The organism is Micromonospora sp. CNZ286, from assembly GCF_014207755.1.
On record NZ_JACHIZ010000001.1, the window covers coordinates 970,172 to 1,024,904 of the forward strand.

Genomic DNA, 54,733 nt, shown 5'->3' on the forward strand with positions numbered 1-54,733 from the left:
GCTGCTCGCCGCGACCGCTGTGGCCCGGTTCCGGTTCAAGCTGCGCACCACGTTCCTGATCATGCTGCTGGTGGTGCAGATGATCCCGCTGGAGGCGCTGGTCATCCCGCTGTTCCTGATGATCCAGCGGCTCGGCCTCTACAACACGCTGCCCAGCCTGATCCTCACGTACCTCGGCTTCTCGCTGCCGTTCGCGGTCTGGATGCTGCGCGGCTTCGTCGCCGCGGTGCCGAAGGAACTGGAGGAGGCCGCCGCCATCGACGGCGCCAGCCGGGCCCAGACGTTCCGCAAGGTGCTGTTCCCGCTCGTCGCGCCCGGCCTGGTCGCCACCAGCATCTTCTCGTTCATCACCGCGTGGAACGAGCTGATCTTCGCGCTGACCTTCATCAACGACCAGCAGAAGTACACGCTGCCGGTGGCCATGACGTTCTTCTTCGGCCGGGACGACACCGCCTGGGGCTCGGTGATGGCGGCGTCCACGCTGTTCACCCTGCCGGTGATCGTCTTCTTCCTGCTGGTGCAGCGCCGGATGGTCTCCGGCCTCGTCGCGGGAGCCGTGAAGGGCTGACCCGGCGGGCCGGTCAGGCCGCGGCGAACACCTCGGCCCGCACCTCGGTGGCCGGGTCGCCCTTCACCCGGGCCCAGGAGCCCTGCGCGGCGGTCCACTCCAGGTTGCCGAAGCGGACCTTCTTCACGCCGTGATCGTCGGCGTGTGAGACCAGCCAGTGCGCGTACCGCCAGCCGTTGCGGTCGTCGCCCGCCGGCACGGTGAGCGCGGTCAGGTCCGTCGCAGTGGCCAGCCGGGGCAGCCCCCAGTCCAGCGACAGGCTCTCCAGCACGGCGCTGGCGGCAGCCGGCCCGCGCATCGTCGGCGGCGAGCTGACCGTGCAGGCCACCGCGCCGGTCGCGTGGCCGAGCAACGCGCGGGTGAGGACCTCCGACTCGTCCGCCCACTTCTGGTACGCCTCGGGGAACGCCGACCGCTGCACCCGCTGGGCGGCGTCGGTGATCCGCATCCGCTCCCAGCCCTTGACCTTCTTCAGCGCGGCGTAGAACTTGTTCGCCGCGTACCGCGGGTCCTGGATCTCCTCCGGGCTGCCCCAGCCCTGGCTCGGGCGCTGCTGGAACAGGCCGAGCGAGTCGCGGTCGCCGTGGGCGATGTTGCGCAGGTGCGACTCCTGGTAGGCGGTCGCCAGCGCCACCACCACCGCCCGCTCGGGCATCCGGCGCTGCATCCCGATGGCTGCGATGGTGGCCGCGTTCGCCATCTGGTCGGCGCCGAGCACCACCTCGCCGTCGGCCTTCACGGTGCAGGTCCGGCTGGCCAGAGGGAGCCGCAGGTGCTCGCCGAACTGCTTGGTCACGACGTAGACCGCGAGCAGTGCCAGCACGCACACCGCCACCCCAGATGCCACGATCGCCGCTCGCGTCCGCACCCGCACCCCCTGTCCCGACAGTCCGACAAGCGTACGTCCCACCCGCCACGGCGGGTCTCGGCCGACCGGCGGGCCCCACCTCGGCCGCAATGGCTCCCGCGGGGCCCGCCGCGAACCTCAGTCTCCGGCGGGCACCCAGGCGGCGGGACGCTTCTCCCGGAACGCCATGACGCCCTCGCGTCCCTCGTCGGAGAGGAAGTACCCGGTCGACAGGGCGGCCAACTCGGCGATCTCGGCCCGCAGGTCGGGACCGGCGGGCCGGCGCAGCAGCTCCTTCGCCCCGGCCAGCGCCCCCGGGGCGCCCTTCACCAGCGAGGCGCAGTAGCGCTCGACGGCGGCGTCCAGCTCGTCGGCCGGCACCGCCGCGGTGACCAGGCCGATCTCGGCGGCGCGGCGGCCGTCGAACGTGTCGCCGGTCAGGTACAGCTCGGCGGCGGCCCGCTGGCCCAGCCGGGGCAGCACGGTCGCCGAGATCACCGCCGGGATCACGCCGATCCGCACCTCGGTGAACGCGAACGTCGCCTCCTGCGCGCAGACCGCCAGGTCGGCGGCGGCGATCAGGCCCAGCCCGCCGGCCCGGGCCGGCCCGGCGACCTTCGCCACCACCGGCTTCGGGCACTCCCGCACCGCCACCAGCACGTCGCCGAGCATCCCGGCGGGCACCGTGCCGCTGGCGTACGCGGCGGCGGTCTCCTTCAGGTCGGCGCCGGAGCAGAAGACCGGGCCGGTGTGGTCGAGCACGATCGCGCGTACCGCGTCGTCGGCGACCGCGTCGGCCAGCCCGGCCAGCAGCTGGGTCATCAGGGGCGTGGAGAGCGCGTTGCGATTGTGCGGACTGTCCAGGGTGAGGGTGGTCACCCCACGGGCCGTGGCGACTCGCACGAGAGCGTCCGGAGAGGTCATGCCGGGCACACTAGTGGCCATGCCCGGCGTCCTTCCAGAAGGCGAACCCGTCCCGCGCGACGGATCGCTGCCCGCCACCGCCCGTCGCGCCGTCGGCGCGCGCGGCTTCGGCGTGTACGTCCACGTCCCGTTCTGCGCCAGCCGGTGCGGTTACTGCGACTTCAACACGTACACCGCCTCGGAGCTGGGCGGCGGGGCGAGCCGGGAGACGTACGCCGACTCGGTGCTGGCCGAACTGGCGCTGGCCGCCCGGGTGCTGGGCGACTCGCCGCCACCCCGGGTCGACACGGTCTTCGTCGGCGGCGGCACGCCCACCCTGCTGCCCGCCGACGACCTGGCCCGGATCCTCGACGGCATCGACCGCGTCTGGGGGCTGGCCGCCGACGCCGAGGTGACCACCGAGGCCAACCCCGAGTCGGTGAGCCCGGAGTCGCTCAAGACGCTGCGGGCCGCCGGGTACACCCGGATCTCGCTCGGCATGCAGTCCGCCGCGCCGGGGGTGCTCGCGGTGCTGGACCGGCGGCACAGCGCGGGCCGGGCCACCGCCGCCGCGCTGGAGGCGCGCGACGCCGGGTTCGAGCACGTGAACCTGGACCTGATCTACGGCACGCCGGGCGAGACCGCAGACGACTTCGCCGCCTCGCTGGCCCAGGTGGTCGACGCGGGCGTGGACCACGTCAGCGCGTACGCCCTGATCGTGGAGGACGGCACCCGGCTGGCCGGGCGGATGCGCCGCGGCGAGCTGCCGTACCCCTCCGACGACGTGGCGGCGGACCGCTACCTGGCTGCGGAGGCCGCGCTCGGCGAGGCCGGATTCTCCTGGTACGAGGTGTCGAACTGGGCCCGGTCGGCGGCGGCGGCGTGCCGGCACAACCTGCTCTACTGGACCGGCGCCGACTGGTGGGGCCTGGGCCCGGGGGCGCACAGCCACGTCGGCGGCGTGCGGTGGTGGAACGTCAAGCACCCGAGCGCGTACGCGGCCCGGCTGGCCGAGGGCGCCTCGCCCGCGCTGGCCCGGGAGCAGCTCACCCCGGACGAGCAGCACATGGAGGACGTGATGCTGCGGGTGCGGCTCGCCTCCGGGCTGCCGCTGGACGTGCTGGACGAGCCCGGCCGGGCGGGCGCCGAGCGGGCCCGGGACGCCGGGCTGCTCGACGCCGGGGCGTACGCGCGAGGGCTTGTGGTGCTGACGCTGCGCGGCCGGCTGCTGGCCGACGCGGTGGTACGCGACCTGCTGCCGTGACCGGCACCGGCCGGCCGCCCCCTCGGCCGGCCGGCGGTGTCACTTGATGAAGTTGTAGGTCATCGGGTAGCGGTAGAGCACACCCTCGTTGGCCTTGACCCCGCCGATGATTCCGAAGATCAGCGGCACCAGCCAGACCAGCATCGGGACGAAGAACAGGATCCCGCAGGTGATGACCGTGATCACCCAGGCGAGCACGCTGGCGATGGTCCAGGTGATCTGGAAGTTCAGCGCCGCGACCGCGTGGGCGCGGACCGTCGGCGACTGCTGACCGCGGGTCATCATCGCGATCAGCGGGGCGACCCAGCCGAGCAGACCGCCGCCGACGATGACACCCGCGGCGCCACCGAAGTGCGCCACCAGGGCCCACGTCTTCTCGTCGTTGTTGGCGTACGCGGCGGGGCCGTACCCGCCACCGGCGGGGTAGCCGGCGCCGTAGCCGGGCGTGCCGCCCGGCGGAGGGTAACCACCGGGGGGCGGGTAGCCGCCCGGAGGCGGATAGTCACCGGGCGGGGGATAGCCGCCGGCGCCCGGCGCCCCGGACAGTGGAGCGGTGGGCGGTTCGCTGCCCGGCGACGAGCCGTAGGGCGCCGACGGGTCGGGCTGGGGGCCGGAGTCCCCTGCCCCTGGAGGGCGAGGAGGTTCTGTCATGGTCGCCACGGTAGGGGCACCGGTCAACTCGCACCAGAGCGACACAGACCGACGATGACCGGCTGTTCGGCCCTGGTGGGCGGCGCTGTGTGGTGGGCCGCACCGCAGGTCCGTCGGGCGATCATCGCGCCGGCGGGGGTGCCGACGTAGACTGGCACTCGCTACAGTCGAGTGCCAGCCGCCCGGCGGATGCCGCGTGCCGGCCCGGCCGAGGTGCGTCAGGAGGTGGGGAATGGGTCTCGACGACCGCAAACTCGCCGTGCTGCGCGCGATCGTCGAGGACTACGTCGCCACGCAGGAACCGGTCGGCAGCAAGGCCCTGGTCGAGCGGCACCAGCTCGGCGTCTCGCCGGCCACCGTGCGCAACGACATGGCGGTGCTGGAGGAGGAGGGCTACATCCGGCAGCCGCACACCAGTGCCGGCCGGGTGCCCACCGACCGCGGCTACCGCCTCTTCGTCGACCGGCTGTCCCGGGTCAAGCCGCTCAGCCCGGCCGAGCGCCGGGCGATCGAGCGCTTCCTGGTCGGCGCCGTCGACCTGGACGACGTGGTGCACCGCACGGTCCGGCTGCTCGCCCAGCTCACCCGGCAGGTGGCAGTGGTGCAGTACCCGAGCCTGGCCCGCTCCAAGGTGCGCCACCTGGAGCTGGTGCCGATCTCCACCACCCGGCTCATGGTCGTCATGATCGCCGACACCGGCCGGGTCGAGCAGCGGCTGGTCGAGCTGCCCGCCCCGGTGCCCGCCGACGACGTGACCGACCTGCGCCGGCTGGTGAACGAGAAGCTCGTCGGCAGCCAGCTCGCCGAGACGCCGCCGCTGGTGCAGGCGCTCGTCGAGGAGTCCGCGCCGCATCTGCGCCCGGCCATGACCACGCTCTCCACCGTGCTGCTGGAGACGCTCGTGGAACGGCACGAGGAGCGCCTCGCGCTGGCCGGACAGGCCAACCTCACCCGGGGCGGCCTGCTCGACTTCCAGGGCTCGCTGCGGCCCATCCTGGAAGCGCTCGAAGAAGAGGTCGTGCTGCTCAAGCTGATCGGTGAGACGGAGCCGAGCACCACCCGGGTGCTCATCGGCGACGAGAACGAATTCGACAACCTGCGGGCCGCCTCGGTGGTCAGCACCGGCTACGGACCGGGCAGCACGATCGTCGGTGGACTCGGCGTGCTCGGGCCGACCCGGATGGACTACCCCGGCAATATCGCCATGGTGAGGGCCGTGGCACGCTACGTGGGCGAACTGCTGGCCCAGAACTGACCAGTCAGGGCCGACGGCCGGTTCCGGCCGACGACCGGAGCGACGCGAGACGAACATGAGGACACCTAACGCAGTGGCCAGGGACTACTACGGCATTCTCGGCGTGAGCCGGGACGCCTCCGACGACGAGATCAAGCGCGCCTACCGCAAGCTGGCGCGGCAGTTCCACCCGGACGTCAATCCGGACCCGGAGGCCCAGGAGAAGTTCAAGGACATCAACGCCGCGTACGAGGTCCTCTCGGACGACCGGAAGCGGCAGATCGTCGACCTGGGTGGCGACCCGCTCGCCCCGGGCGGCGGCGGCATGGGCGGTCCCGGCGGCCCGGGCGGCGCCGGTCCGTTCGTCGGCTTCCAGGACATCATGGACGCGTTCTTCGGCGGCGCCGCGGGCGGCAGCCGGGGGCCGCGTCCGCGTACCCGCCCCGGTGCGGACGCGATCCTGCGCCTGGAGCTGGACCTCAACGAGACCGCGTTCGGCGTCGAGGCGCCGATCACCGTCGACACCGCCGTGCTCTGCACCACCTGCTCCGGCGCCGGCACCGCCGCCGGCACCCACCTGGCCACCTGCGAGGCGTGCGGCGGCCGGGGCGAGGTGCAGTCGGTGCAGCGGACGTTCCTCGGCCAGGTGGTCTCCGCCCGGCCGTGCACCGTCTGCCAGGGCTACGGCACCACCATCCCGCACCCCTGCCCGACCTGCGCCGGTGACGGCCGGGTGCGCACCCGCCGCTCACTCACCGTGAAGATCCCGGCCGGGGTCGAGGACGGCATGCGGATCCGCCTGGCCCAGCAGGGTGAGGTCGGCCCGGGTGGCGGCACCGCCGGTGACCTCTACGTCGAGATCCACGAGCGGCCGCACGACGTCTACTCCCGCAAGGGCGACGACCTGCACTGCCGGGTCACCGTGCCGATGACCGCGGCCGCGCTGGGCACCCGGCTGACCATCAAGACGCTGGACAGCGAGGAGACGGTCGACGTCAAGCCCGGCACCCAGCCCGGAAGCACGATGCGGCTGCGCGCCCGGGGCGTACCGCACCTTCGCGGCACCGGCCGGGGCGACCTCTACGTGCACCTGGACGTGCGTACCCCGACCAAGCTCGACGCCGACCAGGAGCGGATGCTGCGCGACTTCGCCAAGACCCGCGGCGAGGAGGTCGCCGAGCTGACCAAGCAGGGCGGGTTCTTCTCCCGGATGCGCGACGCCTTCAACGGGCACGCCTGAGGTGTCCGCCCCGCTGTTCCTGGTCGAGGCGCTGCCCACCGGTGACACGCTGACGCTCGACGGCCCGGAGGGCCACCACGCGGCCACCGTGCAGCGGCTGCGCGCCGGCGAGGAACTGGTGCTCGCCGACGGCCGGGGCGGCACCGCCGCCGCGGTGGTCACCGCCGTCGGCCGCGGCACGCTCGACCTGCGGGTCACCAGCCGGGGGTACGCGGACGCGCCGGTACCCCGGCTCGTCGTGGTGCAGGGCATCGCCAAGGGCGACCGGGGTGAACTCGCCGTGCAGGCGATGACCGAGGTCGGCGTGGACGAGATCGTGCCGTGGGCGGCGTCCCGCTCGGTGGCGCAGTGGCGCGGCGACCGGGGCGGACGGGCCCGGCAGAAGTGGGTCGCGACCGCCCGGGAAGCGGCCAAGCAGGCCCGCCGCCCGTGGCTGCCGGTGGTGGCCGGCGCGCCGGACGAGTCCACCGCCTCGGTGGCCCGCCGGATCGCCGGTGCGGCCGGCGCGTTCGTGCTGCACGAGGGCGCCCACGACCGGCTGACCACAGTCGACCTGCCGGCCACCGGCGAGATCGTGCTGGTGGTGGGCCCGGAGGGCGGCATCGCCGACCACGAGCTGGCCGCGTTCGCCGACGCGGGCGCCCGTACGGTCCGCCTGGGCCCGTCCGTCCTGCGCACGTCCACGGCTGGCGTGGCAGCCCTGACAGTCCTGGCCACCCGCCTGACCCACTGGTAACCCGCGCCGCGCGCCCCTTCCGCGCCCCCCTTCCGCGTTGATCTTGCAGTTTCGGCCCGTGTCGCGCCCCTTTTGCGGTGCTTCGCCGGGGCCGAAAGTGCAAGATCGCCGAGGTCAGGGGCGGGGCGTGGGGGTCAAGAGCGGAGGTAGGAGGCGCCGTTCAGGTCGATGATGGTGCCTGCGGCCCACTCGGCCTCGGGGCTCGCCAGCCAGTGCACCGCCGCCGCGATCTCCTCCGGCCGGGCCACCCGGTGGAACGGGGACTGGGCGCGTACCGCCTCGCCCCGCCCGCTCTTCAGGTGCTCGTTCGTCATGTCGGTCTCGACGAAGCCGGGCGCCACGCACGCCACAGCGATGCCGTACGGCGCCAGGGCCACCGCCAGCGACTGGGCCATCGCGTTCATCCCGGCCTTGCTGGCCCCGTACGCCGGGTTGGCCGGCTCGCCCCGGAACGCGCCCCGGGACGAGACGTTCACGATCCGGCCCCCGCGTTCGCGCATGTGCTGCGCGGCGCACCAGGCGGCGTTCGCGGCGCCGACGAGGTTGGTGTCGAGCACCTCCCGCCAGCGCGCCCGCCACTGCTCGTAGCTGCTCTCGAAGACCGGGTGCGGGGGATCGGCCGGCCCGAACACCCCGGCGTTGTTCACGAGTACGTCGAGGCCGCCGAGCCGCTGGGCCGCCTCGTCCACCATGGTCCGTACCGCGTCGGCGTCGGCCAGGTCGGCGCGGACCACCACGTGCCCGTCACCCGGCAACTCGGCGCGCAGCCGCTCGGCCAGCCCGGCCGAGTCCCGGTGGTGGATCGCCACCCGGTCTCCACCTGCGGCGAACGCCCGCGCCACCGCCCGCCCGATGCCCCGCGAGGCCCCCGTCACCAGCACCGCCCGTCCCGACATGGCGGCCATCCTGCCGCACCGGGCCAGACTGTTAAAAAGGGCCCCTTCCCATACCGGAGGCGTTAAGCAGGGGCCCCTCCTTACACTGCTGCGATGGACTGCCTCTTCTGCCGGATCGTCGCCGGGGAGATTCCGGCCACCATCGTCCGCGAGACCGCCACCACCCTGGCCTTCCGGGACATCGACCCGAAGGCGCCCACCCACGTGCTGGTGATCCCGAAGGAGCACTACGCGGACGTGGCCACGCTGGCCCAGGGTGCGCCCGAGCTGGCCGGCGAGGTGCTCCAGACCGCCGCCGTGGTCGCCGAGGAGGAGGGCCTGACCGTGGACGGGTTCCGGCTGATGTTCAACACCGGCCCGTACGGCGGCCAGGAGGTCTTCCACGTGCACGCCCACCTGCTCGGCGGCGCGCCGCTCGGCCCGATGCTCTGCCGATGACCGACGTCTCCGACCGGCTCGGCCGGATGGTGCGCCAGGCGCAGGCCACCGGGCGGATCCCGGCGGTGTCGGCCGCCCTGCACCGGGCCGACCGGCCGCTGTGGACCTGCGCCGTGGGCGACACCGGCAACGACACCCCGCTGGGGCCGGAGACGGTGTTCCGGATCGGCTCGGTCACCAAGACCTTCACCGCGGTGCTCGTCATGCAGTGCCGCGACGAGGGCCTGCTCGACCTGGACGACCCGATCGGGCGGCACCTGGACCTGCCCGCGCACGGCGACGCGACAGTACGCCGGCTGCTGTCGCACACCGCCGGCCTGCAACGCGAGCCGCACGGCGACGTGTGGGACAGCCTGCGCGCCCCGGCCGTCGACGAACTGCTGGCCGACCTGGCCCGGGTCGAGCGGGTGCTGCCCACCGGCCGCCGCTTCCACTACTCCAACCTCGGCCTGGCGCTGCTCGGCGAGGCGGTCGCCCGGCTGCGCGGCGGCACCTGGGCCGAGGTGCTGGCCGACCGGGTGCTCACCCCGCTCGGGCTGACCGCCACCGGCCCGTACCCGACCGAGCGGACCGCGACCGGGTTCCTGGTCGACGCGTACTCCGACGAGGCCCACCCGGAACCACCCGCCGACTTCGGCGCGGTGGCCCCCGCCGCGCAGCTCTGGAGCACCGCGACGGACATGGCCCGCCGGGCCGCGTTCCTGGCCGACCCGGCGGCGGTGGACCCGGACGGCGCGGTGCTCGCCGCGACGACTGTCGAGGAGATGCGCTGGCCGCTCACGCCCACCGACGAGTCGGTCTGGTCGGCCGGCTTCGGGCTGGGCCTGATCCTGGTCCCGCAGGCGGACCGGGTGATCCACGTGGGCCACGACGGCGCGATGCCCGGGTTCCTCGCCGCTGTCTACGGGCGGCGCGGCGGGCAGGGCACCGCCGGGGCGATGGGTGTCGCGGTGCTCGGCTCGTCCGGCACCGGCGTGGAGGTGTTCGACCTGTCACACCGGCTGCTCGCCGCCGCCGTCGAGCACGACCCGGCGGAGATCGAGCCGTGGCGTCCCGGCCCGCCCGCGCCGGACCACCTGCGCGGCGTGCCGGGCCGCTGGTGGGGCGAAGGCTTCGAGTACGTCTTCTCCTGGCACGACGGGACGCTGCGGGCACGTGGCGCGGACGATCCGGCCGGGAAGCCGCCGGCGGTGTTCGCGCCGCTGCCGGACCGGCCGGACGTGTTCCGCACGGTCTCCGGCCGGGAGGTGGGGGAGCTGCTGCGGCTGACCCGCGACGAACGGGGCGTGGTGGTCCGGATGCACTGGGCGACCTACCGTTTCACCCGCACCCAGGAGACCTTCGACGGGTACGACTTCCGCGCCGGCGACTGACCGCCGGCCACCGGAAATGGGCGCGGTGCGTCGGGTGCCGACCCGATACGATGGAGGTAACCGAACGCCGCGCCGGCAGGGCCCGGCGCCCGAGAAGCGGAGAGCAGGTGGCGCAGGGCCCGACGGCCCGACCTATGACCGGCACCCCACCTCCCGGCACGCCGCGTGTGCAGACCAGGATCACGGTCCCCGACCAGAAGATCATGGTGAACCTGCTCGGCGCGGGCGACGAGATCCTGCGGCTCGTCGAGCGCTCGATCGACAGCGACGTCCACGTCCGCGGCAACGAGATCACCATCACCGGCGCCCCCGCCGACAACGCCCTCGCCGAGCGTCTCTTCAGTGAGCTGCTCGAACTGATCGAGAAAGGCGAGACCCTGACCACAGACGCGGTACGGCGTACCGTCGGCATGCTCGAACAGGGCGGCGCCGAGCGGCCCGCCGAGGTCCTGACACTCAACATCCTCTCCCGGCGCGGCCGCACCATCCGTCCCAAGACGCTGGGGCAGAAGAAGTACGTCGACGCGATCGACGCCCACACCATCGTCTTCGGCATCGGCCCGGCGGGTACCGGCAAGACGTACCTGGCCATGGCGAAGGCCGTGCAGGCGCTCCAGGCCAAGCAGGTCAACCGGATCATCCTGACCCGGCCCGCGGTCGAGGCGGGGGAGCGGCTGGGCTTCCTGCCCGGCACCCTGAACGAGAAGATCGACCCCTACCTGCGCCCGCTCTACGACGCGCTGCACGACATGCTCGACCCGGAGACCATCCCGAAGCTGATGGCCGCCGGCACGATCGAGGTCGCGCCGCTGGCATACATGAGGGGCCGCACGCTTAACGACGCGTTCATCATCCTGGACGAGGCGCAGAACACCACGCCCGAGCAGATGAAGATGTTCCTCACCCGGCTCGGCTTCGGCTCCAAGATCGTCGTCACCGGTGACGTCACCCAGGTGGACCTTCCCGGCGGGACGACCAGCGGCCTGCGGGTGGTCCGGGAGATCCTGAACAACGTCGAGGACGTGCACTTCGCCCAGCTCTCCAGCTCCGACGTGGTGCGTCACAAGCTGGTGGGCGACATCGTCGACGCGTACGCCCGCTGGGACGCCGAGCGGGAGACCCAGCAGGCGCAGAGCGTGCACGCCGTACCGGGGCGGACCGCCCAGGGCGGCCGGGCCGGCCGGCGCCGCTGACCCACCGGCGGAAGCCGTCACATCATCAGAGGAAGACAGTTGTCCATCGAGATCGCCAACGAGTCGGGTGTCGACGTCGACACCGACGCCGTGCTCGCCGTCGCGCGGCACGCCCTCGACGAGATGGGGGTCAACCCCCTCGCCGAGCTGTCCGTGCTGCTCGTCGACATCGAATACATGTCGGAGCTGAACCACCGCTGGATGGGTGGCGACGGCCCGACCGACGTGCTCGCCTTCCCCATGGACGAGGGCAGCGTCGACCACGGCCCGGGGGAGAGCAACCCGGCCGGCGGCGAGCCCGCCCTGCTCGGCGACATCGTGCTCTGCCCGGAGGTGGCGGCCAAGCAGGCCGCCGTGGCCGGGCACTCGGCCGCCGACGAGCTGCACCTGCTCACCGTGCACGGCGTGCTGCACCTGCTGGGCTACGACCACGCCGAGCCCGAGGAGGAGCGGGAGATGTTCGGTCTCCAGGCCCGGCTGCTGGCCAGCTGGCGGTCGACCCGGTCGCGGTGATGGACACCTTGGCGGCGGTCCGCACCCCCGCCGGTCTGCCTGATCTTCAACTCCTGGTCTTCGCCGCCGGGCTGGTGGTGCTCGCCGGCCTGATCGCGATGACCGAGGCGGCGCTCGCAGCGGTCTCGCCGGCCCGTGCCGCGGAGCTGACCCGGGACGGTGCCCGCGGCGGGCGTGCTCTCCAGGCGGTCGCCGGTGACGTGGTCCGCCATCTGAACCTGCTGCTCCTGCTGCGTCTGCTGGCCGAGCTGACCGCCACCACGCTCGTCGCGCTGGTGGCTGTCGACACGTTCGGCGCGGGCTGGCGGGCGGCGCTGGTGACCGCCGGCGCGATGACAGTGGTGAGCTTCGTCGTGGTCGGTGTCGGCCCGCGGACGATCGGCCGCCAGCACGCGTACGCGGTCGGCCGCGCGGTCGCGCCGCTGGTGCGCTGGCTGGGCCGCGCGCTCAACCCGCTGGCCTCGCTGCTGATCCTGATCGGCAACGCGGTCACCCCCGGCAAGGGCTTCCGTGAGGGGCCGTTCGCGACCCAGGTGGAGCTGCGGGAGCTGGTCGACCTGGCCGAGCAGCGCGGCGTGGTGGAGCACGGCGAGCGTCAGATGATCCACTCGGTCTTCGCGCTCGGCGACACCATCGCCCGCGAGGTGATGGTTCCGCGTACCGAGATGGTGTGGATCGAGGAACGCAAGACGCTCGCGCAGGCGCTGGCGTTGTTCCTGCGCTCCGGGTTCTCCCGCATCCCGGTGATCGGCGAGAACGTCGACGACGTGCTCGGTGTGCTCTACCTCAAGGACCTGATCCGGCGGGTGCAGGGCGACCAGGCCGCCCGGCAGATGCCGGTGGCCGAGCTGATGCGCCCGGCCACGTTCGTGCCGGAGTCCAAGCCGGTGGACGACCTGCTCTCCGAGATGCAGGCGGCCCGCAACCACCTGGTCATCGTGGTCGACGAGTACGGCGGCACCGGCGGGCTGGTCACCATCGAGGACATCCTGGAGGAGATCGTCGGGGAGATCACCGACGAGTACGATGTCGAGCGCCCGCCGGTCGAGCACCTGCCGGACGGGGCCGTGCGGGTGACCGCGCGGCTGCCGGTGGAGAATCTGGGCGAGCTGTTCGACACCGAGCTGCCCACCGACGAGGTGGAGACGGTCGGTGGCCTGCTCGCCCAGGCGCTCGGCCGGGTGCCCATCCCGGGCGCCGAGGCCGAGGTGGCCGGCCTGCGGCTGGTGGCCGAGGGCACGACCGGCCGGCGCAACCGGATAGACACGGTTCTGGTGAGCCGGGTCGACCGGGGTGACGCGCCGGAGGGCACCAACCGAAGCGATCCGCCCGATTCCCGTGGCGACAACAACCGTTCCGAGGAGAGGCAACCCGCCGATGCCTGAGTCACCCGCCGTACCGGCCGCCATGCCCACCCCCGCCGACCCGGCCGAGCTGAGCGCCGAGGACGCCAAGCTGGTCGTCCTGGCCCGGGGGGCGCGGAGCCGGGTGGCGGCCGTGGAGGGCGCCGCGGTCCGCGACCAGGACGGCCGGACGTACGCGGCGGCGAGCGTGGCGCTGCCGTCGCTGACCCTGACCGCGCTCCAGCTCGCTGTCGCCTCGGCGGTGGCGGCGGGCGCGAGCCGGCTGGAGGCCGCTGTGGTGGTGACCGAGGCGTCGACGCTGGACGGGGCCGGGCACGCCGCGGTGCGTGACCTCTCCGCCGACGCGCCGGTCCACGTGGCCGCGCCGGACGGCACCGTCCTCGGCACGGTGGTCGAGTGACCACCCCCGAGGCGCGCCCCTACCGGGCCGGTTTCGCCTGTTTCGTCGGGCGGCCGAACGCCGGCAAGTCGACGCTCACCAACGCGATCGTCGGCACCAAGATCGCGATCACCTCGAACAAGCCGCAGACCACCCGGCACATCATCCGGGCGGTGCTGCACCGGCCGGACTCGCAGCTCGTACTCGTCGACACCCCGGGTCTGCACCGGCCCCGCACGCTGCTCGGCGAGCGCCTCAACGACCTGGTCCGGGAGACCTGGAGCGAGGTCGACGTGATCGGCCTGTGCGTACCGGCGAACGAGCCGGTCGGCCGGGGTGACCGCTTCATCACCGGCGAGCTGGCCAGCCTCAAGGCAACAGTGCTGGCGGTGGTCACCAAGACCGACCTGGTCGACAAGAAGCGGCTGGCCGAGCAGTTGCTCGCGGTGAGCGAGCTGGGCGAGTTCGCCGACGTGGTGCCGGTCAGCGCGGTCTCCGGCCATCAGGTCGACACGCTCGTCGACGTGATGACCGGCTACCTGCCGCCCTCGCCGCAGCTCTATCCGGACGACATGCTCACCGACGACCCGGAGCAGGTGCTCGTGGCGGAGCTGGTCCGCGAGGCGGCGCTGGAGGGCGTACGCGACGAGCTGCCGCACTCCATCGCCGTGGTGGTCGAGGAGATGATCCCGGAGGGCAACCTCACCAAGATCTACGCCGACGTGTACGTGGAGCGTTCGAGCCAGAAGGCCATCGTCATCGGCCACCGGGGCAGCCGCCTCAAGCACGTGGGCATCACCGCCCGGCGGCAGATCGAGGAGCTGCTCGGCACCCGGGTCTACCTCGACCTGCACGTACGGGTGGCGAAGGACTGGCAGCGCGACCCGAAGCAGTTGCGCAAGCTGGGCTTCTGACAGGCGGCCGGGGCGGGCCCCGGGGGGCGGTGATCAGGATCAGCCAGACCTATGGGACATCTCACTTTCCATAGGTGTTCTTGGCTGTTTCACAGCGTCCCGGAGCAGGGTAGGGACCATTGTCTCTGCCCCCGGACCCGCCGTGAGCTGATGCGAAACCGCTATCTGGACCTGCTCCGCTTCCTGGCCATCCTGCGAGTCGTCACCTACCACGTCACCGGCTACGCCACGCTCACGCTGGTGTTTCCGGCGATGTCGGTGATGTTCGCCCTGGCCGGGTCGCTGATGGCGGCGTCACTCGACCGCAGCGGGGTACGCGCGGTCGGGCGCCGGCTGCGCCGCCTCCTGCCGTCGCTGTGGGTGGTGGCCGCGGTCTTCGTGCCGGCCATGCTGCTCACCGGGCTGACGTTCAGCCCGAAGGTGCTGCTCTGGCTCTTCCCGATCAGCGACCCGCCGGCCAACTACTGGGGTGGGCTGGCGCTCAGCCCCATCTGGTACCTGCGGGACTACCTGTGGTTCGTGCTCGCCTCGCCGTTCGTGCTCTGGCTGTTCCGCCGGGCGCCGCTGCCCACGCTCGCCGCTCCGTACCTGCTGCTGGTCGCGATCGAGATCGGCGTCCTGGCGAACCCGCCGACGGTGCTGCGCGAGTTCGGCCTCTACTTCGGCGCCTGGCTGCTCGGCTTCGCCCACCACGACGGGCTGCTGCGCCGGATGCGCAACCGGGTGCTGCTGCCGGTGGCCGCCGTGGTCGGCGCCGCCGGGCTGGCCTGGATCGTCACCCATCCGGGCCCGCGCGGATTCGACATCAACGACATCCCGCTGGGCAACGCGCTCTGGTCGGCCGCGTTCATCCTGGTGGCGATCGGCCGGGCCCCGGCCGGGGTGACCTGGGTCGACCGCGTGCCGGCGCTCGGCCGGGCGGTGACGGTGGTGAACCGGCGTGCGCTGACGATCTACCTCTGGCACATGCCGTTCGTGGTGCTCCTCACCCCGCTCGTCGGCCTGGTCGGCTGGTCGCCGCGCGACCCGGTGGGCCTGTGGCTGCGGGTGGGGCTGGTCTTCGCGCTCGTCGGCGTGGTGACGCTTCTGGTCGGCTGGGTCGAGGACGTCGCAGCCCGGCGTACCCCCGAACTGGTCCCCGGCAAGCCGCGGCGGACCGTGGCCGACCGGGCGGCGGCCGCCCCGGCCAGCCCGGCCCCCGCCGGGGCGGAGGACGCGCTGGTGAGCGTCGGGGCGCGGGTGCCGGCGCCGCGCCGCCCGGCCGAGGACCCCGGCCGGGGCGACGGCGTCCGGGCGGCCCGGCGGGACACGCCCGGCGGCGACTGAGCGGCCACCGGGCGCGGCCCGACTGAGCGGCCACCGGGCGCGGCCCGCCCAGGTGCGCCGTCCGCTCAGCGGGTGCTGACCGTGACGTTGCCGCTGGTGGCGGATGCTTCGAGCTGCACCGACGCGGTCGGGTCGTCGGTGACGCGCACGTCGGTGTCGCCGGACGTCGCGGTGGCGCGCACCCGGTAGCGGCCCGCCGGCACGGCCAGGTCCACGTCTCCGCTCGTGGCGTGCACCCGGGCCGGTGCCGGCTGGTCCAGCTCGACGACGATGTTGCCGGACGTGGTCTCGGCGTCGATCGCGGAGGCGAGCCGGCGGGCCTCGATGTCACCGGAGCGGGCACGCAGCCGCACCGGGCCGGCCGCCTCGACGACCCGGATGTTGCCCGACGTGGTGGAGGCGCGGACCTCGCCGGTGGCGCCCCTGATGGTCAGGTCGCCGGAGCTGAGCGTGAACTCCACCGCGCCGACGTCGCTGAGGTCGACGTTGCCCGAGCCGGTGCCGCCGCGCACCACCACGCCGGGCGGCGCGGTCACCTCCCAGGAGATGCTGCACCGGTGCCCGCAGTCGGTGGGCAGGACGAGTTCGTCTCCCTTGACCTCGTACCGGCTGGTCGGCTCGTCGCCCTGGTAGCGGACCACGCGCTTGATGCGTACCTGGTCGGCGGGGCCGTTCGCCCGGACCACGACGTCGCCGGCGCCGTCGTCGTCCACGGTGATCTTCGTGATCTTCGTCCGCTCGGTCTGGTCGAAGTCGAGGCGGCGGAACGAGAGGGTGTCACACCCGGCGAGGACGATGAGGGCGCTGGCCGCGGTGGCGGCCACCACGCCACGTAGCCGGAAAGCGCCACGTAGCCGGAAAGCGCCACGTAGCCGGAAAGCGCTGCGTAGCCGGGGAGCGGTGCGGAGCGAAGCCATGGCCAGCACACTAGGTCCGGCCCGACGCCCGGCACATCGGGGATCGCCCGACCGTCCACCCCGAGCCGACCCTGAGATCGCACCCGGAGGGAGAATGGCCTGATGGCCGGGTACCGCCGACAGCTCTACCGCGACGACGCGGTGGTGCTGCGTGTGCAGAAGCTGGGCGAGTCCGACCGCATCATCACGCTGTTCACCCGCCGGCACGGGCGGCTGCGCGCGGTGGCCCGGGGCGTGCGGCGCACCACGAGCCGGTTCGGCGCGCGGCTGGAGCCGTTCGGGCATGTCGACCTCCAGCTCGCCGGTGATCCCAAGGGCAACCAGGGCAGCTCGCTGCACACCGTCAGCCAGGTCGAGGCGATCGAGCTGTACGGCAAGCGGTTCCTCGGCGACTACCCCCGCTACACGGCGGCCAGTGCGATCGCCGAGACCGCCGAGCGACTCACCCCGGTCGAGCGCGAGCCGTCGCTGCGGCTGTTCCAGCTCACCCTCGGCGCGATGAAGTCGCTGGCCCGGGGCGAGCACGCCACCACGCTGGTGCTCGACGCGTACCTGCTGCGCGGCATGGCGTTCGCCGGCTGGGCGCCGGCGCTCGTCGCCTGCGCGGTGTGCGGCGAGCCGGGCCGGCACCGCGCGTTCTCCGTACCGGCCGGCGGCGCCGTCTGCCCGGACTGCCGGCCCCCCGGCGCCGCCCACCCCGCGCCCGCCACGCTGGAGCTGATGTCCGCGCTGACCTCCGGCGACTGGGGGTACGCCGACGCCGCAGAGACCGGCGTACGCCGGGAGTGCAGCGGACTGGTCGCGGCGCACCTCCAGTGGCATCTGGAGCGCGCGCTACGCTCGCTGCCGCTGGTCGACCGGGGTGCCCCGGCGGCCGGCGCGGTCCCGTCGCCCGGCGGCGCGGGGCCGGATGTGGTCCCGCCGCGCTCCGGCGCCGGGCCCGTCGCCGGAGTGAACAGGGAGATGACCGAGTGATCCGATCGACGAGGGCGACCCGCCGCGAGCCGGTGCCGCCGACCCCGCACCCCTCCGGCGCCCGTCCGCCGGCGCTGCCGCCCGCCGCGGTGCCCCGGCACGTCGCCATCGTGATGGACGGCAACGGCCGCTGGGCCAAGGAGCGTGGGCTGCCCCGCACCAAGGGGCACGAGCAGGGCGAGCACAGCCTGTTCGACGCCGTCGAGGGCGCGATCGAGATGGGGATCCCCTACCTGTCGGCGTACGCGTTCTCCACCGAGAACTGGCGGCGCTCGCCGGACGAGGTCCGCTTCCTGATGGGCTTCAACAGGGACGTCATCCGCCGCCGCCGCGACCAGCTCGTCGACCTGGGCGTCCGGGTGGTCTGGTCGGGCCGTGCCGGCCGGCTGTGGAAGAGCGTCATCTCCGAGTTGCAGACCGCCGAGGAGATGTCGCGCGGCAACTCGACGCTGACGCTGCAGTTCTGCGTCAACTACGGCGGCCAGGCGGAGATCGCCGACGCCGCCGCCGGGATCGCCCGCGACGTCGCGGCCGGCAGGCTCGACCCGGCCAAGGTGAACGAGAAGACGGTGGCGCGCTACCTCTACCACCCCGAGGTGCCCGAGGTCGACCTGTTCCTGCGCCCCTCCGGCGAGCAGCGCATCTCCAACTTCCTGCTCTGGCAGACCGCGTACGCCGAGCTGGTCTACCTGGACACGCTCTGGCCCGACTTCGACCGCCGCCACCTCTGGTACGCCTGCGAGCTGTACGCCCAGCGCGACCGCCGCTTCGGCGGCGCCCTGCCCAACCCGGTCGCCCCGGGCGCCTGAGGTCACGCTTACCGACGGGCCGCGCTGGGTACCGATACCTCCAGACAGCAAACGCGGAGGTGAACCACATGATTCAGAAGCGGATCGCGCAGTGGGCGGTCATGGCGGTCGCCGTGCCGCTGGCGGCGGCCGGCGCGCGCCGGCTCAGCCACACCCTGGAGGCCCGTCGTGGCCCGTCCGGGGTGAGCCGTCTGCTGACCAAGGGCGCCGACCTGATCCGGCCGCAGAAGGCCAGGCGTCGCCGGTTCTTCTGACCGCGACGTCCGGCCCGACCGTGACGCCCCGCATCCGGCTTTCCCGCCGGGCGCGGGGCGTTCCGCTCTACGATCGGCGCAGGGCGCGCCGCCGGGTGCGCGCCCGCCACGGGGGTGGAGGATGCGCGATCTCCGGTACGAGATGACTGCTGCCCTGGCCGCCGCCGACCTGGTGGAGCCGGCCCGCCGGGACGCGGTGGCCGCACTGTGCGCCGACGTCGCCCAGCGGTGGTGCGCCGACCTCGGGCACACCCCGGCGGTCCGCTCCGGTGAGATCGGCGAACTGGCGTCGGGTGAGCCGGCCGCCGGCTGGGCGCCCGACCCGGACGGTCAGCGGGCCTGGTGAACCGTCCGGCGGGGCTGTCTGCGCGGCTCACGCCTCCACTTCGGAGCGGTCGCCCGCCCAGAGCGTGTGGAACGAGCCGGCCCGGTCCACCCGGTGGTAGGTGTGCGCGCCGAAGTCGTCCCGCAGGCCCTGGATCAGCGCGGCCGGCAGCCGCTGCGCCCGCAGCGCGTCGAAGTAGGCCAGCGACGACCCGAAGGCCGGGGCCGGCACGCCCGCCCGGGCCGCGTCGGCCACCACCCGTCGCCAGGCCGGTACGCCGTCGCTGACCCGCTCGGCGAACCACGGCGCGACGAGCAGCGTCGACAGGTCCGGCTCCGCGTCGTACGCCTCCCGGATCCGGTCCAGGAAACCGGCCCGGATGATGCAGCCGCCCCGCCAGATGGTGGCCGTGCCGCCCAGGTCGATGTCCCAGTCGTACTCCCGGCTGCCGGCCCGGATGTGGTCGAACCCCTGCGCGTACGCGACGATCTTGCTGGCGAGCAGTGCGCGGCGCACGTCCTCGACGAACGCGTCCCGGTCGTCCACCTGCCACTTCTCACCCGCGTCGGCGAACACCCGGCGGGCTGCCTCGCGCTGGTCGGCGTGCCCGGACAGCGACCGCGCGAATGTGGCCTCGGCGATGCCGGTGATCGGGATGCCGAGGTCGAGCGCGCTCTGCACGGTCCAGCGGCCGGTGCCCTTCTGCTCGGCCTGGTCGAGCACGATGTCCACGAACGCCTGGCCGGTGGCCGCGTCGGTGTGGCCGAGCACGTCGGCGGTGATCTCGATGAGGAACGACCCCAGCTCGCCGCCGTTCCACTCCCGGAAGATCTCCGCGATCTCCGCCGGGCTCGCCGACAGACCGGCCCGCAACAGGTCGTACGCCTCGGCGATGAGCTGCATGTCGGCGTACTCGATGCCGTTGTGGACCATCTTCACGAAGTGGCCCGCGCCGTCCGGCCCGATGTGCCGGCAGCAGGGCTCACCGTCCACCTGCGCGGCGATCTTCTCGAAGATCGGCCCGAGCTTGCGGTACGACTCGGCCGACCCGCCGGGCATGATGCTCGGACCGAGCAGCGCGCCCTCCTCGCCGCCGGACACTCCGGTGCCGACGAAGTGCAGCCCGTGCGCGCGCAGCGCCTCCTCCCGGCGGCGGGTGTCGGCGAAGTGCGCGTTGCCGCAGTCGACGACGATGTCGCCCTCCTCCAGCAGCGGGACCAGTTCGTCGATCACCGCGTCGGTGGGCGCGCCGGCCTTCACCATCACGATCACCGCGCGGGGCCGCTCCAGCGAGCCGACGAAGTCCGCGAGCGACTCCGACGGCACGAACGTGCCCTCGTCGCCGTGCTCGGCGACCAGGCTGCGGGTACGTTCCGGCGACCGGTTGTGCACCGCCACGGCGAAGCCGTTGCGGGCCAGGTTCCGGGCCAGGTTGCGGCCCATCACCGCCAGACCGGTGACCCCGATCTGCGCCGTCGCCTGCTCTGCCATGCGTACCGCCACCTCTCGTTCGTGCTGCCGTTCTGCGACCGTATCGCGGTCGCCGGGGGAGCGGGCGGGGACGTCGACAGGGCGTGATCGCCGGGTGGCCGTGCGTCTCGCGCGGGCGCGTTCGCGTTCTCTCCGGTAATTCGGGTGCGGGGTCTCCGGGCCGCGGGATAGCGTTGCCGCATGCGTAAGTGACGCCCCACCTCCGAGCCCGGTCCACCGCCGCCAGTGCCGTGGACCCGTCCTGCTCCGGGCGTCCGCATTCCTTCCCCGCCACCGTCGGTCGCGGTGTCTGTCGTGATCGGAACGCACCGGAGCCCCCGCTCGGCGCGTCCCGGTCGGCGCGCCCGCACGACAGGAGGCCCGCGAATGCCCGCGAAGCGCAATCCGAAGAAGTCCCGCAAGCAGTCGTCGCCGCAGGTGACCCCGCCGAAGCTCGACGCGCTCACGGTGACGCCACCCGCGGTGGTGCTCCCCACGGAGCCGGTGGCGTCCGCCGTGTCCCCGGAGTCGGTGCCGCCCTCGGAGTCCCTGGAGACCCCGGTCCTGCCGGGCGCATCCGCGACGCCGCCCCGGTCCGGCCCACCGGCAGGGCGGCAGGCCCGGTTCACCGGGCGTAGTCAGCGCGCCGGCCAGACCCGGTTCTACGCCTTCCGCCGCAGCTGACCGACAGCCCTTCCCGGCCAGCCGCTCACCGGGCAGGCCCCTCATCGGGGGCCTGCCCGGGCGTCCCCCCAGAGATCTTGGACGATTCCGGCCCCTAGAAGGGCCATCCCGTACCAAGATCCACTCCAGCCCTGTCGATCATGAAGTTGGCGGCGACAAAACGGGCAACCGGTGCCGTCAACTTCATGATCAACGGGGCGAGGGTGGGCGGGGTGAGGGCGGCGGGGACGGGGAGGCGGGGCGGGCCCGGGGTCAGCCGATCAAGGGGCGGAAGGTGCCCAGGGCGATGCTTGTGGCCAGGGCACCGCCGGCCAGCAGCGCGGCGCCCGCCACGAGCAGGGCGTCGGCGCGGGTGAAGCGCTGCGGGCGGGCCACGGTGCGCGGCGTACCCGCGTCGAAGCCCCGGGCGTCCATCGCCACGGCCAGCCGGGTACCCCGCCGGATCGCGCCCACCAGCAGCGTGAACGCGGTGGACGCGAACAGCCGCAGCTTCGCCACCGGGTTGCGGCCGGCGTCCACGCCGCGGGCCCGGCGGGCCATGCTGATCATCCGCCATTCCTGTTCCAGCAGCGGCACCATCCGGAACGCGGCGAGCGCCCCGATGGCGAACCGGGCGGGCGTCTTCGCGTTCTGGATCAGCGCGTCGGCCAGGTCCGTCGGGTCGGTGGTGGCGAACACGACGATGCCGGGCAGCGCCACGGCGAGCATCCGCAGCACCAGGCCCAGCGCGGTGACGAGGACGCCCTCGGTGACCAGGACCGGGCCGGCCTCGACCAGCACCCGGCCGGAGCGGTCGGCCGCGAAGAGCACCAGCGTGATCAGGATGCCGGCGGCACCGGCGAGCAGCGGCCAGGCCCGGCGGGCCAGCACCCGGTAGCGGACCCCGAACAGCGGCAGCACCGCGAGTTCGACGGCGATGGCGATGGCCGGGGCCACCGGGTCGAGCGTCGCCACCAGGATCAGCGTGAAGACCACAGCGGCGGCCAGCTTCGCCACCGGGTTGCGCCGGGCCAGCGGGGCGCCGGGTGCGGCGACCGGTTCTAGGCCGATCACGTGGCCACCCCGTCGGGGGAGCGGTGCAGGGTGAGCGTCGTGTCGGCCAGCGCGGCGACGAAGTCCTCGTCGTGGGTCACCGCGACCACGCCGTGCCCGGCGTCGCGCAGCTCGGCGAGCAGGTCGACCAGCTCCAGCCAGGTCCGCCGGTCCTGGCCGAACGTGGGCTCGTCGCAGATCAGCAGGCGGGGCGCGGTGGCCAGGGCCGTCGCCACACTCAGCCGCCGCGCCTCCCCGCCCGAGAGGGTGTACGGGTTGGCGCCGGCCAGCCGGTCCAGCCGCAACCGGTGCAGCAGCTCGTCGACGGTGGCGGTCACCGCCGACTCGGGCCGGCCGGTGCGGCGCGGGCCGAGCGCCAGCTCGTCGCGGACCGTGGCGGTGACGAACTGGTGTTCCGGGTCCTGGAACACCGAACCGATCCGGCGTACCAGCGCGGGTGCCCGCCAGCGGTGCGGGGGAGTTCGCGCGTCCCGCCCGGCGAGTTCCGCCGACGCGGTGACGGCGCCCGTGCCGGGCTTCAGCAGGCCGCCCAGGAGCAGCGCCAGTGTGGACTTGCCGGCGCCGTTGGGGCCGAGGACGGCGAGCGCCTCGCCGGCGCGTACCCGGAGATCGGTGGGGTCGAGCCGGGGCGGCAGGCCGAGCCGCTCCGCGGTGAGCAGCACGTCGCCGGGCGGCGTGGTGGCGTGCCGGGGTGGCGCGACGTGGCCGGGTACCCAGACCCCGGCGGCGGCCAGCGCGTCGCCGTGCGCGGCGAAGACCGCCTCGGGCGGCCCGTCGGCGCGCACCCCGCCGCCGGGTTCCAGCACGACGACGCGGTCGACCAGCGGCAGCGCCTCGGTGACCCGGTGCTCGACCAGGACCATCGTGGTGTCCGGGTCGAGCGCGTTCGCGACGGCCCGGCGGATCAGGGTGGCGCCGGCCGGGTCGAGGTTGGCGGTGGGCTCGTCGAGCAGCAGCAGCCCGGGACGCAGCGCGAGCGTGCCGGCCAGCGCCAGCCGCTGCTGCTCGCCGCCGCTGAGCGCTGCGGTGGGGCGGTCCCTGTCGTACGGGAAACCGACCCGGTGCAGCGCCTCGTCGACGCGGGGCCAGATCTCCCCGGCGGGTACGCCACGGTTCTCCAGCCCGAACGCCACGTCGTCGCCGGAGCGGGCCATGACGAGCTGGGTCTCCGGGTCCTGGAAGACGATGCCGACGCGCTCGCGGGCCTTGCGCGGGTCCAGCCCGTCGATCTCGACGGTGCCCTCCTGCTCGCCGGAGTCCTCCGGCAGCAGCCCGGCCAGCGCGGCCAGCAGCGTGCTCTTACCGGCGCCGGAGGGTCCGAGCAGCAGCACCCGCTCGCCGCTCTCCACGCGCAGATCCACCCCGCGCAGAGCCCAGCGTTTCCGTCCCCCGTGCCGCCACCCGAACCCCCGCAGCACCACCCCGCTCACCGCCCACCCACCCCCTCTTCTCCGTCGATCATGAGGTTGACGGCGATGACGGGTGCCGAAACGGCCGTCAACTTCATGATCGACACGATGGAGGCGTCAGACCAGGGCTCGGTCGCGGCCGGCGGGGAAGCGGTCCAGGACGCCGGTGTTCGCCAGCGCGCGGGTGAGGACGTGCGCGCCGAGACCGGCGACGATCGTGGCGCTGACGATCGTGATCAGCGCGTACGGGAGGCGGTAGGAGGCGAAGTCGAAAGCCTTGTTCCAGTAGACGAAGTCGAAGATCGCCGCGCCGAGACCGGTCAGCGCGCCGGCCAGCACCGCCACCGGCAGTCGGAACGAGCGGTACCGGAACGCGGCGAAGGCCAGCTCGGCGCCGATGCCCTGCATCAGGCCCTGGAGGATCACGATGCTCGCCCACTGGCTGCCCAGCAGGGCGGAGATGATCGCGGCCACCGTCTCGCAGTACAGCGCGGCGCCCGGCTTGCGGATGATCAGGCCGGCGAGCACCGCCGGGATCAGCCACACGCCGTATAGCACGGCCTGGGCCGGCGGGAAGAACGCGAACGCCGCGTCGGTGGCGCTCCAGAGCAGGCCCCAGGCCCAGAAGACGACGCCGAAGGCGACGGCGATGACCGAGGCGACGACGATGTCGACGGTACGCCAGCGGTTGCTGTCGGTGTGGTTCACGGTTGGCTCCCAGTTCGTCGAGGTGAACCAGGAGAAGACGCACGCCGCGCCCGGTGGTCACCGGACGGCGACGCGGCTGGAGGTCGACCGAACTCCCTGCGCTGGCATTACCCAGATCAGGTTCGAGGGTCTGCGGGCACCGGCCCGCACTCTCAGCGCTGTGCGCTCCCCTGTCGGATGTGAAGTTGTCTCGTCGCAGACGCTAGCACCGACCACGGGCCCCGGCCCAGCAGGGCGAGTGTCGGTATGGTGGCGATCATGCTGGTGGATGCGCGGGGACTGACGTTCGAGGTACGCGCCGGCGGCCCCGAGGACGGTGACCCGGTCCTGTTGCTGCACGGCTTCCCGCAGCACTCCGGTGAGTGGGACGCGGTCACGCCCGCGCTGCACGCCGCCGGGCTGCGCACGTACGCGCTCGACCAGCGCGGCTACTCGCCCGGCGCGCGTCCGGCCGACGTCGGGGCGTACCGGATTCCGGAGCTGGTGGCCGACGCGGCCGCGGTGCTGGACGCACTCGGGGTGACCGGCGCCCACGTGGTCGGCCACGACTGGGGCGCGATCGTGGCGTGGGGGCTGGCGGCGGCGCACCCGGAGCGGGTGCGGACGCTGACCGCGGTGTCGGTGCCGCACCCGGCCGCGATGGGGCACGCGCTCGCCACCGACCCCCGGCAGAAGGTCAAGTCCGCCTACATCGCGTTGTTCCGCAAGCCCGGTACGGCGGAGAAGGTGCTGCTGGCGTGGAACGGCGCCACGCTGCGCAAGCTGCTGAGCGGAGTGGGCGACGCCGACGTGGTGGCCCGGTACGCCGAGCCGATGCGCGAGCCGGGCGCGTTGACGGCGGCGCTGAACTGGTACCGCGCGATGACCGGTGCGGACATGAAGGCGGTCGCCCCGGTGGGGGTGCCCACCACGTTCGTGTGGAGCGACAAGGACGTGGCGATCGGCCGGACGGCCGCGCAGGCGTGCGCCGCGCACGTCACCGGTGACTACCGGTTCGTGACGCTGTCCGGCGTCAGCCACTGGATCCCGGACGAGGCGCCCGGCCCGCTGGCCGAGGCGATCCTCGCCCGGTGCGCGGGAACGGAGGAGGCATGACGGTGAGCGCCGAGGCGTACCTGGCGGTGGTGACCGAGACGATCGGCCGGGTCGCCGCCGAGCAGCGGCAGAACGTGGCCGACGCGGCCGACCTGATCGCGGCGGCGCTGCGCGCCGACGGTGTGGTGCACGCGTTCGGCACCGGGCACTCCGAGGCGCTGGCCATGGAGATCGCCGGCCGGGCCGGCGGGCTGGTGCCCACCAACCGGATCGCGCTGCGTGACCTGGTGCTGATCGGCGGCGACCCGGCCGACGTGCTCGGCCCGAAGCTGGAGCGCGACCCGGCCGTGGCGCACCGCCTCTACGAGCTGGCGCCGATCCGGCCGCAGGACGTGTTCGTGCTGGCCTCGAACTCGGGCGTGAACGGGGCGATGGTCGAGTTCGCGTCCATCGTGAAGGAACGCGGGCACGGCCTGGTGGCGATCACGTCGGCACAGCACTCGGCGCGGATGACCTCGCGGCACCCGTCCGGCCGCAAGCTCGCCGACTTCGCCGACGTGGTGCTGGACAACGGCGCCCCGTACGGCGACGCCACGCTGCCGCTGCCGGGCGGCGGCGCGGTCGGCGCGGTCTCCTCGATCACCGCGGCGCTGCTCGCCCAGCAGATCGTCGCCGAGGTGGTGGCCCGGCTGGTCGCGGCGGGGCAGCGCCCGCCGGTCTACCTGTCCGCGAACATCACCGGCGGCGACGAGCACAACGCCGAACTGGAGGCACGGTACGCGGGCCGGATCCGCCGCGGTTCCTGAACCGGTTTCGTGATCATCCGTACGGGGCACAGGCGGTCCTGCCGGTGGGCGTTCACCCGCCGGCCGTGCCGTCTCCCGGGGAGGTCCGCGAGTGTCCAAGGAATCCGAGAAGCAGCGCTGGCAGCGCAACTTCGCCGATCTGTTGCAGGAGCTGCGGGTCGCGCAGACCGGCGTGCAGATCCTCTTCGCCTTCCTGCTGACGCTGCCGTTCAGCAACGGGTTCGGCCGGACCACGGAGTTCCAGCGCGACGTCTACATCGTGGCGCTGCTGACCGCCGCCGCGTCCGCCGCGATGATCATTTCTCCGGTCGCGTTCCACCGGGCGCTGTTCCGGCAGGGGCGTAAGCCGGAGCTGGTCCGGTTCGCCCACCGGATGGCCACCGGCGGCCTGTTCTTCATGCTGATCGCGATGGTCAGCTCGGTCCTGCTGGTCACCGACTTCGTGCTGGACCGGCCGATCGCGTTCCTGCTCAGCGCGCTCACCGGCCTCTGGTTCCTGATCTTCTGGGCCATCCTGCCGTTCAGCCGGCGCAACTGGGGTGAGGACGACATCGACGACGAGGACGACAACCCGCAGACGCTCACCGACTGACCGTCCGCCAAATCGGACGTGCACGCAGCGCTACCCCTGGGTAACACCCGGGGGTAGCGTCGTTTTCGTCGAACGCGTCGACGCAGCCGGACCGACGAGGAGGCAGCCGTGACCACGACACAGAACAGCCGGCCCGAGTCACCAGACGGCGCGGGGCCGCTGCCCGCCGAGGCGGGCCAGGTCTCCGAGAAGGAGGCCCGGCAGGTCGCCGAGGCCGCCCGCGAGTCGGCCTGGGACCGGCCCAGCTTCGGCAAGGAACTGTTCCTCGGCCGCTTCCGGCTCGACCTGATCGACCCGTGGCCCCGCCCCGATCCGGCCGAGGTGGCCCGCGCCGACGAGTTCCTCGGCTCGCTGCGCGCGTACCTGACGTCCGAGGTGGACGGCGAGGCGATCGAGCGGGACGCGCGCATCCCCGACGAGGTGTTCCACGGCCTGGCCGGGCTCGGCACGTTCGGCATGAAGATCGACCGTCAGTACGGCGGGCTGGGGCTGAGTAACCTGCACTACTGCCGGGCGCTGATGCTCGTCGGCTCGGTGAACCCGGCGGTCAGCGCGCTGCTCTCCGCGCACCAGTCGATCGGCGTGCCGCAGCCGCTGAAGATGTTCGGCACGCCCGAGCAGAAGGAACGGTTCCTGCCCCGGCTCGCCGCCGGTGAGGTCTCCGCGTTCCTGCTCACCGAGCCGGACGTCGGCTCCGACCCGGCCCGGCTCGCCACCACCGCCGAGCCGACCGCGGACGGCACCGGCTACCGGCTCAACGGGGTGAAGCTCTGGGCCACCAACGGCACGCTCGCCACGCTGCTGGTGGTGATGGCCCGGGTGCCGGCCGGCGAGGGGCGGCGCGGCGGCATCACCGCGTTCGTGGTGGAGGGCGACAGCGACGGCATCACCGTGGAGCGGCGCAACTCCTTCGTCGGGTTGCGCGGCCTGGAGAACAGCCTCACCCGGTTCCACGACGTGTTCGTGCCGAAGGAGAACGTGATCGGCGGTGAGGGCAAGGGCCTCAAGATCGCGCTGACCACGTTGAACACCGGCCGGCTCTCGCTGCCTGCCATGTGCGTCGGCGCCGGGAAGTGGGCGCTCAACGTGGCCCGCGAGTGGGCGGCGGACCGGGTCCAGTGGGGCCGCCCGGTGGGCGAGCACGAGGCGGTGGCGAAGAAGCTGGCCTTCATCGCCGCCACCACGTACGGCATGGAGTCCATGCTCGACCTGTCCTGCATGCTCGCCGACGACGACCGCAACGACATCCGGATCGAGGCGGCGCTGGTCAAGCTCTACGCCAGCGAGATGGCCTGGCGGATCGCCGACGAGCTGATCCAGATCCGCGGTGGGCGCGGCTACGAGACGGCCGACTCGCTCGCCGCCCGGGGGGAACGGCCGGCCGCTGTCGAGCAGCTCCTGCGCGACCTGCGGATCAACCGGATCTTCGAGGGCTCCACCGAGATCATGCACCTGCTGATCGCCCGCGAGGCGGTCGACGCGCACCTGTCCGTCGCGGGCGACATCATCGACCCCGACGCGGGGCTGGGCCGCAAGGCGAAGGCGGGCGCGCGGGCCGGCGCCTTCTACGCGAGGTGGCTGCCCACGCTCGCCGTCGGCAAGGGGCAGACGCCCGGGGCGTACCAGGAGTTCGGGCCGCTGGCCGGGCACCTGCGCCACGTCGAGCGGACCTCCCGCAAGCTGGCCCGGTCGACGTTCTACGCGATGTCCCGCTGGCAGGGGAAGATGGAGCGCAAGCAGGCGTTCCTCGGCCGGGTGGTGGACATCGGCGCGGAGCTGTTCGCGATGAGCGCGGTCTGCGTCCGGGCCTACGCCGAGCGGGACGCGCACCCGGAGAACGTCGAGCTGGCCGACCTGTTCTGCCGGCAGGCGCGGCTGCGCGTCGACGAGCTGTTCACCGGCCTGTGGTCGAACACCGACTCGGTCGACGTGGCCGCCGCCAAGCGGATCGTCGCCGGCCGGTACGCCTCGGTGGAGGAGGGTGTCGTCACCCCGCCCGCCGACCTGCCCTGGGTGGCCCGCTGGGAGCCGGGGCCGTCCACCGAGCAGGACGTACGCCGTCGCATCCCGCCCGCCGGCTGACCGGACCACCAGGCGGCCGTGCCGCCCGGACGGCCGCCGAGGGCGGCCGCCGGGCGGTCAGCGCGCGATCGCCCAGGCCAGGATGCCGGCCAGGATCAGGCCGTTGAGGCCGGCCAGCACCAGGTACGCCGACGGCGGGATCTTGCGGCCCTTGCGGACGAAACTCACCAGCACGCCTGCGTATCCCAGCAGCAGCACGGCGACGACGATCAGGAAGTACAGCACCGGCACACCTTACCGGCCGCCGCGCAGCCCCAGTTCGCGCAGCTCCAGCGCGGCGAGCGCGTCGACGGTCGCGTCGTCGCCGCGCCGCCACGCCTCGGCGACGTCGGGCGCGATCCGGGTCAGCTTCGACAGCGGCTGACCGGCCAGCGCGCGCAGCGCCAGCAGGTCCCGGCCGGCCGGGACGCCCGCCAGTGCCTTCGCCGCGCCGGCCCGGCGCATCCAGCGCAGGCGCAGCGGCAGCCAGCCGAACAGCACCAGGCCGAGCGGGAACACCAGCACCGCGACGGTCAGCCCGAGCGCGAGCTGCCCGACCAGCTCCTGCTGGTCGCGGCCCGCCTCGGCGACCGAGCGGGCGGCGTCGGCGGCCCGGGTGAACGGCGCGGTCAGCTCGTCGCCGACGATCGGCACCCGGCCGACCTTGCCGCCGGCGTCGGCCAGGTTGTCGGCGAGTCCGCCGCCGGCCCCCTCCAGCTTCTGCCCCGGTACGGCGAGCTTCTCGACCACGTCGTGCAGCCACAGCGCGAAGCGGATCGCCGCGTACACCCAGACGACCACGAGCAGGTCGGTGAGGAACTGGCGGACGGCGGTGGGAAAACGGTCGGCGTAGATCTTCACGCCGGACAGCGTCCCACGGCGCGGGCGCGTCGGCACGTGGCCGATTTCCCGCTCAGTGCGACCCTTCACCGGCGTGACTGACCGCGTCCGCCACGATGTGCGCGACGTGGTCGTCGACCAGCGCGTACGCGATCTCCCGGCCGCGCCGCGACCCGCGCACCACCCCGGCGCCCCGCAGCACCCGCAGGTGCTGGGAGACCAGCGGCTGCGGCGCGCCGAGCTTCTCGACCAGCTCGTGCACGCAGCGTTCGCCCTCGGCCAGCTCGCTGACGATCGCGAGCCGGATCGGGGCCGAGAGCGCGCGCAGCAGGTCACCCGCACCCTCGAAGGCGTCGTACCCGTTCGTGCCGGTCACCCTGTAACGGTAACCAATCCCAGCTGCGCCGGCGGGCAGGGCCTCACCGCAGCAGCACCTCGTGCTCGACCGGCTCGGACGGGGGCGTGGCCCGGTCGGCCCGCACCCGCCGCCGCAGCGCCCGCACACCGGCCGCCGCGAGCGCGACCAGCAGGAACGAGCCGATCGCCACGAGCACCACCGATGCGCCGGGGGCGGTGTCGGCGGTCGCGGCCACCCAGACCCCGGTGCCGGCGGCGAACAGGCCCAGCGCCATGGCCGCCGTCATGGTGGAGCGGAAGCCCCGGGTCACCTGCTGCGCGGTCGCCACCGGCACCACCATCAGCGCGCTGATCAGCAGCACCCCGACCGCCCGCATGGCGATGGTCACCGTGACCGCGGTGCCGACCGCGATGAGCAGGTTCAGCGCCCGCACCGGCAGGCCGGACACCCGGGCGTACTCCTCGTCGTGGCAGACCGCGAACAGCGCCGGGCGCAGCACCAGCATGGTCACCAGCAGCACCGCGCCGAGCACCCCGATGGTGATCAGGTCGGTGCGGGAGGTGGTGGTCAGCGACCCGAACAGGTACGCGTTGAGCGACCCGCTGCTGGCGTCGGACAGCCCGACCAGCATCACGCCACCGGCGATGCCGCCGTAGAACAGCAACGCCAGCGCCAGGTCGCCGGAGGTGCGCCCGTACGCGCGGACCAGCTCGATCACCACCGCGCCGAGCGTCGCGGCGATCACCGCCACCAGCACGGGGGAGCGGTTGAGCAGCAGTCCCGCACCGACGCCGGTGAGCGCCACGTGCCCGAGCCCGTCGCCGATCAACGCCAGCCGGCGCTGCACCAGGTAGATGCCGAGCGCCGGGGCGGCCAGACCGATGATCAGCGCGCCGACCAGGGCGCGGAGCATGAAGTCGTACTGGAAGAGATCCATCTCAGATGCCTGTCCAGAGCCGGGCGGGCTCCTCGTCGCAGTGCGGGTGCACGTGCTCGTGGTCCGGGTCGGCGTGGTGGCCGGCCGGTTCGGGCACCGCGCCGTCGTGGGCGATCCCGCCCTGGTGCACCACCACGGCCCGGCTGATCAGCGGGCGCAGCGGGCCCAGCTCGTGCGCGACGAGCAGGACCGTGCCGCCACCGTCGCGGAACGCGCGCAGCGCCCCGGCGAACGCCTCCTGGCTCGCAGCGTCCACCCCGGCGGTCGGCTCGTCCAGCACCAGCAGCTCCGGCCCGCCGGCCAGCGCGCGGGCGATCAGGGTGCGCTGCTGCTGGCCGCCGGAGAGCGTGGACACCGGGTCACCGGCCCGGTCGGCGAGCCCGACCGCGTCCAGTGCCGCCGCCACCGCCTCCCGGTCCGCCCGCCCGGAGGGACGCAGTACGCCCCGGCGGGCCAGCCGCCCGGACGCCACCACCTCGCGCACGGTGGCTGGTACTCCGCTGCCCGCGCCGAGCCGCTGCGGCACGTACCCGATGCGGTGCCACTGCCGGAAGCGGCGCTGCGGCGTGCCGAACAGGGCGACCGACCCGGCGCCGACCGGCACCAGGCCGAGCGCGGCGCGCACGAGCGTCGACTTGCCGGAGCCGTTGGCGCCGAGCACGGCGACCACCTCGCCGGCGGTCACTGTCAGCGAGACGTCACGCAGCACCGGGCTGCCGTCGTAGCCGACGGTGGCGTGCGCGATCTCGATCACGGGTGAGGTCATGAACAGTCCAGAGCGGTTCGCAGGGTCTGCAGGTTGGTGCGCATCGCGGAGAGGTAGTCGCCGTCGGCGGGCGGGCCCTCCAGCGGGTCCAGGACGGCCGTCTTCGCCCCGACCTCACGCGCGATCGTCTCGGCGACCTTCGGGCTGACCAGCGTCTCGAAGAAGATCGTGCCGGCCTGGTGCTCCCGGGCCTCCTCGGCGACCTCGGCGAGGCGCTTCGGGGACGGCTCGGACTCCGGGGTGAGCCCGCTGATGCCGATCTGTTCCAGCTGGTAGCGCTCGGTCAGGTAGCCGAACGCGGTGTGGCTGGTGACGATCTCCCGGCGCTGGCAGGTGCGCAGGCCGTCGGCGTACTCGGTGTCCAGCTTCGTCAGCTCGGTGCGCAGCGCGCCGGCGCGGGCGGCGTAGTCGGCGGCGTGGTCCGGGTCGGCCTTGCCGAGGCGCTCGGCGAGCTTGTCGCCGATGGTGGCCAGCCGGGTCGGGTCGAGCCAGACGTGCGGGTCCTTGCCGCCGCCCTCCTCGGCGTGCCCGGCCTCGCCCTCGTGATCGTGGTCGTGGCCACCGGCGGCGGCGTCCCGCAGCGGCGTCACGCCCGCCACGTCGAACGCGCGGTCGCCGCCGTTCTGCTCCACCGCCTCGTCCACCGCCGGCTGGAAGCCGCTGAGGTAGACGACCACGTCGGCGTCGACGACCTGGCCGACCTGCCGCGGGTTGAGTTCCAGGTCGTGCGGCTCGGCGCCGGGCTTGGTCAGGTTGCTGACCGCGACCGTGTCGCCGCCGATCCGCTCGGCCAGGAACTGGAGCGGGTAGAACGCGGCCACCACGTCGACCCTGCCCGGCGCGCTCGCGCCGCCTGTGCCGTCCGCGCAGGCGGTCAGGCCGGCGGCGGCGAGCAGGGCGGCGGCTGCGGCGGTCAGGATACGGCGGGGTGCACGAACGGTCATGGGCTCAACTGTCCGCGACAACGAAAACTATTGTCAAAAACGCATGATTGCATGTCAGCGCAGGTCAGCTCGGTTCTGCTTTCCCGAGTCAGCCGACCATGAGCTTCGCCAGCGCCACCGCGATCAACAAGGTGAGCATCACCAGCCGGAGCATCCGGGTCGCCGGGGCCTGCACCGGCCAGGTGACCGACATCAGCCAGACCAGCACGCCGGCCAGCACGAGCAGCAGGACGCCGCCCGCCGGGCCGGGCGCGAAGAGGCCGACAAGCACCAGGGCCAGCGCGGCCAGGAACACCGCCGTCGGGTTGAGCCGTGCCAACCGGGACAGCACAGGACTCTGCGTACGCTGCATGCCACAAACTCTACGAGGAGGAACCCCGTGCTGGTCACCAACCGCTTCGTGGTGGAAGCCGAAACGGTGGACGAGTTCACCCGTGCGGCGCACGCCGCGCTGGCCGCGCTCGCCGCCCGCCCCGGCTACCTGCGCGGTGAACTGCTGCGGGCGCTCGACGACCCGGACCACTGGGTCCTGATCACCGAGTGGGAGTCGGTCGGTGCGTACCGGCGGGCGCTCGGCGGATTCGACGTCAAGGTCACCGCCGTGCCGCTGCTCGCCCGATCGGTGGACGAGCCGTCGGCGTACGAGACGCTCGCCAGCGCCGCCCCCGAGGGTGAGATCGTCGTCGTCGCCAGCGATCGCGCCGCAGGTCCGTATCGCTGAGTGCCGGGGCACTACCCTGGCGCGTATGACCGCTCCCGGACCGGCCGCGCCACCCCCGTCATCCGTTCCGCCCGCGCTGCCGGCGGAACACGGGGTGCCCGCGCCGCCGCAGGGGCCCGGCGCCGCGCCGCCGTTCGCCGCCCCGCCCACCGAGGGCGGGCGGACCCGGCTCTGGCTCGGCCTCGGCGCGGGCGCGCTCGCAGTGCTGATCTGCTGCGGTGGGGGCGGGGCGGCAGTGGTCGGCCTGGCGGTGAGCAACGCCCAGGCGATCGGTGAGCAGGGCCGGGCGGTCACGAACGACTACTACCAGGCGCTCGTGGCCCGGGAGTGGTCCAAGGCGTACGACACGCTCTGCGACGACATCCGGCGACGCGAGCCCCGGCGCGAGTTCGAGCGCCGGGTGGCGACCGAGCCGCAGATCTCCGGCTACCGGGTGGGCGAGGTCGACCTCACCACGCTCACCGTGCCGGTGGACGTCACGCTCGCCGGCGGCCGGCGGGAGGCGCAGACCGTGACGCTCGCGCCGGACCAGCAGACGGGCGGCGTGGAGGTCTGCGGGGTGAGCTGACCGGCCCCCGGTATTCTGCTGGGCTCGGGACGGACACGGTCGTACCGTTGTCCCGAACAGCCCGGTTCCATCCATCTCAACCGCGCCGACCGCCAGCCGGCGTAGGAGGAAACATGCCAGCCGACCGTATCGACGCCGTCACCAGCCTCGCCAAGCGCCGGGGCTTCGTCTTTCCCTCCAGCGAGATCTACGGGGGCACCCGGTCGGCGTGGGACTACGGTCCGCTCGGCGTCGAGCTGAAGGAGAACGTCCGCCGGCAGTGGTGGCGGACCATGGTGCAGCAGCGCGACGACGTCGTCGGCCTCGACTCGGCGGTCATCCTGGCCCGCAAGGTCTGGGAGGCCAGCGGCCACATCGCCGAGTTCGTCGACCCGCTGACCGAGTGCCAGTCCTGCCACAAGCGGTTCCGGGCCGACCACCTGGAAGAGGCGTACGAGGCCAAGCACGGCAAGCCGCTGACCTCGCTGACGGAGCTGAACTGCCCCAACTGCGGCAACAAGGGCACCTTCACCGAGCCGAAGATGTTCAACGGCCTGATGAAGACCTACCTGGGCCCGGTGGAGAGCGACGAGGGCATGCACTACCTGCGCCCCGAGACCGCCCAGGGCATCTTCGTCAACTACAAGAACGTGGAGACGGTCGCCCGCAAGAAGCCGCCGTTCGGCATCGCGCAGACCGGCAAGTCGTTCCGCAACGAGATCACCCCGGGCAACTTCATCTTCCGGACCCGCGAGTTCGAGCAGATGGAGATGGAGTTCTTCGTCGAGCCCGGCACCGACGAGCAGTGGCACGAGTACTGGCTCTCCGAGCGCTGGAACTGGTACCTCGACCTGGGCCTGTCCGAGGAGAACCTGCGCTTCTACGAGCACCCCAAGGAGAAGCTCTCCCACTACTCGAAGCGCACCGTCGACATCGAGTACCGGTTCCGGTTCGGCGGCAGCGAGTTCGCCGAGCTGGAGGGCATCGCCAACCGCACCGACTTCGACCTGTCCACGCACAGCAAGCACTCCGGCGTCGACCTGTCGTACTTCGACCAGGGCAAGGGCGAGCGCTGGATGCCGTACGTGATCGAGCCGGCCGCCGGCCTCACCCGCGCGGTGCTGGCGTTCCTGCTCGAGGCGTACGACGAGGACGAGGCGCCGAACACCAAGGGCGGCGTGGACAAGCGCACCGTCATGCGGTTCGACCCGCGCCTGGCCCCGGTCAAGGTCGCCGTGCTGCCGCTGTCGCGCAACGAGGCGCTGTCGCCGAAGGCCAAGCAGCTCGCCACCGACCTGCGCAAGCGCTGGGTGGTCGAGTTCGACGACTCGCAGGCGATCGGCCGCCGCTACCGCCGGCAGGACGAGATCGGCACGCCGTTCTGCGTCACAGTCGACTTCGACACGCTCGACGACAACGCGGTCACGGTCCGGAACCGGGACACGATGGCCCAGGAGCGCGTCTCGCTGGACCAGGTCGAGCGCTACCTGATCGAGCGCCTGCCCGGCTGCTGACCCGATGTAAGGAAGGGCCCCTTCTTAACGCCTCGCGTAGAGAAGGGGCCCCTTCTTAACACCCCTCATCCGGGGGAGATCGGCTCCGCCCGTACGCCGGTCCCGGCGCCCAGCCCGCGCCGGGCCGCGTACGCGTCCTCCACCATGCGCCGCACACGGCCCGGCTCCCGGCGGATCTGCGCCGGCGTGAAGTGCAGGATGAGCACCCCGTACCGGCTCAGCTCGTTGTGCCGGTCCAGCGTCCGCGCCCAGTCGTTCGGGCTGAGGTGGTACTCCCGCGAGTCGACCTCCAGCGCCACCGCGCACTCGGCGAGGTAGCCGTCCGGCGTCGGCAGCCGGGTGCCGTCGGCCGCCGACAGCCGCGGGTTCCACAGGATCCCGCCGAGCACGCCGCTGGCGCCCAGGCACTCCCGCAGCTCCGTCTCCGGCGCCGAGCGGACCCCATCGGTGATCTCCGCGAACGCCTTCCGGATCAGGGCGGTGCGGCTCCGCCGGGCCCGGCGGATCTCCGCGTCCAGGCTGTCCAGGTCGGTGAAACCGCGCTGCACGGCCTCGGCCACCGTCGCCCGTACCGGCCGCAGCCGGCGCAGGTCGCGGGCCGCGTCCACGACCGCCCTGGCCGGCGAGCACACCGGGTACAGCGCGGTCCGCCGGGCCCGCGGATCAAGCTCCAGGGCCCGCGCGATCACCGCGTGACCGGCCGAGCGGCGCCGCACGTGGTGCGGCAGGATCAGGTGTACGTCAGCGGTGCGCGGACTGTGCCGGAAGCCGTACCAGATCAGGGCGGCCAGGCCGGTGAGCTGGGCGTCGGCGCCCGCGTAGAGCGCCGCCGAGATTCGTCGTTGCTCGTCGGTGAGGGTGCCGGTGACGAGCGCGTACGTGGCCGGCAGCACGCGCTGCCACAGGCCGCGCCGGGTCTGCCGGTACAGGTACATGTCGTCGTATCCGACGCCGAGTAGCTGCGTCCGGGTGACGATCTGCTGCTGGCGCTCGGCCAGGTCGCTGAGTTCGGGTGGCTGTTCGCGCATGCCCGGCAGCGTGCGGGCTCGACCGCTGCTCCTCCTGCCCGTCCGCCCGTCCTGTGGACAGCCGCCCCGGTTGTGGAGAACGCCCGCCGGGCTGGCCGGCTGTGATATGTGCCCTGTTAACAAGGGGCCCCTGCTCTACCGGAGACGTTAAGAAGGGGCCCTTCCTTACACTTGTGCGGTGACTGCCCCGACCCTGCCCGCGTTGACCATCGGCCCGCACCGGGTGTGGCCGCCGGTGGTGCTCGCGCCGATGGCCGGGATCACCAACGTCGGCTTCCGCCGGCTCTGCCGTGAGCAGGGCGGCGGCATCTACGTCTGCGAGATGATCACCACCCGCGCGCTCGTCGAGCGGAACCCGAAGACGCTGCGCATGATCGCCTTCGGCGCCGAGGAGAAGCCCCGCAGCCTCCAGCTCTACGGCACCGACCCGGAGATCACCGCCGCCGCCGTGCGGATCGTGGTCGAGCGCGACCTGGCCGACCACATCGACCTGAACTTCGGCTGCCCGGTGCCCAAGGTGACCCGCCGGGGCGGCGGCTCGGCCCTGCCGTGGCGCCGCCGGCTGTTCGCCCGGCTGGTCAGGGCCGCGGTGGACGCCGCGTCACCCGCCGGGGTGCCGGTCACCGTCAAGATGCGCAAGGGCATCGACGACGACCACCTGACGTACGTCGAGGCGGGGCTGGCGGCCCAGGACGCGGGCGTCGCGGCGGTCGCCCTGCACGGGCGTACGGCCGCGCAGCGCTACTCCGGCACCGCCGACTGGGACGCGATCGCCACGCTCAAGTCGGCGCTCGACGTGCCGGTGCTCGGCAACGGCGACATCTGGGAGGCCGACGACGCGCTGCGGATGGTCGCGCACACCGGCGTCGACGGCGTGGTGATCGGGCGCGGCTGCCTGGGCCGGCCGTGGCTGTTCGCCGACCTGGAGGCCGCGTTCAACGGGAGCGCCGAGCGGCGGCTACCGAGCCTCGGCGAGGTGGCGGTGACCATGCGGCGGCACGCCGAACTGCTGGTGGAGCAGTTCGTGGCGGGCGCGCGCAACCCGGCCCGCGGCGAGCGGGACGGCTGCACCGACTTCCGCAAGCACGTCGCCTGGTACCTGAAGGGCTTCCCGATCGGCAGCGAACTGCGCCGCTCGCTCGCCATGATCGAGAGCCTGGCGCAGCTCGACGACCTGCTCGGCAAGCTCGACCCGGCCGTACCGTTCCCGGTGGAGAACCTCGGCCAGCCGCGCGGCCGTACCAACTCCCCGGGCAAGGTCTTCCTGCCCGACGGCTGGCTGGCCAGCCGCGACGACGACACCCCGCCCGACGGCGCGGAGCTGGACGACTCGGGCGGCTGACCGCTGACCCCGGACACGCCGAAGGGCCCGACCCCCGTTCCGGGGTCGGGCCCTTCGTCATTGTCACTCGGTCAGGAGCTGTAGCCGCGGCTGGCGATCCAGCGGGCGAGCTCGTCCACGTCGATCCGGTAGGAGGCCTGGTCCGGGTTCGCCGAGTCGGCGATCGTCACGACCTTGCCGCCGTCGCGGTAGCCGACCACGCTGATGTAGTGGCCACCCTCGAACGAGTGGGTGGTGCCGTCGGTGTCGGTGGCGGTGCCGGCGATGTTGGCCACCACGGCACGGCCGTCGTCGACGGTCTTGACCACGTCGGCACGCAGCTTCTCCACCTTGTCACCGACCTTGTCCACCGGGATCTCGGTCGACTTGTAGACGTCCTTACCGGTCTCCTTGTTGAGCACCGGGGTGATGTCGTTGATGGAGTTGGTGCCGGCCTCGGTGGTGCCCATCTCCTTGGCCATGGCGTGCACGTCGATGTTCTTGCCCTGCACGCTCAGCGCGTTACGGGCGGCGGCGGGGCCGCAGAAGTAGAAGTTGGGCTGCGCCTCGTAGCGCACGTCCAGCTCCCGCTCACCGTGCTTGCGGTCGGTGGTGACGACCTGGGCGGCGCGCTCGGCCGGGGTGGCCTGGGCGGCGATGGCGGGGCCGGCGATGCCACCGGCGGTGGCGGCGATACCGGCGACGGTCAGAGCGGTCTTGCGCAGCAGAGTGGTAGCCATGATCAGTTGCCTCTCTGTCGGGGGTACGCGGCGATGGGGGATGCCGCGAAGAAAGATCAGGTGGCCCGGTATGTGCGTCGGGCCGGTGGCCTGCACGGGCGGCCAGGGGGTTGGCCTGCTCCGGCGGCTCGGGGATGTAACGACCGGGGGTCCGGGGTCATTCCCGGGGCGCTGCCCGGCGGTGGGGCCAGCTCGACAGGCGCTGTCGGCCTGCTCGGCGGCTCGGGGATGTAACGACCGGCGTCCCGGCCTGATTCCCGGCCCGAGGGGGCGGGCGGTCGGCGGGTGCGGCGCGGTCTGCCATGTACAACGCCCCGCACCCACCCCCGATTCCACCCCACGGGTGACCCCGACCACCCCGAATCCGGACACCGAGCCCATCAGGGCTGCCGTCGACACCGAACCCCGCCCGTCCTCGCCGCAGCCACCCCGGCCCGGCCACCTCGAGGGCTCCCCCCACCCCCCCACCCCGTTGATCAAGGAGTTTGTGTCCGTCTGAGGCCGTGCACCGGGCACAAACTCCTTGATCACCGATCCGATGGGAGGGGGGTGAGTCGCCTTGGTGCCCGATGTCGGGCTCTGGGCGGGTGAGCTTCGAGATCTTGGTAGATCGGCGCCCCTCCGAGGGCCGTTCCGTACCAAGATCTTCGGGGCGCTCGGGGCGCTCGGGGCGCTCGGGGCGCTCGGGGCGCTCGGGAGGGAGTGCGCGACGGCGAGGGGCGGCTGGATGTCGTCGGCCCGGGGATGAGGGCGTCGATCATGAAGTTGACGGCGTTTTGTGTCCGGTTTGTCGCCGTCAACTTCATGATCGACGGGGTTCAGCGTCGACGGGTTCGGCGCCCCCGTGTGCGGTCAGGGGGTGGTGGGGGAGGTGGGGGTGGGCGTGGGGGTGGGCTGGGTGGGGATCTGGGCTGGGGTGGTGGGCCAGGGGATCTCGGGGGAGGGGTGGAAGGCGATGCCGGCTGTGGACCAGCGCGGGCCGTGTGCGGCCAGCCGGCTGCGGAACCGGGACCAGTCGTGCGTCTCGCGCGGTGACCAGCCGAGTTCGGCGACGGCGGGCAGGCGCGGGAAGAGCATGAACTCGACCTCGGCCGGCGTCGTGACCGACTCGGTCCACAGCGGCGCCTCCACACCCAGCACCGCCTCGGCCGGTACGCCCCGCACGTGGCTGCCCGGATCCCACTCGTACGCCCGGCGCACGTCGATCAGACCGGCCCAGTCGTGTCCGATCGGGGTGTCCGGGGCGTACTTCATGTCCAGGTACGCGTGGTTGCCGGGGGAGAGGATCAGCCGGGCGCCACGGCGTACCGCGTCGGCGGTCTCCGGGTCGTCACCGTTCGTGCCCCACCACTGCAGGACGCGCCCGTCGACGTGTGCGGCCGGGGCGAGCTGGTGCCAGCCGACGACGGTCTTGCCGGTGGCGGCCACCAGCCGCTGCGCCCGCTCCACGAAGGAGCGGTAGCTGTCGGCCGGCACCTTGAACGCCTCGTCGCCGCCGAGGTGCAGCCACGGCCCGGGCGTCGACGCGGCCACCTCGCCGACCACGTCCGCGACGAAGGCGTACGTCTGCTCGTCGGCGGGGTCGATGAAGCTGAAGCCGACCTCGGTGCCGGTGTACGGCGGTGGCGCGATCTTGCCGGGCGCCAGTTCGGGGTACGCGACGAGCGCCGCGTTGGTGTGGCCCGGGAGGTCGATCTCGGGCACCACTGTGACGTGGCGGCGGGCGGCGTACGCGACGATGCGGCGGTAGTCGTCACGTGCGTACCAGCCGCCGGGGCCGCCGCCGACCGCTGTCGCACCGCCGACCTCGGCGAGCCGTGGCCAGGAGTCGACGGCGATCCGCCAGCCCTGGTCGTCGGTGAGGTGCAGGTGCAGGTGGTTGAGCTTGTAGCGGGCCAGGTGGTCGATCACCCGCAGCACGTCCTCGACCGCGAAGAAGTGGCGGGCGACGTCGAGCATCGCGCCCCGGTAGGGGAAGCGCGGCCGGTCGACGATCGTGCCGCCGGGTACCGCCCAGCGCGCGGCGACGGCGGTCGGGCTCTCGATCGGCGCGGGTAGCAGCTGCCGCAGCGTCTGCGCGCCGTGGAACAGCCCGGCCGGGGTGGCGGCGGTGATCCGGACGCCGCCGGTGGTCACGTCGAGGCGGTAGCCCTCGTCCCCGAGCCGCGCGTCGTCCGGCTCGCCGGGCCGGGCGGGAACCGCCGCGGACAGCGTGAGCGTCAGCGGGCCGTCCTCGCCGGTGTCGGCGACCGGGAGCGGGAAGCCGGTGGCCGGGCGCAGCCAGCCGGCGAGCTGTTCGGCCACGTCCCGCCCGGCGGGGCTGACCCGCAGCACCGCGTCCGCGCTCAGCGTGAAGTCGCCGGCCGGGTCCGGGCGCACGTGCTCGGGCGCCGGCACCACGTCGCCGAGCCGGACCGGCGCCGGTCCGGCGAGCGCCTCGGCGGCCCGGCCCGCGGCGTCGCGTGCCAGCTCGGCCGCGGGTGCCGGCACACCGGGCAGCGGCACAGCCGGTACGTCGATGGAAGGGCTGGTGGGACGGGTGTCGGTCGGCTCCGGCCCGGTCTCCGGGGCGGCGGGGTTGGTCGGCACGGCGACGGCTCCGAGGGTGTATTCGCGCGGGATATGGCAAAGGTCAGGTTCCGCGAGATGCAGTGACGTCAAGAGTACGAGGGGAATCGGAATTGCGTGATCGTGCTCGTGGAAGCGTTCCCAAAAACCCGTACGAACGCGGATTGTGGTGACCGTTGTGCCGAAAGTCACCGAACGCTCCCAGGTTTCTCGAAACTCGCCTAGCCTTCGCCCCACCGACGCTGACGAGCCGGGATTACCGGTGGTCACTACCGGGGTATGTCCGAACTGAACCTTCGTTAAGTGTCAATGGCGCGCGTGGGAGGCTCTGGTGGCAGCGCACGATCCGGTCGAGCAGAAGTACGTCTACGACTTCGCCGAGGGCAACAAGGATCTCAAGGATCTGCTCGGCGGCAAGGGGGCCAACCTGGCCGAGATGACGAATCTCGGCCTGCCGGTTCCGCCCGGCTTCACGATCACCACCGAGGCCTGCAAGGCGTACCTGACGACCGGGCGCGAGCCGGACGGCCTGGCCGCCCAGATCGAGGCGCACCTGGAGTCCCTGGAGCGCGAGATGGGCCGGCGCCTCGGCGACCCGGACGACCCGCTGCTGGTCTCGGTACGTTCCGGCGCCAAGTTCTCCATGCCGGGCATGATGGAGACCGTCCTCAACGTCGGCCTCAACGACCGCAGCGTGGTCGGCCTGAGCAACCAGGCGGGCGGGAACGACCGGTTCGCCTGGGACTCGTACCGGCGGCTGATCCAGATGTTCGGCAAGACCGTCTGCGAGGTGCCGGGCGAGGAGTTCGAGCACGCGCTCGACGAGATCAAGCGCGCCAAGGGCACGCACAACGACCTCGACCTGGACGCCGACGACCTGCGCGGGCTTGTCGACGCGTACAAGCAGATCTTCGCGAAGCACACCGGCCGCGAGTTCCCGCAGGAGCCGCGCGAGCAGCTCGACCTCGCCATCCGCGCGGTCTTCGACTCGTGGAACGCGGAACGGGCGATCCTCTACCGCCGCCAGGAGCGCATCCCGGCCGACCTGGGCACCGCCGTCAACGTGGTGACGATGGTGTTCGGCAACCTCGGTCCCGACTCCGGTACCGGCGTCGCGTTCACCCGCGACCCGGGCAGCGGCGCGCAGGGCATCTACGGCGACTACCTCGCCAACGCCCAGGGTGAGGACGTGGTCGCCGGCATCCGCAACACGGTGCCGTTGCAGGAGCTGGAGCAGCTCGACAAGACCTCCTACGACCAGCTGCTCGGCATCATGGCCCGGCTGGAGGAGCACTACAAGGACCTCTGCGACATCGAGTTCACCATCGAGCGCGGCAAGCTCTGGATGCTCCAGACCCGCGTCGGCAAGCGCACCGCCGCCGCCGCGTTCGTCATCGCCGGGCAGCTCGTCGACGAGGGTCTGATCGACCTGGACGAGGCGCTGCACCGGGTCAACGGCGCGCAGCTCGCCCAGTTGATGTTCCCGCGCTTCCAGCTCGACCACGAGTTCGAGCCGGTGGCCAAGGGCATCGGCGCCTCCCCGGGTGCCGCGTCCGGCAAGGTCGTCTTCACCTCGGCCCGGGCGGTCGAGCTGGCCGCCGAGGGGGAGTCGGTGATCCTGGTCCGCCGGGAGACCAACCCGGACGACCTCAACGGCATGATCGCCGCCAAGGGGATCCTCACCTCCCGGGGCGGCAAGACCAGCCACGCCGCCGTGGTGGCCCGCGGCATGGGCAAGACCTGCGTCTCCGGCGCCGACGAGCTGGAAGTGAACGTACCGGCGAAGAAGTTCACTGTGGGCGACCACGTGGTGAACGAGGGCGACGTGGTCTCGATCGACGGCACCACCGGCAAGGTCTACCTCGGCGAGGTGCCGGTCATGCCGTCCGAGGTGGTGCAGTACTTCGAGGGCGAACTCGACCCGGAGAACACCGACGACGCGCTGGTCCGCTCCGTACACCGGATCATGACGCACGCCGACGCCGCGCGGCGGCTGCGGGTACGCACGAACGCCGACACCGGCGCGGACGCGGCCCGGGCGCGGCGCTTCGGCGCCGAGGGCATCGGCCTGTGCCGCACCGAGCACATGTTCCTCGGCGACCGGCGCGAGCTGGTCGAGCGGCTCATCCTGGCCTCCGGCGAGCAGGAGCGGGAGGACGCGCTCGCCGCGCTGCTGCCGCTGCAGCGGGCCGACTTCATCGAGATCTTCCGCGAGATGGACGGCCTGCCGGTCACCGTGCGGCTGATCGACCCGCCGCTGCACGAGTTCCTGCCCCCGCTGGAACAGCTCGCGGTCAACGTCGCGGTGGCACAGGAGCGCGGCGAGGACGTGGCCAAGGAGGAGGCGCTGCTCGCCGCCGTACGGCGGATGCACGAGGAGAACCCGATGCTGGGCCTGCGCGGCGTCCGGCTCGGCCTGGTCATCCCCGGCCTGTTCGCCATGCAGGTCCGCGCGATCGCGGAGGCCGCCGTCGCGGTCGTCCGCGACGGCGGCAAGGCCTGCCCGGAGATCATGGTGCCGCTGGTCGGGGCCGTGCAGGAGCTGGAGACGGTACGCGCCGAGGCCGAGCGGATCATCGCCGAGGTGGTCGGGGACAGCGGCGTCGAGGTGCTGATCGGCACGATGATCGAGGTGCCCCGGGCGGCGCTGACCGCCGGGCAGATCGCCGAGGCGGCCGAGTTCTTCTCCTTCGGCACCAACGACCTGACCCAGATGGGCTGGGGCTTCTCCCGCGACGACGTGGAGGGCGCGTTCTTCTGGCGCTACCTGGAGCTGGGCATCTTCGGTATCTCGCCGTTCGAGTCGATCGACACCGACGGCGTCGGCCGGCTGGTGCGCATCGCCGCCGAGGAGGGCCGGGCGGCCCGTCCGGGCCTGAAGCTCGGCGTCTGCGGCGAGCACGGCGGCGACCCGGACTCGGTGCACTTCTTCCACGAGGTCGGCCTAGACTACGTCTCCTGCTCGCCGTTCCGGGTGCCGGTGGCCCGGCTGGAGGCAGGCCGCGCGTCGATCACCACCACCGGTTCGGACTCCCGCTGACGCGGCGCGGGGCCGCCGGTGCTCGCCGGCGGCCCCGCGTACGCCCGGCGCGCCTTTCCGGCCTCCTCGGCGTAGCCTGAGCTTCCGCCACGTGTCGATCAGGAAGGGTGGCCGCATGACCGCCGTCTGGGAGAACCTGACCATCGACGCCCGGGATCCGTCCCGGCTCGCCAGTTGGTGGGCGGAGGCCCTCGGCTATCAGGTGATCACCGACAAGCCGGACGAGGTGGAGATCCGCCGGACCCCCGACACGACGCCCGGTCTCGTCTTCGTCCCGGTCTCCGGGCCGAAGGAGGGGAAGAACCGGCTGCACATCGACCTGCGCCCGGCCGACATGGAGGCCGAGGTGGAGCGCCTCGTCGACATGGGCGCCCGGCACGTCGACATCGGCCAGGGAGACGTGGAGTGGACGGTGCTCGCCGACCCGGAGGGCAACGAGTTCTGCGTGCTCCGGGAGCGCGAGGAGTGAGCCGGTCTTGCGGGCCCCGCAGTCGCGACCCTCTGCCAGTCCGGGAGAAATGAGCGACGCGGCGCGGCTGGTCGACGAGGCGCCCAAGGACACCGGGTACGGCCGGTCGCCGTTCGAGCGGGACCGCGCCCGCGTGCTGCACTCGGCGGCGTTCCGCCGGCTCGCCGCGAAGACCCAGGTGCACACCGCCGGGACGAACGACTTCCTGCGTACCCGGCTGACCCACTCGCTGGAGGTCGCGCAGATCGCCCGCGAGATGGGCGCCCGGCTGGGCTGCGACCCGGACGTGGTGGACACCGCCGGGCTGGCGCACGACCTGGGCCACCCGCCGTTCGGGCACAACGGCGAGTACGCCCTGGACGAGCTGGCCGCCGACTGCGGCGGCTTCGAGGGCAACGCGCAGACGCTGCGGGTGCTCACCCGGCTGGAGGCGAAGGTGCTCGCCCCGGACGGGCGCTCGGCCGGGCTGAACCTGACCCGGGCCGCGCTGGACGCGGTGAGCAAGTACCCGTGGCCGCGCCGCCCCGGCGAGCGCAAGTTCGGCGTGTACGCCGACGACCGCCCGGTCTTCGACTGGCTGCGCGAAGGCGCCCCGCCGGGCGACCGGCGCTGCCTGGAGGCCCAGGTGATGGACTGGGCCGACGACGTGGCGTACTCGGTGCACGACGTCGAGGACGGCATCCACGGCGGGTACGTCGACCTGCGCCCGCTGCTGGCCGACGCGGACGAGCGGCGGGCGCTCTGCGCCGACGTGGCCGCCGCCTACTCGGGTGAGGCGCCGGAGGATCTGGGCCAGGTGCTCGCCGGCCTGCTGGCCGATCCGGTGCTCGCCCCGCTTGCCGCGTACGACGGCAGCCACCGCGCGCTCGCCGCGTTGAAGGCCACCACGAGCGTGCTCACCGGCCGGTTCGTCGCCGGCGTGGTGGCCGCGACCGAGCAGCGCCACGGTCCCGGCCCGCACCGCCGCTACGACGCCGACCTGGAGGTGCCGCGCCGGATCCGGGCGCAGTGCGCGCTGCTCAAGGGCATCGCGCTGCGGTACGTGATGCGCCGCCCCGGCGCCGGGGACCGCTACGCGCGGCAGCGCGACGTCCTGACCGGGCTGGTCGCGGCGCTGCTGGACCGGGCGCCGGATGCGCTCGACCCGGTGTTCGCGCCGCTGTGGCGTGACGCGGCGGACGACGCCGCGCGGCTGCGCGTGGTGATCGACCAGGTCGCCTCGCTCACCGATCCGGCCGCGCTGGCCTGGCACGCCCGCCTGGTGTCGCCGAGCTGACCGCATCGTGCCCGGGGCGAGCCATCGAACTTAGGCTAGCCTAAGCGCATGACGGATCGCCCGAAGAAGCTCACCGCCGCCACGGTCGTCCGGACCACGCGGCCCACCCCACACCTGATCCGCCTGGTCCTGGGCGGCGCCGAGCTGGCCGGGCTGCCGGTGGGCGCGTACACCGACCACTACGTGAAGTTCGTCTTCCCGCCGGCCGGGGTGACCTACCCGGACCCGGTCGACCTGGCCACGATCAAGCGGGAGTTCCCGGCGGAGCAGTGGCCGCGCCTGCGCGCGTACACGGTCCGGGCCTGGGACGCCGCGGCCGGTGAGATGACTGTCGACGTGGTGCACCACGGCGACGAGGGTCTGGCCGGGCCGTGGGCGGCGGCGCTGCGTCCCGGCGATCGGGTGTGGTTCACCGGGCCGGGCGGCGCGTACGCGCCGGACCCGGCTGCCGACTGGCACCTGCTGGCGGGCGACGAGAGCGCGCTGCCGGCCATCGCCGCCGCCCTGGAACGGCTGCCGGTGGGCGCGCCCGCGAAGGTGTACGTCGAGGTCGGCGGCCCGGCCGACGAGCTGCCCCTGACCAGCGCGGGTGAGGTCGAGGTGTGCTGGTTGCACCGCGACGGGCGTCCGTACGGCGAGCCGCTGGTCGAGGCGGTCCGGGCGCTGGCCTTCCCGCCCGGCCGGGTGCACGCGTTCGTGCACGGTGAGGCCGGGGCGATGAAGGAGCTGCGGCGGCTGCTGCGCGTCGAGCGCGGCGTGCCCCGGGGCGACCTGTCCATCTCCGGCTACTGGCGGCGTGGCATGGACGACGAGGGCTGGCGGTCCACCAAGCCGGCCTGGAACGCCGCAGTGGAGGCCGAGGAGGCCGCCGCCGTCGTGTCCTGACGACTCCATCGTGCGTCCCGCAGTGAGCGGGTGTACCCCGGAATGTAGTAGAGGTGCTACATTCCGGGGTATGACTGCGGTCGAACTCCCGGGGACCGTCGCGTCCCCCCGACCTCCCGACGAGGATCTCGTCCTCGACGTGCGGGATCTGCGTATGCGCTACGGCGCCGTCGACGTGCTGCACGGCGTCGACCTGACCGCCCGTCGAGGCGAGGTGGTGGCGCTGCTCGGGCCCAACGGCGCGGGCAAGACCACCACCATCGAGATCCTCGAAGGCTTCCGGCTGCCCTCGGCCGGCACGGTGCGCGTGCTCGGCACCGACCCGGCCCGCGGCGACGAACGGTGGCGCGCGCGGCTCGGCGTGGTGCTCCAGTCCTGGCGCGACCACGGCAAGTGGCGGGTGCGGGAGCTGCTCGCACACCTCGGCGACTTCTACGCGCCGTACGCCACCGACCGGATCCCGCGCCCGTGGCCGGTCGACGAGCTGCTGGAGACCGTGGGCCTGAGCGCGCACGCCGGCAGCCGGGTGGCCCGGCTCTCCGGTGGCCAGCGCCGCCGGCTCGACGTCGCTGTCGGCATCGTCGGCCGCCCCGAACTGCTGTTCCTGGACGAGCCCACAGTCGGGTTCGACCCGGCCGCCCGGCGCGAGTTCCACGAGCTGGTGCACCGCCTGGCCGACCTGGACGAGACCACCATCGTGCTGACCACGCACGACCTGGCCGAGGCGGAGAAGCTGGCCGACCGCATCCTCATCCTGGCCGGCGGCCGGATCATCGCCGAGGGGTCGCCCGACCAGCTCGCCCGGCGCGTCGCGGGGGACGCCGAGGTGCGCTGGACCCGCGACGGCGAGCGGTACGTGCACGCCACCGGCGACGCCACCGCGTTCCTGCGCGACCTGCTCCGCGAGCACGGCGACCGGGTACGCGAGCTGGAGGTGCGCCGGGCCAGCCTGGAGGACGCGTACCTGGCGCTGGTGCACGAGGAGGAGACCGGCATCCGTACCGGCCGGGCCGAGCGGGTGTGGCAGCAGGAGGCGAACCGATGAACCCGACCACCAACGCGCTGCGGGCCGGGCTGCGGCGCGGCGTGATCGAGCTGCGGGCCACGTTCACCAACGGCCAGGATCTCTGGACCTACTTCTTCCCCACAGTGGTGCTGCTGGTCGCCGTGTTCTGGATGCGCGGCTCGACGGTGCCCGGCACCGACTTCTCCCTCGGCGCCCGTACGCTGCCCAGCGCGCTCGGCATGGGCCTGCTCTTCGGCGGCCTGCTCGGGCTGGCCAACCAGCTCGTCATCGACCGGGAGGACGGCACGCTGCTGCGCGCCAAGGCCATCCCGGACGGCATGCTCGGCTACCTGGTCGGCAAGATCGTGCTGGTGTCGGCGGTCGCGCTGATCGGCGTCGTCATCCAGCTCACGCCCGGCCTGTTCTTCCTCGACGGGCTGCGGCTCGGCGACCCCGGCGCCTGGCTCACGCTGGCCTGGGTGGTGCCGCTCGGGCTGGTGGCGACGCTGCCGCTGGGCGCGGTGATCGGCTCGCTGGTCGAGAACCCGCGCAACATGGGCCTGGTGGTGATGCCGATCTTCGGTCTCATCGCGTTGTCCGGCATCTTCTACCCGATCAACGGCCTGCCCGGCTGGCTCCAGGGCGTCGCCCAGGTCTTCCCGCTCTACTGGCTAGGCTTGGGCATGCGCTCGGCGCTGCTCCCGGGCGACCTGGCGGTTGTCGAACTCGGCGGCTCCTGGCGGCACCTGGAGACGGTCGGCGTGCTCGGAGCCTGGGCGGTGCTCGGGCTCGTGCTGGCCCCGGTGGTGCTGCGCCGGATGGCCCGCCGGGAGTCCGGCTCGCGGGTCGCGGCCCGGCGGGAACGGGCCATGCAGCGGGTCGGATGAGAGGGCGTCGATGAGCGAGACCGTGCACAACCGGATCGCGGTGCTGCGCGCCGAACGGGGCATCTCCCGCCGGCAACTGGCCGACGCGCTCGGTGTGCACTACCAGACCGTCGGTTACCTGGAGCGCGGCGAGTTCCGGCCCAGCCTGCACCTGGCGCTGCGCATCGCCGCGTACTTCGAGGTGCCGGTCGAGGTGGTCTTCTCCATCGAGCCGTTCCCGCGCATCGGCGATCCCGCGGCGGCCCGCTCGGCCTGAGCCGGCGGGGACGGGCGTGGCCGGCCGCACGCCCGTCCCCCCGGCCGCCGCAACGTCGGTCCGGCAGGGCAGGATGTACGCCGAGGGGGTGGCGGTCATGGCGGGGCGGATCCGGGACGAGGACATCGCGCTCGTCCGCGAGCGCACCGCCATCGCGGACGTCATCTCCGAGGTGGTGACGCTCAAGTCGGCCGGCGGCGGCAACCTCAAGGGGCTCTGCCCGTTCCACGACGAGAAGAGCCCGTCGTTCAACGTCTCGCCCGCCCGCAACGTGTTCTACTGCTTCGGCTGCGGGGTCGGCGGCGACGCGATCAAGTTCCTGATGGACGCCGAGCACCTCAGCTTCGTCGAGTCCGTCGAGCGGCTCGCCGCCCGCGCCGGCATCCAGTTGCGCTACGTCGAGGACGACCGGTCCACGCCGCGTACCCGCCCGCAGCAGGGGCAGCGGCAGCGTCTGGTGGCCGCGCACGCCGCCGCCGTCGAGTTCTACCGGGCCCAGCTCACCACCGCCGGCGCGCGCCCGGCCCGCGAGTTCCTCGCCGGGCGCGGCTTCGACCGGGCCGCCGCCGAGCGGTACGGCTGCGGCTTCGCCCCCGACGGGTGGGACCTGCTCACCAAGCACCTGCGCCAGCAGGGCTTCACCCACGACGAGCTGGTCACCGGCGGCCTGTCCCGCCCGGCCCGCTCCGGCTCGCTGATCGACCGGTTCCGCCGCCGCCTGATGTGGCCGATCCGGGACATCACCGGCGACGTGATCGGCTTCGGCGCCCGCAAGCTCTTCGACGACGACGACGGCCCGAAATACCTCAACACGCCCGAGACGCCGATCTACAAGAAGTCGCACGTGCTCTACGGCATCGACCAGGCCAAGCGGGAGATCGCCAAGCAGGGCAAGGTGGTGGTGGTCGAGGGCTACACCGACGTGATGGCCTGCCACCTCGCCGACGTGCCGACAGCGGTCGCGACCTGCGGCACGGCGTTCGGCGGCGACCACATCTCGGTGCTGCGCCGGGTGCTGTTCGACAGCGACGAACGGGCCGGGGAGATCATCTTCACATTCGACGGTGACGCCGCCGGCCAGAAGGCGGCGCTGCGCGCCTTCGAGGACGACCAGCGCTTCGTCGGGCGTACCTTCATCGCGGTCAGCCCCGACAACATGGACCCGTGCGAGCTGCGCCTGGCAAAGGGCGACCTGGCCGTGCGTGACCTGGTGGCCCGCCGTGAGCCGCTCGTCGACTTCGCCCTCCGGCACGTGATCAGCCGGTTCGACCTCGACACCGTCGACGGCCGGGTCGAGGCCATGCGCCGCGCCGCGCCGCTGGTGGCGAAGATCAAGGACCGGGAGAAGCGCCCGGAGTACGTGCGCAAGCTCGCCGGTGACCTCGGCATGGAGATCGAACCGGTGCAGCGCGCGGTGCTCACCGCCGCGAACGGGCAACCGGCGCCCGGTACGCCCGCCGCACCCGCGCGCCCTCGTCAGGGGGCGCCCAGCGTGGACAGTCCGCGGTCCATGGTGGAGCGGGAGGCGCTGAAGCTGGCGTTGCAGGAGCCGGTCCTGGCCGGCCCGATGTTCGACGCGGTCGAGGCGACCGACTACCAGCACCCGGTGCACGTCGCGGTACGCGCCGCAGTCGCAGCGGCCGGCGGCGCGTCCGGTGCCACCGGCGGCGCCGTCTGGATCGAGCGGGTCCGCGACGCCTGCGACGACCTTGCCGGGCAGGCGCTGATCGGTGAGCTGGCGGTGGAGCCGCTGCGCATCGACGGCGAGCCCGACCCGCGGTACGTCTCGATCACCATGGCCCGGCTCCAGTGGAGTTCGGTCACGGGCCGCATCCGCGACCTGAAGTCGAAGATCCAGCGAGTCAACCCGGTGAGCAACAAGGACGAGTACTTCGCCCTGTTCGGAGAACTGCTCTCGCTGGAACAGCACGCACGGGCACTGCGCGAGCAGGCCGCCGGAGGTTTGTGATGGGTCTGTTCAACCGCCGGCCGAAACTGCCCTCGGCCGACCGGCCGCCGCTGGCCGCCGACGAGCGGGTGCTCGCCTGGGCCGCCGCCGGCACCGGCGAGGGCGGCAACGACGGCGTGCTGGTCGCCAGCAACCGTGGGCTCTGGCTGCCCGGCCGGGTGGATCGCCTCGGCTGGCACGACATCCTCAAGGCGGTCTGGTCCGGCCGCGAGCTGACAGTCACCCCGGCCGAGCCGGTCGCCGAGCGCGACGGCTACCTGGTGGTCGCGGACGGCCTCCCCGAGACGTACCTGCTCGTCGACCCGGGCGACCTGCCGCACCAGGTCCGCGCGCGGGTCACCGGCTCGGTGGCGTACACCTCGCACCACGAGGTGCCTGGCGGCTCCGGGCGGATCGCGGCCCGGCGGGTGCCCGGGGTCGACGGCCTGACCTGGACGGTCCGCTACGACCCGGGGACGCCGACCGACGACCAGGCGGTGACCGACGAGACCGCCCGGCTGGTCGCGGCGGCGCGGGCCGCCACCACCCCCGCCGACGCCTGACACCTACACCTTGAGGACGTCGACCTCGTAGAGCGGGATGGAAGCGTCGCGCGTGGCCAGGGTCAGATTCTCCGTGATCGCCTGAGCCACCAGCATGCGGTCGAAGGGGTCACGGTGATGCGGCGGCAGGCGGCCCGCGGTGATGGCGTGGTCGTGGGTCACCGGTAGTTCACGGAAACCCATGTCGCGTACCCGTTCGGCCAGATCGGGCGGGCCGGAGAGCTTCCCCGCCTGCTGCTTGATGGTGATCTCCCAGAGGCTGACCGGGGAGAGGAAGACATCTGGGTCGTGGCGTAGCCGGTCGAGGAACTCGACACCGAGGGTGGCGTCGCCGGTGATGGCCCAGAGCGCGACGTGGGTGTCCAGCAGCAGGGTCATGCGCCGATTCCGAAGTCGGCGGCGATCTCGGCGTTGGTCTGTGGCGAGTCCCAGTCACCGGAGAGGTCCACCTGCCCGGCGAGGGAGCCGACCGCCGTGCGGTTGGCGCGGCGCACGAGCGGCACGACCTTCGCCACGGGGGTGCCCGCCCGGTCGATGATGATCTCTTCGCCGCGTTCCACCCGCTCGATGATGCGCGACAGGTGGGTCTTGGCGTCATGCATGTTGTAGTGCACAGCCTCAGCCGACATTGCGCGACCTCCTCGGTTAGCTAAGTCCTTAGTTTAGGCACGTGGGCGGGCGCCGTCGAGGAAGAGCGCGACGATCCGGGCGGGTCCGGTCTCGTCGGTGAGGTCGGCGGCGCGGGCCAGGTGCAGGAACGCGTTCATCAGGAACTCCGGTTCGCCGGTGACGACGCCCTCGGACCGGGCGTCGGCGAAGAACCGGGTCACCGGCGCCAGCATCAGAGCGACGTAGAGTCCCGAGACGCGCTCGCTGGTCGCGGCGGAGACGAGCGGCAGCGTGTCGTAGATGCGCTGCTCGAACGTGACGGCGTCGCCGTGCTGACCGGCGGCGACGGTGGCGAGCGCGTGCAGCCGGTGCGGCACGTCGCCGGGGCCGGCCAGCGCCGCCGAGATCCGGGCGCCGACGTCCCGGATGTACCGCTCCGCCACCGCGATGTAGAGATCCTCCTTGCCACCGGGGAAGTGGTGGTAGATGGACGGCTTCTGGATGCCGACGCTGCGGCCCACGCCGACCAGGGAGATGCCCCGGTAGCCGGTCGCCGCGAGCTGCTCGGCGAAGGCGTCCATGATCTGGGTGCGGGTGTCGGCTGGGCTCATCGGTTCTTCCTCGCGTGGTGGAGGGCGAGGGCGCAGGCCGCGGTCCCGGCGACGGCGAGGGTGACGATCGCCGCCACGCCGATCGGGGCCGCGGTGAGCGCCGCGTCGCCGCCGAGCTGGCGGGCGGTGTCGACGATATAGGTGAGCGGGTTGGCCACGGCGATCACCCGCATCCAGCCGGCGAGTTCGTCGACCGGCGCGAACACGCCGGTGAAGAACGACAGGCCGAACACGGCGAGCGTGACCAGGTTGGTGGCCGACGCCGAGGCCGACCGGATCGCGAGCGCCGTGCTCAGCAGCGCGACACCGACGCCCAGGGCCAGCATCAGCAGCAGCATCCCGGCGACGCCGGACCAGCTCGCCGGCCGGTAGCCGATCGCCGCGGCCCCGGCCACTGTCACCGCCATCTGGAGGACGACGGCGATCAGCGCGGCGACGACCGGGCCGACGAGGAACGGTGTCGTGGTGCCGTGGGCGAGCCGCAGGCGGTCGAGGTATCCGCTGCTGAGGTCGCCCAGCACCAGCGTGCCGGCGGCGCCCGCGCCGGTGGCGACGCCGGTGAGCAGGATCAGCGGCAGCAGGAACGCGATGAAGCTCGTCCCGTCCAGGTAGGTGCTGCCGACGGCGTCGAGCTGCCCGGCGTAGACGAGCAGGAAGAACAGGGACTGGGCGACCGGGGCGACAAGCAGTGCGGGCGTACGGAGCACGGCGCGCGTGGAGCGTCTGATCGCCGCGAGGACGACAGGGGCCGGGAAGTGGCGGGGCGGGGCGACGGCGAGCGGGAGCACGGGTTCGGGCCTTTCGGGGTGCGGTGGGATCACGCCTCAGCGGGCGGCGAGGGCGACGAAGACGTCGTCGAGGGAGGGCTCGGCGAGGTGCAGCCGGGTGATGTCGGCGGCGGCGTCTCCGGCCTCGACCAGGGCCTTCGCCAGGGCGCGCGGATCGTCGGGAACGCTGAGGCGTACCCGGTCCGGGCGGTCGGGGTCGGCGCGGAACCCGGCCTCGGACGCGGCGGCGAACGCGGCAGCGGCGGCGGCGCCGGACAGGTCGAGCGTGAGCGTACGGGCGCCGACGCGCTGCTTGAGCGACGCCGGTGAACCCTGGGCGACCACCCGGCCCTCCCGGAGCACCGCGATCTCGGTGGCGAGCACGTCCGCCTCGTGCAGGTCCTGGGTCGAGATGAGCAGCGACGTGCCGGCCTGGTTGAGGCGGCTCAGCTCGGTCCAGAAGTCGATGCGCGCGAGCGGGTCCAGGCCGGTGGTCGGCTCGTCCAGGATCACCACGGCGGGCTCGGCGACGAGCGCCACGGCCAGGTCGAGCTTGCGGCAGGTGCCGCCGGAGAGCGTGGCGACCCGGGCCGCGCGGTGCTCGCCCAGGCCGAACAGGTCGACCAGTTCCCGCGTACGGCGGGCCCGCTCACGGCGGCCGAGCCCGAGCGCCACGCCGTGGAAGTCGAGCACCTCGGTGGGGGTGGCCAGCGGGTCCAGGGCGTTCGACTGCGGCGCGAGGCCGATCAGGCGCCGGGCGTCCCGCGCCTGCGTGACGGTGTCGAAGCCGCCGACGCGTACCGAGCCGGACGTCGGGGTGCGCAGCGTCGCGATGATCTCCAGCAGCGTGGACTTGCCGGCGCCGTTGTGGCCGAGCACGACGAACCGGCTGCCCGGCGCGACTGTCAGGTCGAGCGCGCGCAGGGCGTCGCGCGTCCCGTAGGTCTTGGTCAGGGCGGTGGCGAGCACGAGCGGGGTCATACGCACCACCCTACCGACCGGTCGGTAGGGAGGCCAAATCCGGTTGTCGGCCCACCCGTCCGCCGTTAGCGTCGCGGCATGTTCGCCACCGACCGGGTCCGCCTGCGTACACCCACCCCCGACGACGCGCCGGACATGTTCCGGCTGCACAGCGACCCGGAGCTGCACCTGGTCACCGACGACGAGCCGTTCCTGCCGCACCACGTCGGGCAGG

The 54,733-nt window shown here is 73.0% G+C and carries 60 protein-coding genes and 1 riboswitch (2 of these 61 cut by a window edge); of the genes, 36 read left to right on the forward strand and 24 right to left on the reverse strand.

Going from position 1 to position 54,733, the window contains the following annotated elements; translation table 11 throughout:
• Window positions 1-568: the 3' portion of a carbohydrate ABC transporter permease gene (locus FHX31_RS04625; protein ID WP_013287980.1), read on the forward strand. Its footprint begins 266 nt before the window's first position; only the last 568 of its 834 coding nucleotides appear in the window; the start codon falls outside the window, past its left edge; it ends in the stop codon at window positions 566-568.
• 13 nt (window positions 569-581) lie between these two features.
• On the opposite strand, the gene FHX31_RS04630 is transcribed toward FHX31_RS04625, so the two are convergent.
• Together FHX31_RS04630 and FHX31_RS04635 are read right to left on the reverse strand one after the other, a co-directional pair.
• Entirely contained in the window at window positions 582-1,442 is an 861-nt protein-coding gene (locus tag FHX31_RS04630) for a hypothetical protein (protein ID WP_030274634.1), read from the reverse strand.
• Between the two features lie 111 nt (window positions 1,443-1,553).
• The gene (locus FHX31_RS04635) at window positions 1,554-2,339 is read right to left on the reverse strand and encodes an enoyl-CoA hydratase-related protein (RefSeq protein WP_013287978.1); all 786 of its coding nucleotides are present in this window, start codon (window positions 2,337-2,339) and stop codon (window positions 1,554-1,556) included.
• 19 nt (window positions 2,340-2,358) lie between these two features.
• On the opposite strand from FHX31_RS04635, the gene hemW reads away from it, so the two are divergent.
• A complete protein-coding gene (gene hemW / locus FHX31_RS04640; RefSeq protein WP_176739779.1) occupies window positions 2,359-3,582 on the forward strand; it encodes a radical SAM family heme chaperone HemW in 1,224 nt (407 codons plus the stop codon).
• Window positions 3,583-3,621: 39 nt separating this feature from the next.
• Here the strand turns inward: hemW and FHX31_RS04645 are convergent, their stop codons facing one another.
• Window positions 3,622-4,233: a DUF4870 domain-containing protein gene (locus FHX31_RS04645; protein ID WP_013475521.1), complete on the reverse strand. Its 612-nt coding sequence runs from the start codon at window positions 4,231-4,233 to the stop codon at window positions 3,622-3,624.
• A gap of 232 nt (window positions 4,234-4,465) precedes the next feature.
• On the opposite strand from FHX31_RS04645, the gene hrcA reads away from it, so the two are divergent.
• From hrcA to FHX31_RS04660, 3 genes are all read left to right on the forward strand, one after another.
• On the forward strand, window positions 4,466-5,488 hold the full coding sequence (gene hrcA / locus FHX31_RS04650) for a heat-inducible transcriptional repressor HrcA (protein ID WP_013287975.1): 1,023 nt from the start codon (window positions 4,466-4,468) through the stop codon (window positions 5,486-5,488).
• Between the two features lie 73 nt (window positions 5,489-5,561).
• Window positions 5,562-6,707, forward strand: a complete 1,146-nt coding sequence (dnaJ, locus tag FHX31_RS04655) for a molecular chaperone DnaJ (protein ID WP_030274641.1) — start codon at window positions 5,562-5,564, stop codon at window positions 6,705-6,707.
• A gap of 1 nt (window position 6,708) precedes the next feature.
• Window positions 6,709-7,443, forward strand: a complete 735-nt coding sequence (locus FHX31_RS04660; RefSeq protein ID WP_013287973.1) for a 16S rRNA (uracil(1498)-N(3))-methyltransferase — start codon at window positions 6,709-6,711, stop codon at window positions 7,441-7,443.
• 134 nt (window positions 7,444-7,577) lie between these two features.
• Here the strand turns inward: FHX31_RS04660 and FHX31_RS04665 are convergent, their stop codons facing one another.
• Window positions 7,578-8,339, reverse strand: coding sequence for an SDR family NAD(P)-dependent oxidoreductase (locus FHX31_RS04665; RefSeq protein ID WP_184975208.1), 762 nt, complete (start codon window positions 8,337-8,339; stop codon window positions 7,578-7,580).
• Between the two features lie 93 nt (window positions 8,340-8,432).
• Between FHX31_RS04665 and FHX31_RS04670 the strand changes: the two genes are divergently transcribed.
• The 8 genes from FHX31_RS04670 (at window position 8,433) to FHX31_RS04705 (ending at window position 15,839) form a co-directional block, all read left to right on the forward strand.
• Window positions 8,433-8,777: a histidine triad nucleotide-binding protein gene (locus tag FHX31_RS04670; RefSeq protein ID WP_013475524.1), complete on the forward strand. Its 345-nt coding sequence runs from the start codon at window positions 8,433-8,435 to the stop codon at window positions 8,775-8,777.
• Window positions 8,774-10,150 (forward strand): serine hydrolase domain-containing protein, encoded by a 1,377-nt coding sequence (locus FHX31_RS04675; RefSeq protein ID WP_184975211.1) that lies wholly within the window; start codon window positions 8,774-8,776, stop codon window positions 10,148-10,150. The genes FHX31_RS04670 and FHX31_RS04675 overlap by 4 nt, the downstream gene beginning before the upstream one ends.
• A 134-nt stretch (window positions 10,151-10,284) precedes the next feature.
• The gene (locus tag FHX31_RS04680) at window positions 10,285-11,343 is read left to right on the forward strand and encodes a PhoH family protein (RefSeq protein WP_030274645.1); all 1,059 of its coding nucleotides are present in this window, start codon (window positions 10,285-10,287) and stop codon (window positions 11,341-11,343) included.
• A 39-nt stretch (window positions 11,344-11,382) separates the two neighbouring features.
• Window positions 11,383-11,856, forward strand: a complete 474-nt coding sequence (ybeY, locus tag FHX31_RS04685; protein WP_013287968.1) for an rRNA maturation RNase YbeY — start codon at window positions 11,383-11,385, stop codon at window positions 11,854-11,856.
• Window positions 11,832-13,241: a hemolysin family protein gene (locus FHX31_RS04690; RefSeq protein WP_174361814.1), complete on the forward strand. Its 1,410-nt coding sequence runs from the start codon at window positions 11,832-11,834 to the stop codon at window positions 13,239-13,241. Before ybeY ends, FHX31_RS04690 begins: the two co-directional genes overlap by 25 nt.
• The gene (locus tag FHX31_RS04695; protein WP_013287966.1) at window positions 13,234-13,620 is read left to right on the forward strand and encodes a hypothetical protein; all 387 of its coding nucleotides are present in this window, start codon (window positions 13,234-13,236) and stop codon (window positions 13,618-13,620) included. Before FHX31_RS04690 ends, FHX31_RS04695 begins: the two co-directional genes overlap by 8 nt.
• A complete protein-coding gene (gene era, locus FHX31_RS04700; RefSeq protein WP_114918575.1) occupies window positions 13,617-14,513 on the forward strand; it encodes a GTPase Era in 897 nt (298 codons plus the stop codon). Before FHX31_RS04695 ends, era begins: the two co-directional genes overlap by 4 nt.
• Window positions 14,514-14,663: 150 nt before the next feature.
• Complete coding sequence (locus FHX31_RS04705) at window positions 14,664-15,839, forward strand: acyltransferase family protein (protein ID WP_013287964.1); 1,176 nt, start codon at window positions 14,664-14,666, stop codon at window positions 15,837-15,839.
• Between the two features lie 65 nt (window positions 15,840-15,904).
• On the opposite strand, the gene FHX31_RS04710 is transcribed toward FHX31_RS04705, so the two are convergent.
• Window positions 15,905-16,756: a DUF4097 family beta strand repeat-containing protein gene (locus FHX31_RS04710; RefSeq protein ID WP_221488005.1), complete on the reverse strand. Its 852-nt coding sequence runs from the start codon at window positions 16,754-16,756 to the stop codon at window positions 15,905-15,907.
• Between the two features lie 102 nt (window positions 16,757-16,858).
• Between FHX31_RS04710 and recO the strand changes: the two genes are divergently transcribed.
• From recO to FHX31_RS04730, 4 genes are all read left to right on the forward strand, one after another.
• Window positions 16,859-17,731, forward strand: coding sequence for a DNA repair protein RecO (recO, locus tag FHX31_RS04715; protein WP_030274647.1), 873 nt, complete (start codon window positions 16,859-16,861; stop codon window positions 17,729-17,731).
• Window positions 17,732-17,763: 32 nt separating this feature from the next.
• Window positions 17,764-18,540, forward strand: a complete 777-nt coding sequence (locus FHX31_RS04720) for an isoprenyl transferase (RefSeq protein ID WP_030274649.1) — start codon at window positions 17,764-17,766, stop codon at window positions 18,538-18,540.
• A gap of 68 nt (window positions 18,541-18,608) precedes the next feature.
• Window positions 18,609-18,794 carry a hypothetical protein gene (locus tag FHX31_RS04725; RefSeq protein ID WP_013287960.1) on the forward strand — a complete coding sequence of 62 codons (186 nt, stop codon included), beginning with the start codon at window positions 18,609-18,611 and terminating at the stop codon, window positions 18,792-18,794.
• Window positions 18,795-18,915: 121 nt separating this feature from the next.
• On the forward strand, window positions 18,916-19,140 hold the full coding sequence (locus FHX31_RS04730; protein ID WP_013287959.1) for a hypothetical protein: 225 nt from the start codon (window positions 18,916-18,918) through the stop codon (window positions 19,138-19,140).
• Window positions 19,141-19,167: 27 nt separating this feature from the next.
• Here the strand turns inward: FHX31_RS04730 and gndA are convergent, their stop codons facing one another.
• Window positions 19,168-20,610, reverse strand: a complete 1,443-nt coding sequence (gene gndA, locus FHX31_RS04735) for an NADP-dependent phosphogluconate dehydrogenase (RefSeq protein ID WP_013287958.1) — start codon at window positions 20,608-20,610, stop codon at window positions 19,168-19,170.
• Between the two features lie 366 nt (window positions 20,611-20,976).
• Between gndA and FHX31_RS04740 the strand changes: the two genes are divergently transcribed.
• Window positions 20,977-21,273: a hypothetical protein gene (locus tag FHX31_RS04740; protein ID WP_184975214.1), complete on the forward strand. Its 297-nt coding sequence runs from the start codon at window positions 20,977-20,979 to the stop codon at window positions 21,271-21,273.
• A 252-nt stretch (window positions 21,274-21,525) separates the two neighbouring features.
• On the opposite strand, the gene FHX31_RS04745 is transcribed toward FHX31_RS04740, so the two are convergent.
• From FHX31_RS04745 to FHX31_RS04755, 3 genes are all read right to left on the reverse strand, one after another.
• Window positions 21,526-22,326, reverse strand: a complete 801-nt coding sequence (locus FHX31_RS04745) for an energy-coupling factor transporter transmembrane component T family protein (RefSeq protein WP_030274655.1) — start codon at window positions 22,324-22,326, stop codon at window positions 21,526-21,528.
• Window positions 22,323-23,756 (reverse strand): ABC transporter ATP-binding protein, encoded by a 1,434-nt coding sequence (locus tag FHX31_RS04750; RefSeq protein ID WP_184975217.1) that lies wholly within the window; start codon window positions 23,754-23,756, stop codon window positions 22,323-22,325. Before FHX31_RS04750 ends, FHX31_RS04745 begins: the two co-directional genes overlap by 4 nt.
• 96 nt (window positions 23,757-23,852) lie before the next feature.
• Window positions 23,853-24,443 (reverse strand): ECF transporter S component, encoded by a 591-nt coding sequence (locus FHX31_RS04755; protein ID WP_013475532.1) that lies wholly within the window; start codon window positions 24,441-24,443, stop codon window positions 23,853-23,855.
• 75 nt (window positions 24,444-24,518) lie between these two features.
• A riboswitch (TPP riboswitch) is annotated at window positions 24,519-24,625 on the reverse strand.
• Window positions 24,626-24,701: 76 nt separating this feature from the next.
• On the opposite strand from FHX31_RS04755, the gene FHX31_RS04760 reads away from it, so the two are divergent.
• From FHX31_RS04760 to FHX31_RS04775, 4 genes are all read left to right on the forward strand, one after another.
• Complete coding sequence (locus FHX31_RS04760; RefSeq protein ID WP_030274658.1) at window positions 24,702-25,538, forward strand: alpha/beta fold hydrolase; 837 nt, start codon at window positions 24,702-24,704, stop codon at window positions 25,536-25,538.
• Complete coding sequence (locus FHX31_RS04765) at window positions 25,535-26,284, forward strand: sugar isomerase domain-containing protein (protein WP_013287952.1); 750 nt, start codon at window positions 25,535-25,537, stop codon at window positions 26,282-26,284. The genes FHX31_RS04760 and FHX31_RS04765 overlap by 4 nt, the downstream gene beginning before the upstream one ends.
• A 91-nt stretch (window positions 26,285-26,375) precedes the next feature.
• Window positions 26,376-26,876, forward strand: a complete 501-nt coding sequence (locus FHX31_RS04770) for a DUF6328 family protein (protein WP_013287951.1) — start codon at window positions 26,376-26,378, stop codon at window positions 26,874-26,876.
• A 108-nt stretch (window positions 26,877-26,984) separates the two neighbouring features.
• Entirely contained in the window at window positions 26,985-28,958 is a 1,974-nt protein-coding gene (locus FHX31_RS04775; RefSeq protein WP_184975220.1) for an acyl-CoA dehydrogenase family protein, read from the forward strand.
• A gap of 57 nt (window positions 28,959-29,015) precedes the next feature.
• Here the strand turns inward: FHX31_RS04775 and FHX31_RS04780 are convergent, their stop codons facing one another.
• The 7 genes from FHX31_RS04780 to FHX31_RS04810 all read right to left on the reverse strand — a co-directional run bounded on the left by FHX31_RS04780 (window position 29,016) and on the right by FHX31_RS04810 (window position 33,134).
• On the reverse strand, window positions 29,016-29,183 hold the full coding sequence (locus FHX31_RS04780; protein WP_013287949.1) for a hypothetical protein: 168 nt from the start codon (window positions 29,181-29,183) through the stop codon (window positions 29,016-29,018).
• Between the two features lie 9 nt (window positions 29,184-29,192).
• Window positions 29,193-29,798: a hypothetical protein gene (locus FHX31_RS04785; protein WP_013287948.1), complete on the reverse strand. Its 606-nt coding sequence runs from the start codon at window positions 29,796-29,798 to the stop codon at window positions 29,193-29,195.
• A 52-nt stretch (window positions 29,799-29,850) separates the two neighbouring features.
• Window positions 29,851-30,153 (reverse strand): ArsR/SmtB family transcription factor, encoded by a 303-nt coding sequence (locus FHX31_RS04790; protein WP_013287947.1) that lies wholly within the window; start codon window positions 30,151-30,153, stop codon window positions 29,851-29,853.
• 43 nt (window positions 30,154-30,196) lie between these two features.
• Window positions 30,197-31,072, reverse strand: a complete 876-nt coding sequence (locus FHX31_RS04795; RefSeq protein ID WP_184975223.1) for a metal ABC transporter permease — start codon at window positions 31,070-31,072, stop codon at window positions 30,197-30,199.
• Window position 31,073: 1 nt separating this feature from the next.
• On the reverse strand, window positions 31,074-31,838 hold the full coding sequence (locus FHX31_RS04800) for a metal ABC transporter ATP-binding protein (protein ID WP_184975226.1): 765 nt from the start codon (window positions 31,836-31,838) through the stop codon (window positions 31,074-31,076).
• Window positions 31,835-32,782: a metal ABC transporter substrate-binding protein gene (locus tag FHX31_RS04805; protein ID WP_184975229.1), complete on the reverse strand. Its 948-nt coding sequence runs from the start codon at window positions 32,780-32,782 to the stop codon at window positions 31,835-31,837. The genes FHX31_RS04800 and FHX31_RS04805 overlap by 4 nt, the downstream gene beginning before the upstream one ends.
• Window positions 32,783-32,870: 88 nt before the next feature.
• Window positions 32,871-33,134, reverse strand: a complete 264-nt coding sequence (locus tag FHX31_RS04810) for a DUF6703 family protein (RefSeq protein ID WP_013287943.1) — start codon at window positions 33,132-33,134, stop codon at window positions 32,871-32,873.
• 27 nt (window positions 33,135-33,161) lie between these two features.
• Here FHX31_RS04810 and FHX31_RS04815 point away from each other — a divergent pair, with 27 nt between their 5' ends.
• The 3 genes from FHX31_RS04815 (at window position 33,162) to FHX31_RS04825 (ending at window position 35,564) form a co-directional block, all read left to right on the forward strand.
• Entirely contained in the window at window positions 33,162-33,503 is a 342-nt protein-coding gene (locus tag FHX31_RS04815) for an antibiotic biosynthesis monooxygenase family protein (RefSeq protein ID WP_013287942.1), read from the forward strand.
• A gap of 94 nt (window positions 33,504-33,597) precedes the next feature.
• Window positions 33,598-34,071 (forward strand): hypothetical protein, encoded by a 474-nt coding sequence (locus FHX31_RS04820; RefSeq protein WP_013287941.1) that lies wholly within the window; start codon window positions 33,598-33,600, stop codon window positions 34,069-34,071.
• Between the two features lie 113 nt (window positions 34,072-34,184).
• Window positions 34,185-35,564, forward strand: a complete 1,380-nt coding sequence (locus tag FHX31_RS04825; RefSeq protein WP_013475540.1) for a glycine--tRNA ligase — start codon at window positions 34,185-34,187, stop codon at window positions 35,562-35,564.
• 65 nt (window positions 35,565-35,629) lie between these two features.
• Here FHX31_RS04825 and FHX31_RS04830 read toward each other — a convergent pair whose 3' ends face one another.
• The gene (locus tag FHX31_RS04830) at window positions 35,630-36,592 is read right to left on the reverse strand and encodes a type IV toxin-antitoxin system AbiEi family antitoxin domain-containing protein (protein WP_013475541.1); all 963 of its coding nucleotides are present in this window, start codon (window positions 36,590-36,592) and stop codon (window positions 35,630-35,632) included.
• A gap of 178 nt (window positions 36,593-36,770) precedes the next feature.
• Between FHX31_RS04830 and dusB the strand changes: the two genes are divergently transcribed.
• Window positions 36,771-37,934, forward strand: a complete 1,164-nt coding sequence (dusB, locus tag FHX31_RS04835; protein WP_013287938.1) for a tRNA dihydrouridine synthase DusB — start codon at window positions 36,771-36,773, stop codon at window positions 37,932-37,934.
• A gap of 71 nt (window positions 37,935-38,005) precedes the next feature.
• Here the strand turns inward: dusB and FHX31_RS04840 are convergent, their stop codons facing one another.
• Window positions 38,006-38,653 (reverse strand): C39 family peptidase, encoded by a 648-nt coding sequence (locus tag FHX31_RS04840; protein ID WP_184975237.1) that lies wholly within the window; start codon window positions 38,651-38,653, stop codon window positions 38,006-38,008.
• Between the two features lie 852 nt (window positions 38,654-39,505).
• Window positions 39,506-41,242, reverse strand: a complete 1,737-nt coding sequence (locus tag FHX31_RS04845; RefSeq protein ID WP_184975240.1) for a beta-N-acetylhexosaminidase — start codon at window positions 41,240-41,242, stop codon at window positions 39,506-39,508.
• Window positions 41,243-41,552: 310 nt separating this feature from the next.
• On the opposite strand from FHX31_RS04845, the gene ppdK reads away from it, so the two are divergent.
• The 9 genes from ppdK to FHX31_RS04890 all read left to right on the forward strand — a co-directional run bounded on the left by ppdK (window position 41,553) and on the right by FHX31_RS04890 (window position 51,551).
• Window positions 41,553-44,261, forward strand: coding sequence for a pyruvate, phosphate dikinase (gene ppdK, locus FHX31_RS04850; protein WP_013475544.1), 2,709 nt, complete (start codon window positions 41,553-41,555; stop codon window positions 44,259-44,261).
• Between the two features lie 115 nt (window positions 44,262-44,376).
• Window positions 44,377-44,730, forward strand: coding sequence for a VOC family protein (locus FHX31_RS04855; RefSeq protein WP_013287934.1), 354 nt, complete (start codon window positions 44,377-44,379; stop codon window positions 44,728-44,730).
• 49 nt (window positions 44,731-44,779) lie between these two features.
• Window positions 44,780-46,006: a deoxyguanosinetriphosphate triphosphohydrolase gene (locus FHX31_RS04860; RefSeq protein WP_184975243.1), complete on the forward strand. Its 1,227-nt coding sequence runs from the start codon at window positions 44,780-44,782 to the stop codon at window positions 46,004-46,006.
• Between the two features lie 48 nt (window positions 46,007-46,054).
• The gene (locus FHX31_RS04865) at window positions 46,055-46,891 is read left to right on the forward strand and encodes a siderophore-interacting protein (RefSeq protein WP_184975246.1); all 837 of its coding nucleotides are present in this window, start codon (window positions 46,055-46,057) and stop codon (window positions 46,889-46,891) included.
• A gap of 70 nt (window positions 46,892-46,961) precedes the next feature.
• On the forward strand, window positions 46,962-47,936 hold the full coding sequence (locus FHX31_RS04870; RefSeq protein WP_184975249.1) for an ABC transporter ATP-binding protein: 975 nt from the start codon (window positions 46,962-46,964) through the stop codon (window positions 47,934-47,936).
• Window positions 47,933-48,784: an ABC transporter permease gene (locus FHX31_RS04875; protein ID WP_091330993.1), complete on the forward strand. Its 852-nt coding sequence runs from the start codon at window positions 47,933-47,935 to the stop codon at window positions 48,782-48,784. Before FHX31_RS04870 ends, FHX31_RS04875 begins: the two co-directional genes overlap by 4 nt.
• 10 nt (window positions 48,785-48,794) lie before the next feature.
• Window positions 48,795-49,040, forward strand: a complete 246-nt coding sequence (locus FHX31_RS04880; RefSeq protein ID WP_013287928.1) for a helix-turn-helix transcriptional regulator — start codon at window positions 48,795-48,797, stop codon at window positions 49,038-49,040.
• A 73-nt stretch (window positions 49,041-49,113) separates the two neighbouring features.
• Window positions 49,114-51,009, forward strand: coding sequence for a DNA primase (gene dnaG, locus FHX31_RS04885; RefSeq protein ID WP_013475549.1), 1,896 nt, complete (start codon window positions 49,114-49,116; stop codon window positions 51,007-51,009).
• The gene (locus FHX31_RS04890) at window positions 51,009-51,551 is read left to right on the forward strand and encodes a hypothetical protein (RefSeq protein ID WP_013475550.1); all 543 of its coding nucleotides are present in this window, start codon (window positions 51,009-51,011) and stop codon (window positions 51,549-51,551) included. Before dnaG ends, FHX31_RS04890 begins: the two co-directional genes overlap by 1 nt.
• A 3-nt stretch (window positions 51,552-51,554) precedes the next feature.
• Here the strand turns inward: FHX31_RS04890 and FHX31_RS04895 are convergent, their stop codons facing one another.
• The 5 genes from FHX31_RS04895 to FHX31_RS04915 are packed head-to-tail and all read right to left on the reverse strand — an operon-like array spanning window position 51,555 to window position 54,519.
• Entirely contained in the window at window positions 51,555-51,929 is a 375-nt protein-coding gene (locus tag FHX31_RS04895; protein ID WP_013287925.1) for a type II toxin-antitoxin system VapC family toxin, read from the reverse strand.
• Complete coding sequence (locus tag FHX31_RS04900) at window positions 51,926-52,180, reverse strand: type II toxin-antitoxin system Phd/YefM family antitoxin (protein ID WP_013287924.1); 255 nt, start codon at window positions 52,178-52,180, stop codon at window positions 51,926-51,928. The genes FHX31_RS04895 and FHX31_RS04900 overlap by 4 nt, the downstream gene beginning before the upstream one ends.
• A 33-nt stretch (window positions 52,181-52,213) precedes the next feature.
• Window positions 52,214-52,771 (reverse strand): TetR/AcrR family transcriptional regulator, encoded by a 558-nt coding sequence (locus FHX31_RS04905; RefSeq protein WP_145754874.1) that lies wholly within the window; start codon window positions 52,769-52,771, stop codon window positions 52,214-52,216.
• The gene (locus tag FHX31_RS04910; protein WP_184975252.1) at window positions 52,768-53,559 is read right to left on the reverse strand and encodes an ABC transporter permease; all 792 of its coding nucleotides are present in this window, start codon (window positions 53,557-53,559) and stop codon (window positions 52,768-52,770) included. The genes FHX31_RS04905 and FHX31_RS04910 overlap by 4 nt, the downstream gene beginning before the upstream one ends.
• Before the next feature lie 36 nt (window positions 53,560-53,595).
• Entirely contained in the window at window positions 53,596-54,519 is a 924-nt protein-coding gene (locus FHX31_RS04915; RefSeq protein ID WP_184975253.1) for an ABC transporter ATP-binding protein, read from the reverse strand.
• A gap of 78 nt (window positions 54,520-54,597) precedes the next feature.
• Here FHX31_RS04915 and FHX31_RS04920 point away from each other — a divergent pair, with 78 nt between their 5' ends.
• On the forward strand, window positions 54,598-54,733 hold the beginning of the coding sequence (locus FHX31_RS04920) for a GNAT family N-acetyltransferase (protein ID WP_013475555.1). It continues 404 nt past the right edge of the window; 136 of the gene's 540 nt are visible here — the first part of the coding sequence; it begins with the start codon at window positions 54,598-54,600; the stop codon falls past the right edge of the window.

Bases quoted from the DNA above. Each gene is read 5' to 3' on its own strand.
- FHX31_RS04675 (WP_184975211.1), top strand. From the start codon at position 8,774: ATGACCGACGTCTCCGACCGGCTCGGCCGGATGGTGCGCCAGGCGCAG.
- FHX31_RS04805 (WP_184975229.1), bottom strand. From the start codon at position 32,782: ATGACCGTTCGTGCACCCCGCCGTATCCTGACCGCCGCAGCCGCCGCC.
- FHX31_RS04840 (WP_184975237.1), bottom strand. From the start codon at position 38,653: ATGGCTACCACTCTGCTGCGCAAGACCGCTCTGACCGTCGCCGGTATC.
- FHX31_RS04865 (WP_184975246.1), top strand. From the start codon at position 46,055: ATGACGGATCGCCCGAAGAAGCTCACCGCCGCCACGGTCGTCCGGACC.
- FHX31_RS04860 (WP_184975243.1), top strand. From the start codon at position 44,780: ATGAGCGACGCGGCGCGGCTGGTCGACGAGGCGCCCAAGGACACCGGG.
- gndA (WP_013287958.1), bottom strand. From the start codon at position 20,610: ATGGCAGAGCAGGCGACGGCGCAGATCGGGGTCACCGGTCTGGCGGTG.
- FHX31_RS04915 (WP_184975253.1), bottom strand. From the start codon at position 54,519: ATGACCCCGCTCGTGCTCGCCACCGCCCTGACCAAGACCTACGGGACG.
- FHX31_RS04695 (WP_013287966.1), top strand. From the start codon at position 13,234: ATGCCTGAGTCACCCGCCGTACCGGCCGCCATGCCCACCCCCGCCGAC.
- FHX31_RS04795 (WP_184975223.1), bottom strand. From the start codon at position 31,072: ATGGATCTCTTCCAGTACGACTTCATGCTCCGCGCCCTGGTCGGCGCG.
- dnaG (WP_013475549.1), top strand. From the start codon at position 49,114: ATGTACGCCGAGGGGGTGGCGGTCATGGCGGGGCGGATCCGGGACGAG.
- FHX31_RS04825 (WP_013475540.1), top strand. From the start codon at position 34,185: ATGCCAGCCGACCGTATCGACGCCGTCACCAGCCTCGCCAAGCGCCGG.
- FHX31_RS04725 (WP_013287960.1), top strand. From the start codon at position 18,609: ATGATTCAGAAGCGGATCGCGCAGTGGGCGGTCATGGCGGTCGCCGTG.
- FHX31_RS04905 (WP_145754874.1), bottom strand. From the start codon at position 52,771: ATGAGCCCAGCCGACACCCGCACCCAGATCATGGACGCCTTCGCCGAG.
- FHX31_RS04870 (WP_184975249.1), top strand. From the start codon at position 46,962: ATGACTGCGGTCGAACTCCCGGGGACCGTCGCGTCCCCCCGACCTCCC.
- FHX31_RS04895 (WP_013287925.1), bottom strand. From the start codon at position 51,929: ATGACCCTGCTGCTGGACACCCACGTCGCGCTCTGGGCCATCACCGGC.
- FHX31_RS04760 (WP_030274658.1), top strand. From the start codon at position 24,702: ATGCTGGTGGATGCGCGGGGACTGACGTTCGAGGTACGCGCCGGCGGC.
- FHX31_RS04740 (WP_184975214.1), top strand. From the start codon at position 20,977: ATGCCCGCGAAGCGCAATCCGAAGAAGTCCCGCAAGCAGTCGTCGCCG.
- FHX31_RS04680 (WP_030274645.1), top strand. From the start codon at position 10,285: ATGACCGGCACCCCACCTCCCGGCACGCCGCGTGTGCAGACCAGGATC.
- FHX31_RS04855 (WP_013287934.1), top strand. From the start codon at position 44,377: ATGACCGCCGTCTGGGAGAACCTGACCATCGACGCCCGGGATCCGTCC.
- FHX31_RS04670 (WP_013475524.1), top strand. From the start codon at position 8,433: ATGGACTGCCTCTTCTGCCGGATCGTCGCCGGGGAGATTCCGGCCACC.
- FHX31_RS04665 (WP_184975208.1), bottom strand. From the start codon at position 8,339: ATGTCGGGACGGGCGGTGCTGGTGACGGGGGCCTCGCGGGGCATCGGG.
- FHX31_RS04900 (WP_013287924.1), bottom strand. From the start codon at position 52,180: ATGTCGGCTGAGGCTGTGCACTACAACATGCATGACGCCAAGACCCAC.
- FHX31_RS04800 (WP_184975226.1), bottom strand. From the start codon at position 31,838: ATGACCTCACCCGTGATCGAGATCGCGCACGCCACCGTCGGCTACGAC.
- FHX31_RS04705 (WP_013287964.1), top strand. From the start codon at position 14,664: ATGCGAAACCGCTATCTGGACCTGCTCCGCTTCCTGGCCATCCTGCGA.
- FHX31_RS04875 (WP_091330993.1), top strand. From the start codon at position 47,933: ATGAACCCGACCACCAACGCGCTGCGGGCCGGGCTGCGGCGCGGCGTG.
- recO (WP_030274647.1), top strand. From the start codon at position 16,859: ATGGCCGGGTACCGCCGACAGCTCTACCGCGACGACGCGGTGGTGCTG.
- FHX31_RS04890 (WP_013475550.1), top strand. From the start codon at position 51,009: ATGGGTCTGTTCAACCGCCGGCCGAAACTGCCCTCGGCCGACCGGCCG.
- FHX31_RS04830 (WP_013475541.1), bottom strand. From the start codon at position 36,592: ATGCGCGAACAGCCACCCGAACTCAGCGACCTGGCCGAGCGCCAGCAG.
- FHX31_RS04710 (WP_221488005.1), bottom strand. From the start codon at position 16,756: ATGGCTTCGCTCCGCACCGCTCCCCGGCTACGCAGCGCTTTCCGGCTA.
- hrcA (WP_013287975.1), top strand. From the start codon at position 4,466: ATGGGTCTCGACGACCGCAAACTCGCCGTGCTGCGCGCGATCGTCGAG.
- FHX31_RS04880 (WP_013287928.1), top strand. From the start codon at position 48,795: ATGAGCGAGACCGTGCACAACCGGATCGCGGTGCTGCGCGCCGAACGG.
- hemW (WP_176739779.1), top strand. From the start codon at position 2,359: ATGCCCGGCGTCCTTCCAGAAGGCGAACCCGTCCCGCGCGACGGATCG.
- FHX31_RS04810 (WP_013287943.1), bottom strand. From the start codon at position 33,134: ATGCAGCGTACGCAGAGTCCTGTGCTGTCCCGGTTGGCACGGCTCAAC.
- FHX31_RS04730 (WP_013287959.1), top strand. From the start codon at position 18,916: ATGCGCGATCTCCGGTACGAGATGACTGCTGCCCTGGCCGCCGCCGAC.
- FHX31_RS04635 (WP_013287978.1), bottom strand. From the start codon at position 2,339: ATGACCTCTCCGGACGCTCTCGTGCGAGTCGCCACGGCCCGTGGGGTG.
- FHX31_RS04645 (WP_013475521.1), bottom strand. From the start codon at position 4,233: ATGACAGAACCTCCTCGCCCTCCAGGGGCAGGGGACTCCGGCCCCCAG.
- FHX31_RS04765 (WP_013287952.1), top strand. From the start codon at position 25,535: ATGACGGTGAGCGCCGAGGCGTACCTGGCGGTGGTGACCGAGACGATC.